Origin of the sequence: Flavobacterium phycosphaerae, from assembly GCF_010119235.1 — a bacterium.
Taxonomy (GTDB): Bacteria; Bacteroidota; Bacteroidia; order Flavobacteriales; family Flavobacteriaceae; genus Flavobacterium; species Flavobacterium phycosphaerae.
Genome location: NZ_JAAATZ010000001.1, coordinates 207,844 through 265,514, shown reverse-complemented (window position 1 = coordinate 265,514; position 57,671 = coordinate 207,844). Strand labels below are relative to the sequence as shown.

At 36.8% G+C, this 57,671-nt stretch carries 55 protein-coding genes, 1 tRNA gene and 4 pseudogenes (2 of these 60 only partly in view); 49 read left to right on the top strand and 11 right to left on the bottom strand.

Annotated features, from left to right (window positions below):
• Nucleotides 1-589: the end of a GumC family protein gene (locus GUU89_RS01235; protein ID WP_162126233.1), read on the top strand. It extends 1,841 nt beyond the left edge of the window; 589 of the gene's 2,430 nt are visible here — the last part of the coding sequence; its start codon lies beyond the left edge, outside the window; its stop codon occupies nt 587-589.
• 3 nt (nt 590-592) lie between these two features.
• Here the strand turns inward: GUU89_RS01235 and GUU89_RS01230 are convergent, their stop codons facing one another.
• A complete protein-coding gene (locus tag GUU89_RS01230) occupies nt 593-1,330 on the bottom strand; it encodes a tyrosine-protein phosphatase (protein ID WP_162126232.1) in 738 nt (245 codons plus the stop codon).
• Between the two features lie 157 nt (nt 1,331-1,487).
• Here GUU89_RS01230 and GUU89_RS01225 point away from each other — a divergent pair, with 157 nt between their 5' ends.
• The 24 genes and pseudogenes from GUU89_RS01225 to GUU89_RS01115 all read left to right on the top strand — a co-directional run bounded on the left by GUU89_RS01225 (nt 1,488) and on the right by GUU89_RS01115 (nt 26,492).
• Complete coding sequence (locus tag GUU89_RS01225) at nt 1,488-2,345, top strand: ABC transporter permease (protein WP_162126231.1); 858 nt, start codon at nt 1,488-1,490, stop codon at nt 2,343-2,345.
• A pseudogene (locus GUU89_RS01220) lies at nt 2,345-3,126 on the top strand (ABC transporter ATP-binding protein); the annotation flags it as partial. The gene GUU89_RS01225 and the pseudogene GUU89_RS01220, both read left to right, overlap by 1 nt.
• 501 nt (nt 3,127-3,627) lie before the next feature.
• Nucleotides 3,628-4,527 (top strand): hypothetical protein, encoded by a 900-nt coding sequence (locus tag GUU89_RS01215; RefSeq protein ID WP_162126230.1) that lies wholly within the window; start codon nt 3,628-3,630, stop codon nt 4,525-4,527.
• A 7-nt stretch (nt 4,528-4,534) separates the two neighbouring features.
• A complete protein-coding gene (locus GUU89_RS01210; protein ID WP_162126229.1) occupies nt 4,535-5,419 on the top strand; it encodes a glycosyltransferase family 2 protein in 885 nt (294 codons plus the stop codon).
• Nucleotides 5,420-6,322 (top strand): glycosyltransferase family protein, encoded by a 903-nt coding sequence (locus GUU89_RS01205; protein ID WP_162126228.1) that lies wholly within the window; start codon nt 5,420-5,422, stop codon nt 6,320-6,322.
• A gap of 58 nt (nt 6,323-6,380) precedes the next feature.
• Nucleotides 6,381-7,616: a glycosyltransferase family protein gene (locus tag GUU89_RS01200; RefSeq protein WP_162126227.1), complete on the top strand. Its 1,236-nt coding sequence runs from the start codon at nt 6,381-6,383 to the stop codon at nt 7,614-7,616.
• Entirely contained in the window at nt 7,613-8,524 is a 912-nt protein-coding gene (locus GUU89_RS01195; protein ID WP_162126226.1) for a glycosyltransferase family 2 protein, read from the top strand. Before GUU89_RS01200 ends, GUU89_RS01195 begins: the two co-directional genes overlap by 4 nt.
• A gap of 30 nt (nt 8,525-8,554) precedes the next feature.
• Complete coding sequence (locus tag GUU89_RS01190) at nt 8,555-9,562, top strand: N-acetylneuraminate synthase family protein (protein WP_162126225.1); 1,008 nt, start codon at nt 8,555-8,557, stop codon at nt 9,560-9,562.
• Nucleotides 9,559-10,719, top strand: coding sequence for a UDP-N-acetylglucosamine 2-epimerase (gene neuC / locus GUU89_RS01185; protein ID WP_162126224.1), 1,161 nt, complete (start codon nt 9,559-9,561; stop codon nt 10,717-10,719). The genes GUU89_RS01190 and neuC overlap by 4 nt, the downstream gene beginning before the upstream one ends.
• On the top strand, nt 10,719-11,414 hold the full coding sequence (locus tag GUU89_RS01180; RefSeq protein WP_162126223.1) for an acylneuraminate cytidylyltransferase family protein: 696 nt from the start codon (nt 10,719-10,721) through the stop codon (nt 11,412-11,414). The genes neuC and GUU89_RS01180 overlap by 1 nt, the downstream gene beginning before the upstream one ends.
• A complete protein-coding gene (gene asnB / locus GUU89_RS01175; protein WP_162126222.1) occupies nt 11,415-13,109 on the top strand; it encodes an asparagine synthase (glutamine-hydrolyzing) in 1,695 nt (564 codons plus the stop codon).
• A 9-nt stretch (nt 13,110-13,118) separates the two neighbouring features.
• Nucleotides 13,119-13,943 (top strand): hypothetical protein, encoded by an 825-nt coding sequence (locus GUU89_RS01170; RefSeq protein WP_162126221.1) that lies wholly within the window; start codon nt 13,119-13,121, stop codon nt 13,941-13,943.
• Between the two features lie 15 nt (nt 13,944-13,958).
• The gene (locus GUU89_RS01165) at nt 13,959-15,356 is read left to right on the top strand and encodes a hypothetical protein (protein WP_162126220.1); all 1,398 of its coding nucleotides are present in this window, start codon (nt 13,959-13,961) and stop codon (nt 15,354-15,356) included.
• Nucleotides 15,341-16,423 (top strand): glycosyltransferase family 4 protein, encoded by a 1,083-nt coding sequence (locus GUU89_RS01160; RefSeq protein WP_162126219.1) that lies wholly within the window; start codon nt 15,341-15,343, stop codon nt 16,421-16,423. Before GUU89_RS01165 ends, GUU89_RS01160 begins: the two co-directional genes overlap by 16 nt.
• Nucleotides 16,423-17,568 carry a glycosyltransferase family 4 protein gene (locus tag GUU89_RS01155; RefSeq protein ID WP_162126218.1) on the top strand — a complete coding sequence of 382 codons (1,146 nt, stop codon included), beginning with the start codon at nt 16,423-16,425 and terminating at the stop codon, nt 17,566-17,568. Before GUU89_RS01160 ends, GUU89_RS01155 begins: the two co-directional genes overlap by 1 nt.
• Nucleotides 17,569-17,632: 64 nt before the next feature.
• Entirely contained in the window at nt 17,633-18,202 is a 570-nt protein-coding gene (locus tag GUU89_RS01150; RefSeq protein WP_235921925.1) for an FkbM family methyltransferase, read from the top strand.
• A 167-nt stretch (nt 18,203-18,369) separates the two neighbouring features.
• Entirely contained in the window at nt 18,370-19,914 is a 1,545-nt protein-coding gene (locus GUU89_RS01145; RefSeq protein ID WP_235921923.1) for a glycosyltransferase family 2 protein, read from the top strand.
• Between the two features lies 1 nt (nt 19,915).
• On the top strand, nt 19,916-20,914 hold the full coding sequence (locus tag GUU89_RS01140) for a glycosyltransferase family 2 protein (RefSeq protein WP_162126217.1): 999 nt from the start codon (nt 19,916-19,918) through the stop codon (nt 20,912-20,914).
• Between the two features lies 1 nt (nt 20,915).
• Entirely contained in the window at nt 20,916-21,470 is a 555-nt protein-coding gene (locus tag GUU89_RS01135; protein WP_162126216.1) for a serine O-acetyltransferase, read from the top strand.
• Complete coding sequence (locus GUU89_RS15225) at nt 21,470-22,063, top strand: hypothetical protein (RefSeq protein ID WP_317163839.1); 594 nt, start codon at nt 21,470-21,472, stop codon at nt 22,061-22,063. The genes GUU89_RS01135 and GUU89_RS15225 overlap by 1 nt, the downstream gene beginning before the upstream one ends.
• Nucleotides 22,060-22,587 carry a glycosyltransferase gene (locus GUU89_RS15220; RefSeq protein ID WP_317163894.1) on the top strand — a complete coding sequence of 176 codons (528 nt, stop codon included), beginning with the start codon at nt 22,060-22,062 and terminating at the stop codon, nt 22,585-22,587. The genes GUU89_RS15225 and GUU89_RS15220 overlap by 4 nt, the downstream gene beginning before the upstream one ends.
• Entirely contained in the window at nt 22,584-23,654 is a 1,071-nt protein-coding gene (locus GUU89_RS01125) for a glycosyltransferase (protein WP_162126215.1), read from the top strand. The genes GUU89_RS15220 and GUU89_RS01125 overlap by 4 nt, the downstream gene beginning before the upstream one ends.
• Nucleotides 23,655-23,907: 253 nt before the next feature.
• Complete coding sequence (locus GUU89_RS01120) at nt 23,908-24,987, top strand: O-antigen ligase family protein (protein ID WP_235921921.1); 1,080 nt, start codon at nt 23,908-23,910, stop codon at nt 24,985-24,987.
• A 110-nt stretch (nt 24,988-25,097) separates the two neighbouring features.
• Nucleotides 25,098-26,492 carry a sugar transferase gene (locus GUU89_RS01115; RefSeq protein WP_162126214.1) on the top strand — a complete coding sequence of 465 codons (1,395 nt, stop codon included), beginning with the start codon at nt 25,098-25,100 and terminating at the stop codon, nt 26,490-26,492.
• Here GUU89_RS01115 and GUU89_RS01110 read toward each other — a convergent pair.
• Together GUU89_RS01110 and GUU89_RS01105 are read right to left on the bottom strand one after the other, a co-directional pair.
• Nucleotides 26,472-27,620: a lipoprotein N-acyltransferase Lnb domain-containing protein gene (locus GUU89_RS01110; RefSeq protein WP_162126213.1), complete on the bottom strand. Its 1,149-nt coding sequence runs from the start codon at nt 27,618-27,620 to the stop codon at nt 26,472-26,474. The genes GUU89_RS01115 and GUU89_RS01110 overlap by 21 nt on opposite strands.
• Nucleotides 27,621-27,627: 7 nt before the next feature.
• Nucleotides 27,628-28,697, bottom strand: a pseudogene (locus tag GUU89_RS01105) (putative type IX sorting system protein PorV2).
• A 112-nt stretch (nt 28,698-28,809) separates the two neighbouring features.
• Between GUU89_RS01105 and GUU89_RS01100 the strand changes: the two are divergent.
• On the top strand, nt 28,810-29,523 hold the full coding sequence (locus tag GUU89_RS01100; RefSeq protein WP_162126212.1) for a CDP-alcohol phosphatidyltransferase family protein: 714 nt from the start codon (nt 28,810-28,812) through the stop codon (nt 29,521-29,523).
• 17 nt (nt 29,524-29,540) lie between these two features.
• On the opposite strand, the gene lptB is transcribed toward GUU89_RS01100, so the two are convergent.
• From lptB to GUU89_RS01080, 4 genes are all read right to left on the bottom strand, one after another.
• On the bottom strand, nt 29,541-30,281 hold the full coding sequence (gene lptB / locus GUU89_RS01095; protein WP_162126211.1) for an LPS export ABC transporter ATP-binding protein: 741 nt from the start codon (nt 30,279-30,281) through the stop codon (nt 29,541-29,543).
• A 159-nt stretch (nt 30,282-30,440) separates the two neighbouring features.
• A complete protein-coding gene (locus GUU89_RS01090; protein ID WP_162126210.1) occupies nt 30,441-30,788 on the bottom strand; it encodes a carboxymuconolactone decarboxylase family protein in 348 nt (115 codons plus the stop codon).
• Nucleotides 30,772-31,602 carry a twin-arginine translocase subunit TatC gene (gene tatC, locus GUU89_RS01085; protein ID WP_162126209.1) on the bottom strand — a complete coding sequence of 277 codons (831 nt, stop codon included), beginning with the start codon at nt 31,600-31,602 and terminating at the stop codon, nt 30,772-30,774. Before tatC ends, GUU89_RS01090 begins: the two co-directional genes overlap by 17 nt.
• Entirely contained in the window at nt 31,602-32,567 is a 966-nt protein-coding gene (locus tag GUU89_RS01080) for a KpsF/GutQ family sugar-phosphate isomerase (protein WP_162126208.1), read from the bottom strand. Before GUU89_RS01080 ends, tatC begins: the two co-directional genes overlap by 1 nt.
• A gap of 86 nt (nt 32,568-32,653) precedes the next feature.
• On the opposite strand from GUU89_RS01080, the gene recQ reads away from it, so the two are divergent.
• A complete protein-coding gene (gene recQ, locus GUU89_RS01075; RefSeq protein WP_162126207.1) occupies nt 32,654-34,849 on the top strand; it encodes a DNA helicase RecQ in 2,196 nt (731 codons plus the stop codon).
• Nucleotides 34,850-34,907: 58 nt separating this feature from the next.
• Here recQ and GUU89_RS01070 read toward each other — a convergent pair whose 3' ends face one another.
• Complete coding sequence (locus GUU89_RS01070) at nt 34,908-35,141, bottom strand: hypothetical protein (protein WP_162126206.1); 234 nt, start codon at nt 35,139-35,141, stop codon at nt 34,908-34,910.
• A 124-nt stretch (nt 35,142-35,265) separates the two neighbouring features.
• Between GUU89_RS01070 and GUU89_RS01065 the strand changes: the two genes are divergently transcribed.
• Nucleotides 35,266-36,831 carry an NAD(P)/FAD-dependent oxidoreductase gene (locus GUU89_RS01065; protein WP_162126205.1) on the top strand — a complete coding sequence of 522 codons (1,566 nt, stop codon included), beginning with the start codon at nt 35,266-35,268 and terminating at the stop codon, nt 36,829-36,831.
• On the opposite strand, the gene GUU89_RS01060 is transcribed toward GUU89_RS01065, so the two are convergent.
• Nucleotides 36,832-37,443, bottom strand: coding sequence for a hypothetical protein (locus GUU89_RS01060; protein ID WP_162126204.1), 612 nt, complete (start codon nt 37,441-37,443; stop codon nt 36,832-36,834).
• Nucleotides 37,444-37,589: 146 nt separating this feature from the next.
• Between GUU89_RS01060 and GUU89_RS01055 the strand changes: the two genes are divergently transcribed.
• The 5 genes from GUU89_RS01055 (at nt 37,590) to GUU89_RS01040 (ending at nt 42,572) form a co-directional block, all read left to right on the top strand.
• Complete coding sequence (locus tag GUU89_RS01055) at nt 37,590-38,771, top strand: hypothetical protein (protein ID WP_162126203.1); 1,182 nt, start codon at nt 37,590-37,592, stop codon at nt 38,769-38,771.
• 66 nt (nt 38,772-38,837) lie between these two features.
• A complete protein-coding gene (locus GUU89_RS14890) occupies nt 38,838-39,080 on the top strand; it encodes a sigma factor (RefSeq protein WP_235921919.1) in 243 nt (80 codons plus the stop codon).
• Nucleotides 39,081-39,091: 11 nt separating this feature from the next.
• On the top strand, nt 39,092-39,361 hold the full coding sequence (locus tag GUU89_RS14885) for an RNA polymerase sigma factor (RefSeq protein ID WP_235921917.1): 270 nt from the start codon (nt 39,092-39,094) through the stop codon (nt 39,359-39,361).
• A gap of 11 nt (nt 39,362-39,372) precedes the next feature.
• Complete coding sequence (locus GUU89_RS01045) at nt 39,373-40,275, top strand: FecR family protein (RefSeq protein ID WP_162126202.1); 903 nt, start codon at nt 39,373-39,375, stop codon at nt 40,273-40,275.
• Nucleotides 40,272-42,572, top strand: coding sequence for a TonB-dependent receptor plug domain-containing protein (locus GUU89_RS01040; RefSeq protein ID WP_162126201.1), 2,301 nt, complete (start codon nt 40,272-40,274; stop codon nt 42,570-42,572). Before GUU89_RS01045 ends, GUU89_RS01040 begins: the two co-directional genes overlap by 4 nt.
• Before the next feature lie 6 nt (nt 42,573-42,578).
• On the opposite strand, the gene GUU89_RS01035 is transcribed toward GUU89_RS01040, so the two are convergent.
• Nucleotides 42,579-43,349, bottom strand: a complete 771-nt coding sequence (locus GUU89_RS01035; RefSeq protein WP_162126200.1) for a hypothetical protein — start codon at nt 43,347-43,349, stop codon at nt 42,579-42,581.
• A gap of 105 nt (nt 43,350-43,454) precedes the next feature.
• Nucleotides 43,455-44,509 (bottom strand): annotated as a pseudogene (locus GUU89_RS01030) (bifunctional methionine sulfoxide reductase B/A protein).
• Nucleotides 44,510-44,717: 208 nt separating this feature from the next.
• Between GUU89_RS01030 and idi the strand changes: the two are divergent.
• The 16 genes and pseudogenes from idi to GUU89_RS00945 all read left to right on the top strand — a co-directional run.
• Nucleotides 44,718-45,245, top strand: a complete 528-nt coding sequence (idi, locus tag GUU89_RS01020; protein ID WP_162126198.1) for an isopentenyl-diphosphate Delta-isomerase — start codon at nt 44,718-44,720, stop codon at nt 45,243-45,245.
• Nucleotides 45,246-45,247: 2 nt separating this feature from the next.
• Nucleotides 45,248-45,655, top strand: a complete 408-nt coding sequence (locus tag GUU89_RS01015) for a 6-pyruvoyl trahydropterin synthase family protein (RefSeq protein ID WP_162126197.1) — start codon at nt 45,248-45,250, stop codon at nt 45,653-45,655.
• A gap of 2 nt (nt 45,656-45,657) precedes the next feature.
• Nucleotides 45,658-46,109, top strand: a pseudogene (locus GUU89_RS01010) (peroxiredoxin).
• A gap of 20 nt (nt 46,110-46,129) precedes the next feature.
• Nucleotides 46,130-47,092 (top strand): type I phosphomannose isomerase catalytic subunit, encoded by a 963-nt coding sequence (locus GUU89_RS01005; protein ID WP_162128598.1) that lies wholly within the window; start codon nt 46,130-46,132, stop codon nt 47,090-47,092.
• 88 nt (nt 47,093-47,180) lie between these two features.
• Nucleotides 47,181-47,447, top strand: a complete 267-nt coding sequence (locus tag GUU89_RS01000) for a hypothetical protein (protein ID WP_162126196.1) — start codon at nt 47,181-47,183, stop codon at nt 47,445-47,447.
• A 77-nt stretch (nt 47,448-47,524) separates the two neighbouring features.
• A tRNA-Thr gene (locus GUU89_RS00995) sits at nt 47,525-47,598 on the top strand.
• Between the two features lie 208 nt (nt 47,599-47,806).
• Nucleotides 47,807-48,514 carry an aquaporin Z gene (gene aqpZ, locus GUU89_RS00990; protein ID WP_162126195.1) on the top strand — a complete coding sequence of 236 codons (708 nt, stop codon included), beginning with the start codon at nt 47,807-47,809 and terminating at the stop codon, nt 48,512-48,514.
• Between the two features lie 72 nt (nt 48,515-48,586).
• Nucleotides 48,587-49,189 (top strand): alpha-ketoglutarate-dependent dioxygenase AlkB family protein, encoded by a 603-nt coding sequence (locus GUU89_RS00985; RefSeq protein ID WP_162126194.1) that lies wholly within the window; start codon nt 48,587-48,589, stop codon nt 49,187-49,189.
• Nucleotides 49,190-49,301: 112 nt separating this feature from the next.
• On the top strand, nt 49,302-51,272 hold the full coding sequence (locus GUU89_RS00980) for a tetratricopeptide repeat-containing sensor histidine kinase (protein ID WP_162126193.1): 1,971 nt from the start codon (nt 49,302-49,304) through the stop codon (nt 51,270-51,272).
• Between the two features lie 8 nt (nt 51,273-51,280).
• Complete coding sequence (locus tag GUU89_RS00975; RefSeq protein ID WP_162126192.1) at nt 51,281-52,036, top strand: LytR/AlgR family response regulator transcription factor; 756 nt, start codon at nt 51,281-51,283, stop codon at nt 52,034-52,036.
• Between the two features lie 154 nt (nt 52,037-52,190).
• Complete coding sequence (locus tag GUU89_RS00970; protein WP_162126191.1) at nt 52,191-53,315, top strand: hypothetical protein; 1,125 nt, start codon at nt 52,191-52,193, stop codon at nt 53,313-53,315.
• Nucleotides 53,316-53,537: 222 nt separating this feature from the next.
• The gene (locus GUU89_RS00965; RefSeq protein WP_162126190.1) at nt 53,538-54,716 is read left to right on the top strand and encodes a hypothetical protein; all 1,179 of its coding nucleotides are present in this window, start codon (nt 53,538-53,540) and stop codon (nt 54,714-54,716) included.
• Between the two features lie 17 nt (nt 54,717-54,733).
• Complete coding sequence (locus GUU89_RS00960; RefSeq protein ID WP_162126189.1) at nt 54,734-55,270, top strand: T9SS type A sorting domain-containing protein; 537 nt, start codon at nt 54,734-54,736, stop codon at nt 55,268-55,270.
• Nucleotides 55,271-55,377: 107 nt separating this feature from the next.
• Nucleotides 55,378-56,202: a sterol desaturase family protein gene (locus tag GUU89_RS00955; RefSeq protein ID WP_162126188.1), complete on the top strand. Its 825-nt coding sequence runs from the start codon at nt 55,378-55,380 to the stop codon at nt 56,200-56,202.
• A gap of 106 nt (nt 56,203-56,308) precedes the next feature.
• Nucleotides 56,309-56,584: a TIGR03643 family protein gene (locus tag GUU89_RS00950; RefSeq protein ID WP_162126187.1), complete on the top strand. Its 276-nt coding sequence runs from the start codon at nt 56,309-56,311 to the stop codon at nt 56,582-56,584.
• A 127-nt stretch (nt 56,585-56,711) separates the two neighbouring features.
• Nucleotides 56,712-57,671, top strand: the 5' portion of a protein-coding gene (locus GUU89_RS00945) for a M61 family metallopeptidase (protein WP_162126186.1). It continues 900 nt past the right edge of the window; the window shows 960 of its 1,860 coding nt (coding positions 1-960); its start codon is at nt 56,712-56,714; its stop codon lies beyond the right edge, outside the window.

Genomic DNA, 57,671 nt, shown 5'->3' with positions numbered 1-57,671 from the left:
GATTGGGGCCGATTTAAGAAACCCTCAGTTGCACCAATACTTAAGCACCAATAAAAATGAATTAGGACTTCAGGATTATCTTCATGATCCTTCTGTTGATTGGCATAACATTATCAAAAAAGACCAATTGGATAACCCGAATTTAGATATTATATTATCGGGAAGAATACCGCCAAACCCTGCTGAATTATTATCGAATGGCCGTAAAGAAATCTTACTAAACGAAGCCAAAAAAGAGTACGACTTAATCATCATTGATAGCGCGCCGACCTTATTGGTTACAGATACCTTGTTGATTTCTCAGTTTGTGGATGCTACTTTGTATGTGGTTAGAGCCGACTTTACTCCGAAGAAATTGATTCCGTTCTCGGTGAATTTAAGCAACCGCGAGAAATTGAAAAACATGACTTATGTAATCAATAATGTGGGATTAAATTATGGTTACGGGTACAAATACGGCTACAGCTATAAATACAAATATAACTATGCTTATGGCTATGGTTATGGCTATGCAGCTGATATGAATAACAGAAAGTCGTTGGTAAAACGGTTTAAGTCCTTATTCAAAAAGAAGAATAAAGAAGCCTAAAACTTAAAAATCAAAAAAGGAGTTGTTCTGAAAAATCGTAGACAAATGTTTATGGTTTTTCAGGACAACTTTTTTTCTAATATAATCCAAATGTCTGCTGTGGTGTACATCCGAACCAACAAAATCAATTAGATCATGGGCCAAAAGATAATCAGCTGCTTTGCTCACGTTGGCACCATAGTAGCCCGTTGCCGATAACATATTCAACTGAAAAAGACAACCGGCATTTTTTAACTTTTGATATTCCTGTAAAGTGTGATGGTAAAAGTTATACCGTTCAGGATGTGCCAAAACGGGTCTGTAACCACAGGTTTGCAGTTCAAATAAAATATCGTATAACTGAATAGGGGCGCTCAAATAGGATATCTCCACCAAAACATAATTATCGCGCAAGGTTAATAAAGGCTCGTTTTTAAATAGCTCCCGAAACTCGGCATCAATCATGTATTCCGCAGCCGCACTAAAGCGCTCTTTTATAGTCGAAATGGGTAACTCAGCGATAGTGTTTTCCAATTTTTCCTCAATGCCTGGTTTGGTGTTATTCCATACGCCACTCATAATGTGAGGGGTAGTGATAAATTTGGTAAAACCTAAACTTTCTAAACCATTTATAAGTTTAACCGTGTCTTCAATTGTCGAAGCACCATCGTCAATTCCCGGTAATAAATGTGAGTGAATATCAACATAATCATCGGGGATGAAGTCAAGTAAAAAGGGCTTAGGTTTAAAAAAATGTATCAAAACGGAAATTTTAGTTTGCAAAATTAATCAAATAAAAATCGATTTAGTCAATTATGTTCTAATACTAAATAAATCAACACTTTTGTTTTTAAAAAGGGAGCCTAATTTATATATTTGCAAGTGCCATAAAAGGCAAATATTAACTACCAAGACAATAATGAACAATAAAAGTCAATCACAAGATTGGGATTTAGTTATAAAAGGACGCACCTCACTTTTTGATGTTAAATTCAAAGATATTTGGAATTATAGAGACTTGCTTTTTCTGTTTGTCAAAAGAGATTTCATCAGCTTTTACAAACAAACGGTGCTGGGACCGCTTTGGTTTTTTATACAGCCTATTTTTACCACTTTTGTTTTCACCTTTGTTTTTGGAAACCTTGCTGGTATCAGTACTGATGGTCTGCCACAATACTTGTTTTATCTTTCGGGCATTACAGCCTGGGGTTATTTTTCTGATTGCTTGAATAAAACAAGTACTGTATTTAAAGATAACGCCGGGATATTTGGTAAAGTATATTTCCCTCGTTTGATTATGCCCTTGAGTATTGTTTGTAGTAATCTGGTGCGTTTCGGAGTGCAGTTGTTACTTTTTTTATTGATGATGGCTTATTTTGCATTCAAAGGAGCTGATTTTCATATGACCACTGGTATTTTCCTTTTTCCGTTTTTGATAGTATTAATGGCTTTTTTAGGATTAGGTTCCGGTTTGATTATCACAGCCATTACTACCAAATATAAAGATTTAACGTTCCTGGTGACTTTTGGTGTGCAGTTGTTGATGTACGGCACCACCGTAATTTATCCGCTAAGCACGGTACCGGAAGCTTATAAAAAATACATCGAATTAAATCCAATGACAGGCATAATCGAAGCGTTTCGGTATGCTTTTTTAGGCAAAGGAGAATTTACGATTTGGAGTATTGGTTATTCAACAGTATTCACTATCATCATCCTTTTTCTGGGAATCATTATTTTTAATAAAACCGAAAAAAACTTCGTTGACACCATCTAATGAGTAAGCCAATTATAAAAGTTGAAAACCTGTCCAAAGCCTATCAAATCGGACAAATCGGAACAGGAACCATCTCCCGCGATATCGAACGTTTTTGGTTGACAAAAGTGCTCGGTAAAGAAGACCCGTTTCTGAAAATTGGTGAGGTTAACGACAAAGGCATCAAAGGGCTAGTGATATAGTTTGGTCCTTAAGAGATATCAATTTTGAAATCAATCAAGGGGATGCCGTGGGGATTATTGGTAAAAATGGTGCCGGAAAAAGTACTCTTTTAAAATTATTATCCAGAGTTACCGGACCAACAGCAGGTGAAATAAAAGTCAAAGGACGTATTGCCAGTTTGCTTGAAGTTGGAACTGGCTTTCATCCCGAATTATCCGGAAGAGAAAATATTTATCTCAACGGAGCCATTCTCGGCATGCGTAAAAAAGAAATTACCCGAAAGTTGGATGAAATCATCGACTTTTCAGGTGTAGAAAGATATATTGATACGCCGGTAAAACGCTACTCTTCGGGAATGTATGTGCGATTAGCTTTTGCTGTGGCTGCTCACCTTGAAAGTGAAATCCTGATTGTTGACGAAGTGTTGGCGGTGGGTGATGCCGAGTTTCAAAAAAAATGCCTCGGAAAAATGGGGGATATTAGCAAGGGACAAGGAAGAACCGTTTTGTTCGTAAGCCACAACATGGCCGCAGTAAAAAGCTTGTGCACACGTGGTATTGTTCTTGAAAATGGGATGCTGGTTTATGATGGAGACGCTTCAAGTTCAATTGATGTTTATTCTACGAAAATAGTCGAAACCCTAACCGCAAGTCCTATACATAAAGCATATTCAACCCGAATGCTGGTCAATGACTTTTCCGCCTTTAACAATGGTAAAAAAGTCAATCACGGCGCTACAATTTTATTAGGCCAGAAGCTTTCGTTTACGGTCAGTATTTCAATTTTAGATACTATCAGCGAACTTTCCATAGCTATGGATGTTTTAAACAACAGTGGCGAGTTGATTTCGCATATTACTAATGAAGATGATAATATGTATTTCAAAAAATTGAAACCGGAACCACGCTTGAAATCCAAATCAATACAGCGGAACTCTTGTTTATTCCCGGACAATACAGCATCAATTTTTGGGCAGGTATAGGACATATGGAAACTCTTTATGAAATTAAAAGTTGCTTTGCTTTCGATTTAGAGCAAAGTAGTTTTACCAAAAGAACCAAAGATTTGCCAAAGCATTCGAGGGTTTACTTACATACGCAATGGACCTCAAGCTAAAATAATGATTAAAGTCGGATTTTTGGTTTCGTATGATTATGAGCTCTTGCCTACAGCTCTGAAGCAGGTATACGACTATGCGGATAAAATTTACCTATCAGTTGACGTCGAAAAAAAAACATGGAGTGGTAATCCGATTGTCATTCCGGATAGTTTTTATGCCGAGTTAGCCGCTTTAGATGTGGCCCAAAAAATAGAATTTCATTCAGAGGTATTTTACATTCCTGAATTAACCCCAATTCAGTGTGAAACCCGACAGCGCAATCTCTTGGCCAAACGCATGGGCAAAGGGTGGATTATTCAATTGGATTCGGATGAATATGTACTGCATTTTAAAGAGTTAGCGGCCTACTTAAAACGACATTCTTATCTGCTTTGGTTTTCGTTTCTTTTTCCGGTAACCTTGCAAGGAAATATGATTACTTTGTTCAGAGAAACTGCCTCGGGTTACCTGATTATCAATAAAAAGGATAAATTTAATTTTATTACGAACCATCCAAAATATTCCGCCGCCAGAAACAATTATAAGATTACAAAATTACCCTTAACCATTGATGTGGTTCATCAATCATGGGCAAGGTCAGAAAGTGAAATAGTTACTAAAATAAATAATTGGGGACACCGTGATGATTTTGATACGGCAAAATTTCTAGCTTTCTGGAAGAATATTAATGAAGAAAACTATAAAGAGTTTGTTGATTTTCATCCGTTGGACAGGATTTCTTGGGATTTCCTGCTTTTCAAAAAAGCCGCCAATATTGATGAGCTACTAACAAGTTTAGAACAAAATGCTCCTAAAAGTTTCGGCAAAATAGCAATAACACAAATTGCCATAGAAAATCTGATAGTACAGATAAAAATTGGGGTGAACATTGTCAAAAGAATCATCAGAAAGCTCAAATAACAATAGTATGGACCTCTCATTTATTATTGTAAATTTTAATACCGATGCTTTAACACTGCAAGCTGTGAATTCTGTTTTTGAATTTACTGTCGGTTTGCAATGTGAAGTTATCGTAGTGGACAATAATTCAAGAGCTACCCAGTTGAACACGCTTTTAGAAGGTAAAAAAAATGTGCAGTTTATAGCGTTGAGCGAAAACTTGGGTTTTGGAAAAGCTAATAACAAAGCATTGCCGTTCTGCAAAGGGAAATATATTTTTCTGTTAAATTCTGATGCCTATTTGATTGATGACGGTATAAAACAATTGTTTGGGTTTATGGAAGCGGAGGCCAATTCGGATGTCGCCATTTGCGGAACCAATCTCATCGATGGAAATCATCAGCCCAATCTTTGTTACGGTAATTTTTTAACCGAAGACAAATTGTTGTATGACTTAGGATTGAAGAAAATTAAAGACGCAGCCTATTTGAAACAAATAAATGCCATTTCCAAAAAATGCGATTTTGATCACCCGACAGAAGTTGATTATGTTTCGGGTGCCGCTCTACTAATCAGAAAAGAAAAAATTCAGTCATTAGGATTGTTTGATCCTCGATTTCACATGTATTATGAAGATATGGAATTGTGTTATCGATATATAAAAAATGGCTGTAAAGTAGTATTAAATCCCAAAGTGACACTGGTGCATTTAGGAGGAAAATCGACTTTTTTGAATGGTTTTGATATCAACCGTGTAACGATGATGGTGCTTAAAAGCAAATACATCTTTACTTTAAATTTTCTATCTCCGACAAAAGCTTATTTTTACTATTTACTAAGTATAATTTTATTCCAGTATAAACGCATGGTGAATACTGTAAAATCATTCATAATCAAAATAGTACGACGATAAATGAAAAGAATAGTATTGTTTTCTTCCGTTCGCAAACCCAAGGAAATTCTCGAAATTTCGTTGCATTCTTATGTAAATCTCAAACAAGAAGGATTTACGTTAGATTTTCTGTTTTATGATGACGCTGATAACGAGGAAGATAGTGCTTTCTTGCATGCTTTTTGTCAAGCAAATCAGTGTAAACTATTCCCCAAAATAGCCATGCCGTCAACTGATTATAATCATCATAACTGGAACGTTTCAAGAATTGACCGTATCATTGAAATCAAGAATAAAGCAATTCAGTATGCACTGGAGGAAAAGTACGATTATTTGTTTTTAGTCGATTCCGATTTGGTGTTGCATCCTATGACATTGTCCCATTTAGTGAGTCAAAAGGAGCATTTTATCTTTGAAGTTTTCTGGACGCTTTTCTTTAGACAAACATTTCATAAACCCAACGCTTGGGACTATCATTCGTGGGCTTACAGCGGTCCTGAAACCCTACTGAAATTAAGTAAAAAAGGAAAGTATGTTGTAGGTGGTGGCGGTGCTTGTACTTTGTTGACCAATGAAATTTTATCCAAAAACGTAAACTTTGACCGCTTGTTGAGTTTAAGTTTTCAGGGAGAAGACCGTCATTTTTGTACTCGTGCGCAGGCCTTAGGCTATGATGTGGTGGTAGATACACACTATCCGGCCTATCACATTTTTTTAGAAGAGCAATGTAAGGAAGCCAAAGAATGGTACACCAACGGTTGCAATCCTGACTTTTTCAATCAATGGTTGGATGAGCATTGGCAACAAAAAGTGACAGCCTCATTTGAAGTGCCTGAATTAGGATTTTTGATGAAACTGAAACACTTTCAGTATGAAGTCAGACATTTGTTTTTACGAACTTTCCGCAAAGACAAAAAATCTTAGTTTCCTTTCAAAATAAGACTTCGAAAGCCATAATAAAATATTTAGTACATTCGCAAGCATGAAAATCTTAGTCATATCAGAATCTATAAATGTCGAAGACAGCAGTGGCTCCAAAGTAAATGTGGCTTTAATTTCCAATTTAAAAAAAGCCGGTTTTCAACTCAAAGTTCTGCATTATTCACATAAAAAAATTGATTTAGAAGATATTGAATGCGTGTTGATTAAAGAAAATAAATTCTCTTTAAATTACGTGTTATCCAGAGCAGTAAGGGTCTTTCAGCGAAATACCAAAATGTACATCAATACCTATTTAGAAAAAGTTTTCGGGTTTTCGTTTACCCATACCAACGATACCAATTCTATAAAAAGAGGGATAAAAAAACACTTGGGCTTCAATCCTGATTTAGTACTAACTCTCAGCAAAGGGAGTAGTTTCAGACCACACCGAGCGATGTTGAAATTACCTGAATTACACCAAAAATGGATGGCATATATACACGACCCTTACCCGTTTCACATGTATCCCCGTCCTTATAATTGGGTTGAAAAAAGTTATGAAGTTAAAGAAGCATTTGTTTCGGCGATAACGCAAAAATCAGCTCATTTGGCTTTTCCGAGTTTACTTTTAAAAGAATGGATGGAGAGTTATTTTCCGTCAGTAGCCAATAAAAGTGTCATCATTCCACACCAAATTAAAACAGAAACTCAAACGGCTCCGTTGCCCGATTTTTTTACCCGTAACGAATTTTCGCTTCTGCACGCAGGCCATCTGCTTAAACAACGCAATCCTGTATTTTTAATCGAAGGATTTCTTCGTTTTTTGGATAACCATCCTTCAGCAAGATCAGAAGCTAAACTCTATTTGATTGGTAGTCATTCTTACCATGAGCCTGTTTTAAAACCTTATTTCAACCACCCGAACATTAGTATTAAAGATTATTTAGAATACAAAGTAGTACAAGCCTTAGAAAAGGAAGTTCCTATCAATATTATTTTGGAAGCGGTGTCAGAGATTAGTCCATTTTTACCCGGAAAATTTCCCAATTGTGTCGTAGCCAACAAGCCTATATTGATTTTGGGGCCTTATTACAGCGAGGTCAAGCGGTTGTTAGGCCATCAATATCCCTATTGGTCAGAAGCGAATGATGTAATGGCGATTGAGAAAAATATTTCGGAATTGTATACAATTTGGAAAAACAACCCGGAAGAATTGCGCTTGAACCGTCAGGATTTAATTGATTATTCTACAGAGGTTAATTTGAAACAAACGCTCGATAAAATCCTGTTGAAATGAATCCGATCAAATTTTCAATAGTAATTACCACTAAAAACCGACTTGATGAATTAAAAATCACTTTAAAAAAGATTGATTATTTATTCAAGAAAAATGATGTAGAAGTGCTACTCTACGATGACGGTTCCAATGACGGCACATCAGACTATATAAAAGAAAATTACCCCGGAATTCTTCTTTTCAGAAATGAAAAAGCTAAAGGACTTATCTATAACAGAAATCGTTTAAACAAAATGGCCAAAGGGGATTATTTGATTTCCTTAGATGATGACTTGCATTTTTTGGTACAAAATCCGTTAGAAATTATTGAAAACTATTTCGAACAAAACAGCCGTTGCGGTGTAGTTTCTTTTCGAATTTTTTGGTCAAAACAAGAACCCGAATCGCATTTTACAAATGATCAACCCGAAATAGTGAAAAGTTTTGCCGGCGGTGCGCATGGTTTTCGAAAAACCGCTTGGGATGCCATTCCGGATTATCCCGATTGGTATGAGTTTTATGGCGAAGAAACATTTGCGGCTATGAACTTATTTAAAAGGGATTGGGAAGTTCATTATTTGCCCGAAATCCTAGTTAATCATCGCGTAGAATTAAAAAAGCGAGCCATTGCCAATAACGATTTTGGCCTTCGTTTTCGCAGAGCCATTCGCGCAGATTGGTTTAATATGCTGTTGCTTTACCCGCTTAGCAAAATCCCCAGAATTTTACTCTATTCCATCTGGATGCAATACAAAACCAAAATTTTCAAAGGCGATTTCAGAGTGATTAAACCGTTGTTTTTGGCCAAATTAGATTTGATTACCCATTTCAGAAAAATTGTTAAGTATCGAAATCCGCTACCCCTTGAAGTGTATCAGAAATACACAAAATTAAAAGAAGCAAAAATTTATTGGAAACCGGAAAATTAGTTACTTTTACTTCCTTTCAACGGATTTTTAATGAAAACCAAACCCTATTTAATTGCTGAAATTGCTCAAGCTCACGACGGAAGTTTGGGTGTGTTGCATGCTTACATCGATGCTGTTGCCAAAACCGGCGTTCAGGCGATTAAGTTTCAAATGCATATAGCCGAAGCCGAAAGTAGTATACACGAGCCATTTCGGGTAAAATTTTCGAAAGAAGATGCCACGCGTTACGACTATTGGAAACGAATGGAATTTTCACTTAGCCAATGGAAGGATATTAAAAAGCATTGTGATGAGGTGAATTTAGATTTTATTTGTTCTCCTTTCAGCAACTTAGCTGTTGATTGGCTCGAAGAAGTGGGAGTGCATACTTATAAAATAGGTTCGGGGGAAGTGACCAATTTTCTTTTATTGGAAAAAATCACCCAAACCGGAAAACCCATTATCCTTTCTTCAGGGATGAGCAGTTTTGCTGAATTAGACAAAACAATTGAATTCCTTAGGGGTAAGGAAGCCAACTTTTCCATCTTGCAATGCACTACAGCCTACCCAACAAAACCGGAAGAGTACGGACTTAATGTTGTCAAGGAACTAAAAGAACGCTATCAGGTTCCTGTTGGTTTTTCCGATCATTCGGCCAAAATAGCCACCGGAATAGCCGCCGTAGCACTGGGTGCTGAAATCCTGGAATTTCATGTGGTTTTCCATCGTGACCTTTTCGGACCGGATGCCATTGCCTCTTTAACTATAGAGGAAACAAAGGCATTAGCCGAAGCAGTTCATGCGATTCATTTGGCACAAAACAACCCGATAGATAAAAACAACAACGACAGTTTCAAAACATTGAAGACTATCTTTGAAAAATCGTTGGCTGTAAATAAAAATTTACCCAAAGGCCATGTACTTTCCTTCAACGATTTGGAAAGTAAAAAACCCAGCGGATATGGCATCTCTGCTACCAATTTCCAATCAGTTATCGGCAGAAAATTAAAAAGTGATAAGTCCCAATGGGATTTTTTGAATGAAGAAGATTTAGCATGAGTACAAAAAGAAAAATAGCGGTGGTCATCACAGCAAGGCCTTCTTATAGTAGAGTTAAAACCGTTTTAACGGCTATCCAAAAACACCCCGAATTGGAGTTGCAACTCATCATTGCGGCCTCCGCTTTGTTGGATAGGTATGGAAGTGCTGTAAATTATATAGAAAAAGATGGATTTGAAATTGCGGCCAAAGTGTTCAATGTTTTGGAAGGAGAAAATCTAACTGCCGCTGCCAAAACTACCGGTATCGGAATTTTAGAATTATCAACGGTTTTCGATAATCTTCGACCGGATATAGTAGTAACCGTTGCCGATCGATTTGAAACCATGGCAACCGCTATTTCAGCTTCGTTTATGAATATTCCGCTCGCGCATATTCAAGGAGGAGAAGTGACCGGAAACATTGATGAAAAAGTAAGACATTCTATTACCAAACTGGCGGATTACCATTTTGTAGCTTCTGAAAATGCCAAGCAAAGAGTCATTCAACTAGGCGAAAATGAAACCATGGTTTTCAACACCGGCTGTCCTTCCATTGATATTGCCCAAGAAGTTTCAAAGCATACGCAGCTCACTTTTAATCCGTATGAAAAATACGGTGGAGTGGGTTCGCAACCCGATTTGAGTAAAGGCTACATGGTTGTTATGCAACATCCGGTAACCAATGAATACCAAGATTCTCGTAAGCATGTCGAAGCGACTTTGCGTGCTATACAAACCATCAATAAACCAACGTTGTGGTTTTGGCCCAATGTGGATGCTGGTGCCGATGGAACCTCTTCAGGTATTCGTTCTTTCCGAGAAAAATATAAAATGGAAAATGTCCATTTCTTCAAAAATATGGAAGGCGACGATTTCCTGAATCTGCTGAATGCTTCTCTTTGCCTAATCGGAAATTCCAGCGTTGGGATTCGTGAATGTGCTTATTTAGGCGTTCCGGTAGTCAATATCGGTTCGCGCCAAAATCGCCGTGATCGTGGAGAAAATGTAGTCGATGTTTCTTATGATGAAACCGAAATTGTAAACGCAATTACTTCAATTTTAAAAGAAAATAACCGCCCAAAATCAGCCGTATACGGTGGCGGAAATGCCGGCAAAAAAATTGCCTTATTGCTCAAAGAATTACCGTTACAATTTCATAAAACCATTACCTATTAATGAGAATTCTAGGCATCATACCAGCTCGTGGCGGTTCTAAGGGCGTTCCCCGAAAAAACATCAAGTTATTAGGCAAAATGCCTTTGATAGAATATACCATACTGGCAGCCAAAGAGTCTAAATTACTGACCGATACTATTGTTTCTACGGATGATGAGGAAATTGCCATTGCTGCTGAAATTTCCGGATGCAAACCGCCATTTATCCGTCCGTCCGAACTGGCTCAGGATACTTCAACCTCTATAGAAGTGGTGCAGCACGCCATTGAATTTTTTGAAAAACAAAACATTTTTTTTGATGCGATTTGTTTGCTGCAACCTACCAGCCCATTCAGAGAAGAAGGGTTTATTGATGTTGCCATTAAAAAATTTGTAGCAAGTCAAGCCGATTCCTTAGTGAGTGTTTTGCCCGTACCGCATGAGTACAATCCGCATTGGACCTTTGAAGAAACCGAAAGGGGTTTGCTTACAATAGCAACGGGTGACAAAATCATAATTCCGAGACGACAAGAATTGCCAAAAGCCTATCACCGTGACGGCTCCGTTTATATTGCCAAAACTTCAGTGATTAAAAAAGGAACGTTCTATGGCGCATCAATAGCTTACATTGAAAGTAATCCCGATTTTTACGTCAATATTGATACCATGGAAGATTGGAAGCAAGCCGAAGCATTAATTATCAAATTGGGTTTGTAAATGTGTGGCATAACCGGAATCATTGGACACAAAGCCAATCAGCAAAATATAGTAAGCATGCTCGAAGCCCAAAAGCATCGGGGACCTGATTTTACTGATTTTTGGCTCCAAGATGGCATCGTAGCTCTTGGCCACAACCGTTTAAGTATTATCGATTTAACGGAAAATGCCAACCAACCTTTTTTTAGCGATTGCGGCAATTATGTACTAGTTTTCAATGGCGAAATCTACAATTATTTAGAACTTAGAAAAGAACTTCAATCCCGCTATACTTTCAAAACACAATCGGATACCGAAGTTTTGCTGAACGCTTACCGCGAATGGGGAGAGGATTGTTTGTCCCGTTGTAACGGCATGTTTTCGTTTGCGATTTGGAATAAGAAAGAACAAAGTTTGTTTGCTGCCCGCGACCGTTTTGGCGTCAAGCCGTTTCATTATTTTTGGGAGGGTAATGATTTTATTTTTGCTTCCGAAATCAATCCGTTTTGGACCGTAAGTATTCCCAAAATACCAAATGACAACGTCTGGCTTCATTATTTCTCCGATGGAAGTTATGGTCAACCTGATGAAACTTTTTGGCAGCATATTCAGCAATTGCCCGGTGGTCATTCATTGACTTTAAAAAATAAGCAACTGAAGATCAAAAAATGGTATCATTTTGAAGAACGTGCTGTGCATCTTCAGTCTCATTTTGAAAAAAACGAAGAAGATTATATTACGAACCTGCTTTTAAAAGCGATTAATTTTCGTTTCAGAGCCGATGTGCCGGTGGGATTTAATTTGAGTGGAGGTCTGGATTCGAGTACATTATTAGCTTTGATTGACCAACAGGATATTGACAAATCAGCTGTCGAAGCTTTCACTTTTGTGACCCATGACGAAAGATATGATGAATTGACTTGGGTAAAAGCCATGCTCGAAAAACGACCGTATCATTTGAATGTATGTGCGCTTTCGGTTAAAGAAATTCCTGATTTGGCAATGAAAATGGCACAGCATCAGGCCGAACCTTACGGAGGTATTCCAACCTTGGCTTACTCGAAAATTTTTCAAACAGCAGCTCAAAAAGGTGTGAAAGTGTTGCTCGACGGACAAGGTGCTGATGAAGCTTGGGCAGGGTATGATTACTATAGCAATAATTCTCAAAGTATTGTTCAAGGCGTTGCCAAATTTCCGTTTAGAACCAATGTCTTGGATGGGGATTTTACTAAAGGATATTCGAAAACAACCTATCCAAAACCTTTTGATGACGATTTGCTGAATCTGCAGTACCGCGATTTATTTTATACAAAGATTCCGCGTGCTTTGCGTTTTAATGATAGGGTTTCCATGTTGTACGGCACTGAATTACGAGAGCCTTTCTTGGATTATGAATTGGTTGAATATGTCTTCTGTCGCCCCAAAGAGTTTAAAATTAAAGAAGGCATTCAAAAGTGGATGCTGCGAAAAATAGCCGAACAGTTTTTGCAAAAAGATTTGGTTTTGGCACCCAAACGCCCATTACAAACTCCGCAACGAGAATGGCTTTCGGAGGATTTGAAAGAGTGGGTGACAGCCGAAGTGGACCTCCTGAAAAATAATAATTGGTTTGCAAAAACAGCCTTGCAAAAGGAACTGGAAAATTTTTATAACGGAGACAATCAAAGCAGTTTCCATATTTGGCAATGGGTCAATGCCGCTCAGTTGTTGAAATAATTACAGAAAATGACAGATCATCGCAACATCGCTATTATAACCACACTTATTAATAAAGAGTTATATAAAAAAAGCGCCCAATTGTTCCCTGAAAATATTCAGAAATACGTGATTGAAGGCAGTAAAGGGATGTTTGCTATAGACAGTATTTACTATATGATGAAAAAGCTCAAGGGCAAAGGTATTGAGTGGCTCATCATGGCCGATGAAGACGTCCTTTTTATACATCCGGATGGCGTTTATGCCATTATTGATTCTTTACAAAAAAATGATTTCATTTTGTGTGGTGTTCGTGACGGCGGTCAGATTAAAACCAGAAAGCAAAGCCCGTATGCTATTAATACATTCTTTTCGGTAATCAATTTCAAAAAGCTGGAGCAACTTTGGGACAGCAGTGCGGTGGGCAAAAATCAGTATATTTTGCCTAATGAATTTCAGGAAGACCTTGCGGCATTACAAGAAGAATATGATAATACGAGTCTTTTTGAACCGTACTATTGTTTTTATTTTTGGCTCAGAAGAATGGGCGAGAAAATACTTTTTCTGGAAGCGAGTGAACCTTTTGAAGGTGACGGTTTAACGACTTTGGTTTTTGATACTAATGGCAAGGAACTGTTATACCATACTTGGTATGCTCGATCTTATGGTGAAAGCGAAAAACATACACAACGAATAGACAAAGTGTTTGATTTGATTAAATTTGATGACACAAAAAATCCCGAGTACATTTATTTTTATGATAAACTGTTTTATTTCAAAAAACATTGGAGGAAAAACAGTATTCGGGTGAAAATGAAAATAGAATTGCTATTTAATAAATTAAGACGAAAATAGCCTTTAAATACTTATATGAAAAAAATAGGGATAGTAATAACTGACGGTGTAGGCTTCAGGAATTTCATATTGAGTGATTTTTTAGCCGAAGCAGAAAGAAACTTTGATGAGGTGGTTATACTTTCCTGTTTGCCGGCTACTGTTTTCGATGGTTTATCAGGCAAAGCAAAAATACTGGAGCTGAACGTTTTTCAGGAAAAATTCATCACTTGGTTTTTTAGGAAAACAAAGGAATTGGCGCATTTGCATTTGCACCATAAAAATAATTTTGGCATCAATGATAACCTGAAAGCCAATTATTCGAAAGTCAATAACCCGCGTGGTTTTGCCACACGATTCACTTTTTGGTGGACGTCGTTGTTCTATTCCGAAAAGTGGATACAACGCTACAACTGTTTGCAGCAATGGTCGTTCAAAAGCCATCCGATAACCAAAGAATACCTTGAAATCGTACAAAAAGAACATTTCGATTTGTTGTTTGTAACGCACCAAAGACCACCATTCATAGCACCTTTGATTTATGCGGCCGAAAAATGCAACGTAAAAACAGCGGCCTTTATTTTCAGTTGGGATAATTTGGCTTCTAAAGGAAGAATGGCGGGTAATTTTGACTACTATTTGGTTTGGAGTGGCTTAATGAAACAGGAATTGTTGCACTTTTATTCGGGCGTAAAACCTGAAAGCGTAGAAATTGTAGGGACTCCTCAATTTGAGCCTTATGTCTTAGACCGATATAAAACCTCTAAAGAAGTTTTTTATCATAAATTCGGGATTGACCCTGCCTTAAAAACCATTTGTTTCAGTTGCGGCGATATCTCTACCAGCAGAAATGATGAATTGTACATCGAAACTATTGCCAATGCGATCAATGCGAACCTTATAGACAACGTTAACTTTATTGTGAGAACTTCGCCGGCTGAGGATCCGATTCGATTTGCGGCGTTGGTGAAGCAGTTTCCGTTCATAAAATGGAATTATCCCAAGTGGAATTTATCCCGTGAAGGGCATCAGGAGACCTGGTCACAACGAGTTCCGAGTATTGAAGATGTGTCCGACTTGAGAGCATTAATCGAATTTTCGGATTTGAATACCAACATGCTTTCTACCATGAGTTTAGATTTTATGCAATTTGATAAACCGGTGATTAATACGGTTTTTGGCAATAAAGCCAACAATTTATACGATGATCAACGATTTTTGGACTACGCCCATATTGTAAATGTGGTAACCAGCGAATCGACCCGAATTGTCAAAAATGAACAGGAGTTGATAGAAAACATCCGCTTGTATCTGGCTAATCCGAGTATTGATGCCGAAAACCGAAAACAGTTTAACCAACTTCAGGTGGGAAGGCCGTTGCAAGGAACCAGTAAACACATAGCCGAAACACTAAAGAAATGGGCCAATCCGTAAAAACCATAGCCGTGATTTGCAATTACAAACTGCTGCCCGAAAGGATAGGCGGAATGGATTATTTTTTTTGGCTTTTTGACCAAAAATGCAAGGTAAATAATATTGTAGTGCATTGGTTTTTTCCGAATTATTCGGAACACGGCGGATATCAAGACCTGACGATTTTCAGCAGTGATTATCAAAATGTTGAGGTTTTTTTCTATGCCTATTGCAAGGAACACAAACCACAGTATACGCATATCATTACCCATTTTGTTGAGCTTTGTGTTCCTGTTTTTAAGAAAATAAAGAAAGCAACTTCGGCTAAAATCATTCAGGTAGATCATAACCCAAGACCGAATAACGGATTTGCTGCCGGGAAGAATATCAAAAGAAAAATAAAAGGAATGTTATATTCCCAATACATCGATCTTTTTGTCGGGGTTTCCGATTACTGCAAAAATCAGTTGGCTTTGGAATACGGCAACTCCATAAAAAGCAAAACGACAGTGGTGTTCAACGGATTGGAAATGGATAATTTTCAGAAAAAGACCGATTTTGAATTCAAAGGGAAATTCATCGTGGCCTCTCATTTGAGGAAACAAAAAGGAATTCAGGATTTGATATCCGCCGTGCATCAGTTGACTAAAGAAATCCATATTGATTTTGTGGTTGATATTTATGGTAATGGCGATTATCAGGAAGTACTTCAAAACATGGTATCCGATTTTTCCCTGCAGGACTATTTTGTTTTCAAAGGAAGTGTAGCTGATTTGTATTCGATTTACCATCAATACGATTATTTAATTCACCCTTCACACGGAGAAACGTTTTGTTATTCGGTATTGGAGAGTTTGCTTTCTGATTTGCCGGTCATCACCACCAGGAATCACGGGAATGTACTGGGGATGGTGGTTGAAAATGAAAACGGTTTTTTGTTTGAAAGAGAAGATGTTGCTGCACTGAAATCAATTTTATTTAACCTCGTAACGGGTGAAAAACGTATACAGAAACGTTCAATAGTCAACGATCGCCTCTCACAGTTTTCCTTGGAAGCCATGGTTGCCAATTATTATAAATTAATCTAATGAAAATAGCTTTTCTGACCGCCGAGTTTCCGCATCCTAAGATGAATGCTTTTGGAGGCATTGGGACCAGTATTTCAAATCTTTCCAAAGGATTGGTTGAAAGCGGTCATGCCGTTACGGTTTTGGTTTACGGGCAAAACAAAGACGATTTTTTTGAAGAAAACGGAGTTTCTTTTTACTTAATCAAAAATGTAAAGGTTAAAGGGATCTCCAAATGGCTGACTCAAAATAAGATAAAACGACTCGTCAATAAATTATACAACGAAAAAAAAATAGACATCTTGGAGGCATCCGATTGGGACGGGATTACTTCGGGTATACAACCAAAGTGCCCGGTTGTGGTTAAGCTGCACGGTAGCGACACCTATTTTTGTCATTTAGAAAATAGACCGGTTAAAATCAGGAATCGTTATCACGAAAGCAAAGCATTGCAATTTGCCGACGGATTGGTTTCCGTGAGCCGTTACACTGCTGAGATTACCAAAGAATTGTTTGCTTTACAACGCGATATTACAGTCATTCCCAATTGTATCGATTTGACTATATTCGACGTTGACGATAATTGTATCAACGAGCAACCCAATACAATTTTATACTTTGGAACCTTGGTCAGAAAGAAAGGTTCTCTTGAACTGCCGTTTATTTTTAACGAAGTGTACCAACAAAATAACCAAGCCAAACTCATTTTGGTGGGCAGAGATGCAAAGGATATAATCAGTGGAAACAGTTCGGTTTGGGAGATGATGCAACCTTTGTTCAACAAAGATGCTTTGCAAAATGTAACCTATGTGGGAAGCGTTACCTATGACAGTATTAAAGAACATATCAACTCTGCTGCTGTTTGTGTTTTTCCAACTTTTGCCGAAGCCCTGCCGGTTTCCTGGATAGAAGCAATGGCCATGAATAAAGCTATAGTAGCATCAGACATTGGCTGGGCAACAGAAATTATTGATGAAGGAGTCAACGGTTATTTAGTGAACCCCAAAAAGCACAAGGAATATGCCGATAAAATCAGTACATTGCTCAACGATTACTCCTTGCGAAAGGAGTTAGGAGCGGCAGCCAGAAAAAAGGCGATTCAAAAATTCAGTATCGAAGTAGTAGCAGCGCAAAGTGTTGACTACTATCGAAAAATAATAAAATAATGAAAAAACTAAAAAAATAATAAGCTATTTTGTTCCAAAAGGGAGGCAAAAGGAAAAGATTAAATTGTTTTATTATTCGCTGCTGAAAAAAAGAAATACTTCATTCGGTCTGTCAGAAAAAAACGGAAGGATTACTTATGAGACGACTCATAATAATGTTTCCTTTTTTACTAATGAAGCACTGTACCCCATTATTGTTGATTTTGATTATTATCAACACTTTTATAAAGTAAAAACCAATGATATTGTAGTAGATGCAGGTGCCAATTGTGGTCATTTATCAATGCTATTCTCCAAGCTTGTTGGTCCAAATGGCAAAGTATTCGCCATAGAACCAGATAAGTTCAATATCCAAAAGATTAAAAATAATATAGATTTAAATAATGATTTGCCTGAAAATATTCTCATTGAAGATATATTATTTTGGAACAAAAACGGAGAAATAGACTTTTATGAGGCCGGCACGGTTGGTTCATCCGCCATTTGGATTCCGGATGCTCAACATTGTGTCAAAAAGCAATCTGTTACAATAGATGATTGGGTTGAAAGCCATAAATTAGAACGATTAGATTTTATTAAAATGGACATAGAAGGTGCCGAAATAGAAGCACTCGAAGGATGTAAAAAAATATAGAAAAATACCATCCTAATTTTGCCATCGCTTCCTATCATATCGTTGGTGGTGAGCCAACCTATATCAAATTAGAACAATTTTTTAAGGAGATGAAGTATCCATATAAAACGGTAAGATTTAGGGGGAATGAAATTATTACTTTTGCCGGGTTAAACATCAAATAGATAATGAAAATAACACTTAATGAATACATAACGGAGACCGGAGAAGTAATACTTTATAAAGGAACTCCCGATTTTAAAATGCTTGATAAGTTAGCAGTCGGTCCGGGCGATATTTGGCATAGTTCGTTTGAACAAGGCTATAAGAATGCGTTCATGGAATTGGTATATCAGACCGCTACTTTTTTTTGGTTCATTCAGGATTTTGATGGTGTTGACCAATGCATTAGCTGGCGCATTAACCCGTATCAGTTTGCTGTGAGGAAATCAGTTTGGGAAACCTTGGGTGGTTTTGATTCTGATTATGAAAATGTTCAACTGCAAGCTTTAGATTTCGGGTACAATGCTGTGAGGTTACAAGGCGCGGTTCCCATGTATTGCAAAGGATTATTCGATATTGTTGAAAAGAATAAAGTGAAGTTTACCGCTAAGGAGCGTTATGTTTTTTACGTCAAAAATTTTAAAAGCACCCATGCGTTTTATATGTTGTATCGAAAGGGGTTTTGGCGTGTTGCCGAGTGGAATGCCCTGTTTTATGCCCGAAAGAATTTTAAGATAACCAACAAAACGGCTATTGTTAAGCCGAGGGAATTAAAACCAATTCAGGGAAAACCGACAGTCAGTTATATTATTCCGACTATGATGCGACAGGATTTTACACTGAATTTGTTGGAGGATTTGAAAAATCAGACCTATCTTCCTAGTCAAGTCGTTGTGGTTGATGCAACTCCGGCAAAAGAGAGAAACGAAAGCCTCTACAATCCGTCCGATTATCCATTTGAACTGATTATTAAATGGCAGGAAACCAAAGGAAGTTGCAGAGCCCGAAATGAAGCCATCGAATTGTGTACAAGTGAATACATTGTGTTTGGTGACGATGATTTGAGGGTTTTGCCGGATTACATAGAAAACCACATCCGTTTTTTGCAAACCTATCATGCTGATGCCTGCAATGGTTTAGATATTCAGGCTAATCATCAACAACAAAATTTAGATGATTTACGCCATAAATTGAAAAATTACGGACCAAACCGTTATTTGGCAGGTGCAGCCCAGTTTTACAACAATGCTAATAATTGTGTCAAAAGAGAGTTTGTAACGAAATTAGAAGGCAATGACATTAATTATGACGGCGGTTACGGTGAAGACAATGACTTTGGATTATCGCTGACTAAAATAGGTGTGATTGTGCTGCAAAATCCTTTTTCTAACAGTTTGCATCTCAAGCCTCCTGTTGGAGGTTACCGTTTTTGGGGTAGCCAGTCTGCTGTGTTAGGAAAGAAAAGGAAAAAACAACCGTGGGAATTAGACCATCCGGTAAAATGGATAAGACCGGTGCCGAGTCCTACGATTATGTACTTCTCCTATAAGCATTTCGGGAAAGAACTGGTTAATGAATACCGTCATAAATACTTTTTTCTGTATTTATTTACCGGGTCAAAATGGTCACTTCCGATGCGAATTCTGAGAATGCCTTATCGTCAAATACAATTCAATAAATCGATTTTTTACGCCAAGAATCTGCAGAAATTGGGAAAAAGAACTAAATAAAATGAACTTCACTCTAATTGTTTGTACATATATGCGTCCTAAAGCGTTGCTGAATTTATTACATTCAGTAGCGAAACAGACTCTTTACCCCAATCAGATTGTCATTGTTGATGGTTCTTTGAACACCGAAACCGAAACTGCATTAGCAGGAAGTTCGTTTCTAAATCTGGATTATTACAGGGTTACTCAAGAAAACAGAGGCCTGACTAAGCAGCGAAATTTTGGGGTTTCAAAAGTTGTCCCAACTTCAGAAGTGGTTTGTTTTTTAGATGATGATACAATTTTAGAACCTGAGTACTTTGAAGAAATCATCAAGACATTCAATACCGAGGATGCGATAGTAGGAGTAGGAGGAGTTGCCATCAATGAAAACAATTGGATTAAAAAAGAACCAAACAAATACTATAATAAAAAACGGTTTTATGAATTTGAAGGATATGTTTATCCTGAAGGCGATCGGAATATATTGAGAAATATGGTGGGATTGGCTTCGGATTTGGGTCCGGGTCGTATGCCCGATTTTTCACATGGCCGTACTTGTGGTTTTCCTCTGAATGGTAAAACGTATGAAGTTGATTTGTTGATTGGAATGTCTTTTGCCTTTCGGAAAAGAGTTTTGGATCAGATTGCATTTTCACACTATTTTGAAGGATATGGCTTGTATGAAGATGCCGATTTTTCAATCAGAGCCCAAGCTTTCGGAAAAAATGTGATCAATACCAAAGCCCAATTATCTCACTTTCATGATCAGGCCGGCAGGCCCAATAAATATGTTTACGGCAAGATGGTAGTGCGAAACGGCTGGTATGTGTGGCGAGTAAAATACCCAAATCCTAGTTTTAAAGCAAAGTTTAAATGGAATGCTACCGTATTGTTGTTGACATTTGTCCGATTTGGTAATATCTTTACCACGAGCAAACGCACCGAAGCCTTTACCGAATTTTCTGGAAGATGTGTGGGTTGGCTGAGTTTGTTTTTTACTAAACCTAAAATCAGTTGAAATGACCCTATTTCAGTTAATAAAATCCGATTACTTGAAACATAAAAATTATGGAGGAAACTTTTTTACCATAGTTTTTTTAACCCAAGGATTTTGGGCCACTTTTCAATATCGGATTGCCCATTTTTGTCACATCAAGATAAAATGGAAACCACTAAGAATTATTGTTTTCATTCCGCTTTATTTTTGGCAAAAAATGCTCGAAATAGTAGCGGGTATTTCTATACCACCTCCGGCTACGATTGGTCATTCATTTTATGTAGGCCATTATGGAGGTATTTTTTTGAGCCCGAAAGTGGTCATAGGTAACAACTGCAATATTGGTCAGGGAGTATCCATTGGAGTTTCAGGATTAGATGAAAATCGTGGCATACCTGTTATAGGGAACAATGTTTTTATTGGTGTAAATACGGTTGTTGCCGGGAATATTGTCATTGAAGATGATGTGCTGATTGGTGCCAGTTCGTTGATGATTACCAGTGCCGCTAAGAATTCGGTCTATTTAGGGGTACCTGCAGTTAAAATTTCTGAAAAAAGTTCTAAAGGATATATTTAATGCGATTACTAGTTGTATCTACAGCACCGCTCATTTTTAAAAATGATGTTTATTTTGCCTATAGTCCTTATGCAAAAGAGATGGTCTATTGGGCAAAAAATGTAGACGAAATAACCTTCGTATGTGCCGTTTGGAACGATGACAGAGGTTTTTTGAATACTCAAATTGAGTTCCCAATTACTAAAGTCTACGAGTTGAAAGACATGGATATGACTTCTTTTAGCAATACCATTCGAGCTTTTTTTTATTCCTTTTATAATATTTTCATCCTTTATAAGGCTATGAAGTCGGCTGACCATATTCAGCTTCGGTGTCCCGGAAATATTGGTTTGTTGGGAAGTTTCGTTCAGATTCTTTTTCCAAAAAAGAGTAAAACTACCAAATATGCCGGCAATTGGGATCCTGAAGCTAAGCAACCTTTGAGTTATCGATTTCAGAAGTGGATAATCAGCAGTACATTTTTGACCAAAAACATGCAGGTTTTAGTATACGGTGAATGGGTAAACAGTTCCAAAAACATAAAACCTTTTTTTACCGCCAGTTACCGGGAGAGTGATAAGATTGACGTACAGCCAAAAAATTTGGTGCAATAATTTCATTTGTCTTCGTTGGTACTTTATCTAATGGTAAGCATCCACTTTATGCGATTCAATTAATTGAGCAATTGCACAAAACAGGAAGAAAGGTGCAGCTTACGCTTTTTGGAGAAGGCAATGAAAGAAAAATGCTGGAAAACTATGTTTCGGATAATAATTTGGAAACCTTTGTTTTTTTGAAAGGAAATCAAAATCAAGAAGTTATTAAAAAGGCCTATATCGAAAATCATTTTGTAGTTTTACCTTCTATGAGTGAAGGCTGGCCCAAAGTAGTGGCTGAAGGTATGTTTTGGGGTTGTTTGCCTATAGCGACAGCTGTTTCCTGTGTGCCCAATATGCTCGATTATGGCAAGCGAGGGGTGTTATTAGAAATGGATTTGTCAAAAGATGTACAGCAAATAGCATTACTGTTGGATACTAATGAATCTTATCAGCAAATGGTTGGCAAAGCCATTGATTGGTCGAGAAAGTATACTTTGGATGTATTTGAAAACGAAATTAAAGGACTGTTGCAATCATGAGAATAGTTCAAATAATTGATTCACTCGAAGTAGGAGGTGCTGAAAAAATGGCTGTTAATTATGCCAATGCTTTGGTAGGACAGATTGACTTTTCGGGACTTATTGCTACAAGGGCTGAAGGGGATTTAAAATCACAACTGTCTGAAAAAGTGGATTACTGTTTTTTAGAAAAAAAGAAAACGATTGATTTACATGCAGCAAGAAGGTTGAAAAAATACTGCAAGACCCATCAGATAGAGGTTGTTCATGCGCACAGCAGCTCTTATTTTGTAGCTGTTTTGGCAAAAATCATTTATCCGAAAATAAAAGTCATTTGGCATGATCATAATGGATTAAGTGAATTTATTACCAAAAAGGAAACCATAGCTTTAAAAATTGCGTCCTTCTTTTTTAGTGGTATTATTGTAGTGAATTATCAGCTTAAAAGCTGGGCTGTTAGGGAGTTGAATTGTAAAAAGGTAATTTATTTGCCCAATTTTACTAGTGTTGAAACAGCTATAGCACCTCAAACAACTTTAAAAGGAATTGAAGGAAAAAAGATTTTGTGTTTAGCCAATTTGCGTCCGCAAAAAAATCATTTTTTATTGTTGGATGTAGCCGAAAAAGTCAAAAAGAATTTCCCGGAATGGACGTTTCATTTGGTTGGTAAAGATTTTAAGGATGAGTATTCGACTAAAATAAAAGCATTGATAGAGTCAAAAGAATTACAAGATACTGTTTTTGTTTATGGTTCAAAAAATGACACTACTAACATTATCAATCAGTGTGTTATTGCTGTTTTGACATCAGATTCAGAAGGCTTACCGGTGGCATTGATTGAGTATGGCTTGTTAAAAAAAGCGGTGGTGACTACTAATGTCGGAGAAATTCCATTAATTATTAAACATGGCAGTAATGGATTTATTGTTGACCGAAAAGATACTGAAGCGTTTTATCTTCATTTGCTGAAAGTAATGAATAATGGCGAGTTAAGAACTGCTATGGGAGAGGCATTGTTCCGAACGATTAACGAAAATAATTCGGAAGAAGCGGTTGTTGAGAAATACTTAAATTGGTTAAAAAATTAAAAATGGAAGCAAACGATAAGAGATACATAACCTTGATTCTAGTTCACGTTTTACTTGGAGTGTTTTTTTATTTTTTTAAATCAGCTTCATCTATTTATGGTTTTGCTATCTTTTTATTCGGGTTGTATTATGTTCTTAAAACCGGAAATAAGAATAATGAAGTACTATTCGTATCAGCTTATATAGTTGGGAGTGAGGTTTTTTGAGAATGACAGGTGGTACTATTCTTTATGAATTCTCAAAATATGGTGTAATGATTTTTTTGCTGTTGGGTATGTTTTACAGCGGTTTTTCAAAAAATGCTGTTCCTTTTTGGATTTATTTACTACTGTTAATCCCCGGAGTTCTGGTGGCTACCGAAACATTGAATCTACAAACTGATATGAGAAAATCAATAGCCTTTAATATCTCGGGTCCGGTTTGTCTTGGTATAGCCGCTATCTATAATTATAACCGGAAAGTTACTTTTTCTCAAGTGAACAATATACTGCTAACCTTAGGACTTCCGGTAGTTACAACAGCTGTTTATCTTATTTTATACACTCCTGATTTGAAGGAAGTTATAACGGGAACCGGTTCTAATGGTGAAACATCCGGAGGTTTTGGACCTAATCAGGTGGCGACTGTTTTAGGCATCGGTATGTTTATCTTTTTTTCGAGGTTGATTTTTGCTTCTAAAAGCAAATTAATTTTTATTCTGAATTTGGTCATAGCCTTTAATATAACTTATAGAGGCTTAGTTACTTTTTCAAGAGGAGGTATGATTACCGGTTTTTTAATGATAGTGCTTTTATTACTTTATTTATATTTTAATACCACTACTACCGGCCGTTATAAATTGAATTTGCTTTTTGTTTTCATGACTTTGGTTTTTAGTATTATTTGGATATATACATCGATGCAAACCAGTGGCTTAATTGACAAACGGTATGCGAATCAAGATGCAATGGGAAGAGTTAAAGAAAGTAGGTTTACCGGAAGAGAAGAAATTTTAGCCAGTGAAATAGAAGCCTTTAAAGACAATCCTGTTTTTGGGGTAGGGGTATCAAAAGGATTAGAACTCCGCTATGAAAAAACAGGTGAAATTATAACCTCTCACAATGAAATATCAAGAACAATAGCCGAGCACGGGACATTAGGCATCATAGCCTTAATGATTGTATTTATTACACCGGTTTTCTTATATATTGATAACAAACAACATGTTTATATGTTTTGTTTTTTAGCTTTTTGGTTGCTTACTATTAACCATGCTGCCATGAGAATCGCAGCACCGGCTTTCGTTTATTCGTTATCATTATTAAAAGTAAGGATAGATAAAACTTCCGACTAAAAAGCCTGAATTATAAAGCAGCAAAATATTAAAAAATCATTGATTGGATTTCTAACGGGAATAGGTAATTTTATTAACTTGCGTTTCCATTACTGATTTTTAAGAAAAGAATGAACAAATACAAGGACATCCATTTTGAAATTTCGGAAAGAAAAATTCTTTTACGGATTTTTGACGTAGTTTTCGTATTGCTTTTTCTGTATTTGGTTGGGATTGTTTTTAAATTCAATTATTTTAATATCTCTAGCACTAATTTTTATTGGACAATAGTGTTAGGATTATACCTCAATTTTATAGGCTCTGTATTTGAAATGTATAATTTACAAGTTGCCAGTAACCAATTTCAAATTATAAAAAGTATCATTTTAACCACGTCAACAACTGTCTTGGTTTATTTGTTGACACCCATTTATACTCCGGTTTTACCCTCCAATCGTTTACAGATTCTTATCTTTTTTATCGCCATTTTTACAGCCTTGTTTACTTGGCGAATAATTTACGTTCGGTTTTTTGCCTCCAATAGATTCCTCAAAAAAGTAATACTGATTTGTGATAAAGAACAAGTAAAAGAATTGGTCGACGGACTCGAAAATGCCGATCCGCACTACAGAGTCTTGGGTTACGTCAATTCAGACAGTTCGGATGAAAGTAAAATATCTTTTGTAAAAGTCAAGAATATCGAAATTAATGATTTAGAAAAATTTGTCAAAGAGTTTTCGGTTTCTGAAATTGTAATTGCATCCCAAAAAACAGACGGTATCACAGTAAAATTATACAACCAGCTGATACATTTGTTAGAAAATGGATTTATCATTCGAGAGTATACACAGGTGTACGAAACTATTACGCAGCGCATTCCGGTGCAATATGTTTCTCGTGATTTTTACCGGTATTTCCCTTTTAGCAGAAGCAATCAGAACCATTTGTATCTCATCATTGTTAGGTTTTTGGAAATTATTTTTTCACTGATTGGCTTAACCATTGGTGTAGTTTTGATTCCTTTGGTTATTATCGGCAATATGATTGGAAATGAAGGAAGATTATTTTACACTCAGGAAAGAGTTGGTAAAAACGGTAAGGTTTTTAAAATTGTTAAGTTCAGAACGATGATTAAAAACGCCGAAAAAGCAGGAGCTGTTTTTGCAACTTCCAATGATTCCAGAGTGACGCCTTTCGGGAAGATTTTAAGGAAGTCCCGAATTGATGAATTTCCGCAGTTTTACAATATTCTGAAAGGCGAAATGGCTGTCATTGGGCCAAGACCGGAACGACCGGTTTTTGTAAATGAAATTGCCGAAGTAATGCCTTTTTATGAAACCCGTCACGTCATAAAACCCGGATTAACGGGTTGGGCACAAGTCAATTATTCGTATGGCGCCACTATCGAAGACAGTCTGATAAAACTACAATACGACTTATATTACATCAAACATCGAAGCCTTTTTCTCGACTTCAACATTATCTTCAAAACCTTTAGTACCGTTTTATTTTACCGAGGCCAATAAAGTTGGTTTGCCGGGTTTGACAAAATGAAGCAACATCATCACCGAACTGATTATCATTGGTAAAAACATAATAAAATTGGGTTTGTTGGCTAAAAAGATGCTGTATACTATCAGTAAAAACAAATTTAGCAGCGCTATATTTTTTACCCAATTAAAGTTTTTTGTATAATAAAAGTAGAGTAAAACCAACAACAAAGGGTTGAATAGTAATACATTGTAATTCCACGCCACCTCTTCGTGCAGGGAATAAAAACCAACCAAAGACAAAAAGACCCCAAGCATACCAATCAAAGTAAAATAGACAAGATAAACCCAACTTTTTCGGGTGAAGACCAGTAAACCAAGTGCCAAGCAAAAAGTACTGAAATTATTCCAAAGCGATTTTTCCGGAGGAGTAGGTTCTGCTTTTAATATAGATTTGGGTTGTTCTGAAAGCAGTTTCCCATTGAATTCTGCCACTTTTAAACTTTCCATGAATTGGTTCGGAAGAAATAACTTTTCGCCCTCTTCGTCGGTCTTTTTGCCAAATATGATGTTGATGCCCAAATTTTCGTAAAAATGATTTTCTAAATACGGAAACAAAATCTCCCGATAGCTTTTATTTTTTTCAGTAGTCTTTACAATACACTGTTGTCCCAGGGTTTGATTGACTTTATCTACCACCATATTGGTACAGTTTCGGTCAATGAATTTATAAGTATAATATTTCTCGTCCGATTCTAAGCTTTTGTTCAACGTATTGAAAAGTTGTTGCTTTTGAGTCGTTGTCAAGTTTAGATTTTGCTCATAAATAGAACGGTTTTCTATAGTGTATTCGTAATAAAACTCATTAAACGAATAAGCTGAAACGAAATAACGCAAGTCGCCTTTGATGAATTTTAAATAAAAATTTTCCGTTTTAAAATCAAAAGTTCCATAGTTATACACCACGTCCAAAGCATTAGCTTCATCCTTAATTCGAATTGCGGTATGTCCAAAAATAGAGTACAGTTCGTTGCCTTCCTGACAGGTTAGGATGCTTACTTTTGCTGTTTCCGCTAAAGCCATTTGGCCAAAAGTAAAGCTGTTGTTTAGTAGCAATACCAACAAAAACAGAAAAGACAATTTAGATTTTAACATCGATTTCATTTAAAGGTTATTGAAAAATACTCAAATCTACTTTTACCGAAAAGATGTTGGAATAGAGTGCGGCACTTTGGTCGCCCAAATCGGTTAAGGCGTAATCAACCTGAATGCCTTTGTATTTAAAGCCTAAACCAATATTGGGTTGAAAATTAACTTTCTTACTGCCGTCAATTTGCTCTACATTTTGAAAATTACCTACACCGGCGCGAAGAAAAACCAAATCAGTATAGCCGAATTCAAATCCTAAGGCAGGATCAATACTCACTATATCGGAAGCAATGATATCATTGGTGCGGGCAAACTGCATGTTAAGATTTACAGCCGCCAGCAAGGTATAGTCGTAGTGAAACTCAAATTTTTTGGCGATGCCTAATTGTGCTTTTGGCAACGTAATTTCGGTACTTTCCGGCGGTTCTTGGTTTTGACCGGCAACGGCATCTTTAATGGCATTGTATTTATCTTCATCAATGGCCCAAACGTTATAAGTAGTAGTAATATCGCGCAACATTAAACCATAATGCCAATCGTCTTTTTCATATTGCAATCCAAAATCGAAACCAAATCCCCATGAATTGGCAAAATCTCCAATAATCCTGCGAATCACTTTTGCGTTAACGCCATACCGTAATCCTTCTATTAATGTTGGACGTCGGGCATAGGAAAACGTCAAGCCATAATCGGCGGTAGAGAAAAGGCTGATGCGGTTGTAATCAATATTACCTTCGCTGTCAATTAACTGAGTAGTATTCAAAATATCATCCACTCCAAACCGAATTAAGGAAACACCCCAAGCACTTCGGTCGTCTATTTTTTGGCGTAAGCCGCATAATCATATTGGGCAATATTGGCAAAATAACTGGCATGCATCAGAGCCGCTTCGCTATTTTCTATTTTCATCAAACCGGCCGGATTCCAATAGCCAGAATTTACATCGCCGGTCATTGCTGTAACCGCATTTGACATTCCCAACGCAGCAGCATCCACTCCAATATTCATAAATTCGTTGGAGTATTTTCTAACCGCTTGGGCATGAGTGAATAGGCTGATAAAAAGCAGGAGAATAGCAATTGTTTTTTTCAAGGCAATTTTTCTTTTTACAAATATCAAATAAAAATCTTGAATATAAAACGCAGAAGTCTGCAACTTATTGTATTAAATTTGTAAAACTTTTTTAAAAACTAATTTCAACCGAATGAATATCAAAGCCCAGATTCCCAACTTGTTTACGATGCTTAATTTGTTTAGTGGCTGCGTAGCGCTGGTTTTTGTAGCTAATTCTGAATTTGAAATGGCTTTTTACTTTGTGTGTCTTGGGATTTTCTTCGACTTCTTTGATGGTTTTTTTGCTCGAAAATTTGGAGTAGCCGGGCCTTTAGGAGTTCAATTGGATTCGTTAGCTGATATGGTTACCAGTGGTGTTGTGCCGGGATATGTGATGTTCAAATTAATGGCTGACAGTACTGTTTTTGGTTCGGAAAGTTATTTGCCTTACTTAGGCTTTATTATAACGCTGGGTGCTTGTTATCGTTTGGCCAAATTTAATATTGATACGCGTCAGTCTGATAGTTTTATAGGACTGCCAACACCTGCCAATGCTTTGTTTATAACGAGTTTACCCCTTGTGGCTGACTATTTTCATCAAGAAATAGACATGGAGTTTTCGTATCATTCTTGGGTTTTAATTGCTATTACTTTTTTGAGTACTTTTGTTATGAATGCTGAGATTCCTTTGTTTTCCTTAAAGATTAAGGATTTCAGTTTTGCCAAGTATAAATTGCAGATTTTCTTTTTAGCGGTTTCAGTACTGTTGCTGATTTTTCTTCAAATAACGGCGGTTCCGCTGATTATTTTGATTTATGTCTTATTGTCGGTTCTCAATAATATGGTCAATAAAAAATCCGCTTAGCAGCGGATTTTGTTTTTTTAAAAATGCAGTTTCTTTTTACGAAGCTCGAAATTTTGTCCGAGATATACTTTTCTAACCATTTCGTCTTCGGCTAATTCTTCAGGAATTCCCGCTTTCAAAATACCACCTTCAAACATTAAGTACGTTTTATCGGTAATCGCCAAGGTTTCCTGTACGTTATGGTCGGTAATCAGGATACCAATGTTTTTATTTTTTAACTGCGCTACAATGCGTTGAATGTCTTCTACTGCCACTGGGTCAACTCCGGCAAACGGTTCGTCAAGTAAGATGAATTTTGGATCGGTAGCCAAAGCGCGAGCAATTTCTGTTCTTCTTCGTTCACCACCTGACAATAAATCACCACGATTGGTTCGGATGTGTTCTAAGCTGAATTCGGCAATGAGGCTTTCCATTTTGGCAACTTGTTCTTCTTTGGAAAGTTTGGTCAGTTGCAACACACTCAAAATATTATCTTCAATACTTAGCTTTCTAAATACAGAGGCTTCTTGTGCCAAATAACCAATGCCGTTTTGGGCACGTTTGTACATTGGGAATTCCGTAATATCCATATCGTCCAGATAAATCTTCCCAGAATTGGGTTTAACCAATCCTACAATCATGTAGAAAGAAGTAGTTTTTCCGGCACCATTCGGCCCCAAAAGACCTACGATTTCTCCTTGGTTTACTTCAACGGAAATGCCTTTAACAACGCTTCTGCCTTTATAGGTTTTGACTAAATTTTCAGCTCTTAATTTCATGATTTAAATTTGAAAATTTGAAAATGTGAAGATGAGAAAATGGCTCAAAATCATTTTTTAAATTATTTCATCGAACAAATAAAATTAAAAATAACTAATTGAATAGGTGAATTAACAAATAATTGCAACTTCAAATTTTCAAATCAATTAATTTTCAAATTATTTTTGGTCTTCCAAGGCTTCCCAAAATTCGTAAGCCTTTCTTAAATGCGGAATGACGATGGTACCACCCACTAATGTAGCAATACCCATGGCTTCCATCATTTCTTCTTTGGTAATGCCTTCTTTGTAACTGGTTTCCAGATGGTATTTGATACAGTCATCACAACGCAAAACTGTGGAAGCTACCAATCCTAGTAGCTCTTTGGTTTTTACGTCCAAAGCACCCTCAGCATAAGCATTGGTGTCTAAATTAAAAATGCGTTTTACTATTTTGTTATTGTCGGCCAATAACTTTTCGTTCATTTTAGAACGGTATTCGTTAAATTCTTCAACTAGCTTGCTCATCTCGTTTTTTGTTTCTTACTACGATTGCAGATATCCAGATACTCACTTCGTAAATTAATAACATCGGAATGGCTACGGTAATTTGGCTCACCACATCGGGTGGTGTTACTATCGCAGCAATAATTAATACAATAACAATGGCATATTTTCTATACTTTCTCAAGAAGGTTGGCGTTACCAATCCTAATTTTGTCAAGAAATACAAGATAATCGGCAATTCAAAATAAAGTCCGCTGGCAATCACCGCTGTTTTTACCATTCCGATATAGGAATCGATATTGAACTGGTTTTTGACCACACTGCTTATCGAAAAAGTAGCTAGGAAATTGACCGACATCGGTACAATCACAAAGTAACCAAACAATACGCCCAAAAAGAAAAGTATCGAGGCCACAAAAATGAATACTTTGGCGTTCTTTCTTTCTTTTTCATACAGTGCCGGACTAATAAATTTCCAAAATTGCCATAAGATGTAAGGGAAAGCCAAAATAAATCCGGCAGTTATACAGGTCCATACAAAAATATTGACCTGACCTTCCATTTCGGTATTTTGAATGATAAAAGGCAACTCGGTTATACAGATGCTATCGGCAAACCCTAAATAATGAGAGGCTTCACAGAAAAAACGATACGTTACAAAACTTGGATCTGTGGGGCCAAAAATTAAAGTGCTGAAAATATAATCACTAAAAAAATAAGTTATAGTTGCCATGATGACAACTGCTGCGGAACTCCTTACTAATACCCATCTCAATTCTTCCAAATGGTCAAGGAACGACATTTCATTTGTCGGTTTCTTAGGTTTCTTTGCCATTATACGATTCCTTCTTTTAAAATGTCATGCAAATGAATAACGCCTTGGTATTCGCCATTATCAACCACAACCAGTTGCGTAATGGAAAAGTCTTCCAATATATTCAAGGCGTCACTCACTAAGTCGGTCGACTTAATTGTTTTCGGATTTTTAGTCATTATGTCTTGAGCGGTCAATCCGCTTATAGTTTCGGTCTTATTCAGCATTCTTCGGATATCACCATCGGTAATGATTCCTATGATTTTGTTGTTGTCTACAACTGCCGTGACACCCAATCTTTTTTCGGATATTTCAACAATCACGGTTTTGATATTCGAATCGGGAGCCACAATTGGTTTGTGTGTTGTATCTAACATATCGCGTACACGAAGTAATAATTTTTTACCCAAAGCGCCTCCGGGATGATATTTGGCAAAATCTTCTGCCGTAAAATTTCGCATTTGCATTAAACAAACTGCAATGGCATCACCAATAACGAGTTGTGCTGTAGTGCTATTGGTTGGGGCTAAATTATTAGGGCAAGCTTCTGTTTCTACAAAAGTGTTCAAAGTGTAATCCGCTTCTTTACCTAGGAATGAAGTGGTATTCCCTGTGATGGCAATTAATGTATTACCAAATCGTTTCAAAAGAGGAACCAAAACTTTAATTTCAGGGCTATTCCCGCTTTTAGAAATACAAATCACAACATCGCCGGGTTGCACCATGCCCAAATCGCCGTGAATGGCTTCAGAAGCATGTAGAAATAGGGAAGGGGTTCCGGTAGAATTTAAAGTGGCCACAATCTTTTGCGCAATGATGGCACTTTTACCAATTCCGGTAACAACAAGTCGTCCGCTGGCGTTGTAGATGCTCTCTACCGTTTTGACAAAGTTGTCGTCTAAAAAATCTACGAGCTTCGCAACGGCCTCACTTTCTGATAAAATTGTACTTTTTGCAGAGGCCAGAATGTTATCTTTAGTTATCAAAATTGTAATAATATAAAATTTGTGTGTGTAAAAGAAAGTCGTATCTTTATGTTTGCAAATTTATGTAAAAATACCATTAACACAGAATGAATTCAAACGAAATTGACATACACAAAGAATTAAAAAAGTATTTTGGTTTCAACCAATTTAAAGGATTACAAGAACAAGTCATAAAAAGTATTATTACCCAAAATAATACCTTCGTTATAATGCCGACCGGTGGCGGAAAGTCACTTTGTTATCAGTTACCTGCTTTAATACAAAACGGAACAGCCATTGTTGTTTCTCCCTTAATAGCTTTAATGAAAAATCAGGTCGATGCCATCCGAAGTTTATCTTCTGAAAACGGCATTGCCCACGTATTAAATTCCTCGCTGACCAAAACTGAAATCAATCAGGTTAAAAAAGATATAACTTCAGGAATCACCAAGTTATTGTATGTGGCTCCCGAGTCATTGACTAAAGAAGAATATGTTGAGTTTTTGCAAAGTGTTCCCATATCTTTTGTGGCTATTGATGAAGCGCACTGTATTTCGGAGTGGGGACATGATTTTCGTCCGGAGTATAGAAATCTGAGAAGTATAATCAAACATTTAGGCGATGTGCCTGTGATTGGCTTGACGGCTACAGCTACGCCCAAAGTGCAGGAAGACATTCTGAAAAATTTAGACATGTCTGATGCGACAACTTTTAAAGCGTCTTTCAACCGCCCGAATTTATTTTACGAAGTACGAACCAAAACCAAAAATATCGAAGCGGATATCATTCGTTTCATAAAACAACACAAAGGTAAATCAGGTATTATTTATTGTTTGAGCCGAAAAAAGGTAGAAGAAATAGCCGAAGTGTTGCAAGTAAACGGTATTAGTGCCGTTCCGTATCATGCCGGTTTAGATGCTAAAACACGAGCCAAACATCAGGACATGTTTTTGATGGAAGATGTAGACGTGGTGGTAGCTACCATTGCTTTTGGTATGGGAATTGACAAACCCGATGTTCGTTTTGTAATTCATCATGATATTCCTAAATCACTGGAAAGTTACTATCAGGAAACGGGTCGTGCCGGTCGCGATGGAGGAGAAGGGCATTGTTTGGCTTATTACTCATACAAAGATGTAGAAAAGCTCGAAAAATTCATGTCGGGCAAGCCTGTCGCTGAGCAGGAAATTGGTTTTGCCTTATTACAAGAGGTAGTAGCGTATGCCGAAACTTCGATGTCGCGTCGTAAATTCCTATTACATTATTTCGGAGAAGAATTTGACAGTGAAACCGGGGAAGGTGCTGATATGGATGATAATGTCAGAAATCCGAAAACGAAAGTTGAAGCTAAAGACCAAGTTAAAACCTTATTGGAAGTCGTTCGCGATACCAAACATTTATACAAATCCAAAGAAATCGTTTTCACTTTAATCGGAAGAGTAAACGCGACAATCAAAGCACACCGAACGGATGCGCAGCAATTTTTTGGTGTGGGAGCTGCTTTTGAAGAACGCTATTGGATGGCACTTATTCGTCAAGTATTGGTGGATGGCTTATTGAATAAAGATATTGAAACGTATGGCATTTTAAAAGTGTCTGATAAAGGTCATGATTTCATCAAAAATCCGACGTCTTTTATGATGTCGGAAGATCATGAATACAATGAAAGCGAAGATGAAGCTATAGTAACAGCTGCAAAATCTACGGGCACTGCCGATGAAGCGTTGATGAGCATGTTGCGCGATTTGCGTAAAAAAGTGGCGAAGAAATTGAGTGTTCCACCGTTTGTGGTTTTTCAGGATCCGTCGTTGGAAGATATGGCACTTAAATATCCGATTACTATTGATGAGCTAAGTAATGTGCATGGCGTAGGAGAAGGCAAAGCCAAAAAATACGGTAAAGAGTTTGTAGAGCTAATTGCTCGCTATGTAGAAGACAACGATATTGTTCGTCCAGACGATTTAGTGGTGAAATCAACCGGAGCTAATTCGGCCAATAAATTATATATCATTCAAAATATTGATCGAAAATTATCGCTGGAAGATATAGCCAAAGCCAAAGGATTTACGATGGATAATTTGCTCAAAGAAATGGAACAAATTGTCTATTCCGGCACCAAATTAAACATCAGTTATTGGATAAACGAAATTTTAGACGAAGACCAACAGGAAGAGATTCACGATTATTTCATGGAATCAGAATCCGATAAAATTGAAGATGCACTCAAAGAATTTGATGGCGATTACGACATTGAAGAATTGCGTTTAATGCGAATAAAGTTCATCAGCGAAGTAGCCAATTAGCACATTTAAAACATATTTAGAAGGCAGATTGTAATAAGTCTGCTTTTTTTGTTCTTAATTATTGATAAACTTCCCCGCGATGTGGCTTCAAGGCATCCCGAACCAAAATCATATTCTCTTCGGTTACAACCATAAAAGCTATGGTGTGCAACTCGTTTTTGATTTCAAAACCGGTAATATTCAACGGTAACTTTTCAATAACAATGTATTCTTTTAAGTGAATCTCATGGTGTTCAGCAGTTAGAGCTGCATCCGGTCCGCGAAAATCCCATATTAGTTTTATTTTTCTCATAAAGTCTAATTCAATAGACGGTAAAGTTACATACTCCTTTTGTTTTAAGAAGCGTTAAGCAAACAATTTTCAAATTGAGACATTTTCAAATTTTCAAATTATTACTTTTGCCAAAAACAAACTCATGCCTCGCGAACTTCAATTACAGGTTTCTCCCGAAATAGCTTCAAACGATAGTTTGCTCTATGAGCATGTAGCACAAATAGTTCGAGTTTCTACTAAGTTGGTTCATAAAGTTGTGGTTTTAAAACGTTCTATAGATGCACGTCAGAAAGCCATAAAAATCAATCTTAAAGTGTCCGTCTATCTGATAGATGAAAAATATATTGAGCCCAAAATAGAACTTCCGGATTATAAGAATGTTTCTACTGCTCAAGAAGTAATTGTAGTAGGAGCAGGACCAGCCGGACTTTTCGCAGCCTTGCAGCTTATTGAACTTGGTTTAAAACCCATAGTAATTGAACGCGGTAAAGATGTTCGAGGACGTCGTCGTGATTTAAAAGCCATCAATGTTGATCATATTGTTAACGAAGATTCAAATTATTGTTTTGGAGAAGGTGGCGCAGGAACCTATTCAGACGGAAAGCTATATACCCGCTCTAAAAAGCGTGGTGATGTCGATAGAATCTTGAGATTGTTAGTTGGTTTTGGAGCGACTCCTGATATTTTAGTCGAAGCTCATCCCCATATCGGAACCAATAAATTACCACAAATTATTCAGGACATTCGCGAAAAAATAATCGAATGTGGCGGACAGGTTTTGTTTGAAACCCGTGTAACCGACTTTATAGTCAAGAATAATGAAATGCAAGGAATTGTTACGCAGAACGGCGACACCATTTCGGCTAATAAAGTAATATTGGCCACTGGTCATTCCGCTAGGGATATTTTTGAATTGTTAGACAGAAAGAAAATCTTCATAGAAGCCAAACCTTTTGCGCTGGGTGTTCGCGCTGAACATCCTCAGGAATTGATTGATAAAATTCAGTACAGTTGTGACTTTCGTGGCGAACATTTACCACCGGCACCATATTCCATTGTAAAGCAAGTCAGTGGTCGCGGTATGTACTCTTTTTGTATGTGTCCCGGAGGAGTGATTGCTCCTTGTGCTACCAATCCTGGAGAAGTGGTTACTAATGGTTGGTCACCTTCCAAACGAGATCAGGCCACAGCTAATTCGGGCATTGTAGTCGAATTAAAACTGGAAGATTTTAAACCATTTGCCAAATTTGGAGCTTTAGCAGGAATGGAATTTCAAAAGAGCATCGAACAAAAAGCCTGGCATTTGGCCGGACAAACTCAAAAAGTACCGGCCCAACGAATGGTTGATTTTACGCAAAGTAAAGTGTCTGCTTCTATTCCGAAAACGTCTTATGTACCGGGAACGACTTCAGTAGAAATGGGACAGGTTTTTCCGGGATTTTTAACTCAAATTATGCGAGAAGGTTTTATCCAATTCGGAAAATCAATGCGAGGGTATATGACTAATGAGGCCATTCTTCATGCGCCTGAAAGTCGAACTTCCTCACCGGTCAGAATTCCGCGTGATAACGAAACCTTAGAGCATCTTCAAATCAAAGGTTTATATCCTTGTGGTGAAGGCGCCGGTTTTGCCGGAGGTATTATTTCTGCAGCGATTGATGGTGAAAAATGTGCGTTGAAAATTGCTGAGGTTTTGCTGAGCAACTAATTATTTGGTCACACAGTAATTATTATAAAACCAAACCACACTTTCGATGGAGTCTTTTTTATATTCTTTCGATTGAATTTTTTCTACCAGTTTCGAACAATCTTTGAAAAACTCAGAAGCTGCTTTTTTAAAATTTTTACTGATGTTGCCAATCGAGGTTATTTTAAAAACTTCTTTATCGCCTTTATGACAAACATAGTAATAGGTGACATCGCCGCCACCCATCATCATGCCGCCGCCCATGCCAACACCACCCATGCTATTAAAACCGACACCTCCTCCATAGAAGGCTCCGGAGATTTTATCAGAATATAGAGAAACTTCGCCAACAGAGACCTCTTTCAACCATCGCCCCATTTCGTCGGTGACATTTTTGAAACGATACGTTCCTATGATACCGTTTTCATCCAATTTTATTTTTTCAATTTTTTCTTTAGGAATTATTTCCGGTTCACTGTCTTCGGTTGCTCTGAACTTCACGTTATCATCAGCTTTAAACCTACTGATGCCTTCTTTTGTGTTGCCATCTAATAAGTAAATCGTGCATTTTTGTTTTTGGGAAATACAGATAGTAGAAACAAATACGATCAGTATCAAGAAAATATTTTTCATTGGAAATGGCGTTTTTATCACTGTAAAAATATACATTTAGCTGACATATTCATTACTAGGATTTTGACAAAATAAATTTTATTTAAAAAAAGTAGGGTGATGTTATTTTCTGTTGTCTAATCTTAAAACACTAAATAATAAATAAGATGAAAAAAATTAAACTTTTAGTATTGTTGCTAACGATTACAATTGGAGGTCTCTATTCGTGTACCGACAGCAATCCGGTAGAAAATGAAGTGGTGACTTCAAAAAGTATAGCCTTAAGAACCACTCTTAATGAACTTAAGAAAACAAACAACCTTAACGGGAAATTGAACAAAGATCAAACCCTGTGTTTCCAATTTGTTTATCCAATAAGCCTTTCGTACAATGACGGTACGGTAGTAACGGTTAACTCGTATCAAGGTTTACTTGATGTATTGACTAATGAATCAAGCAACTTATACATTGACGGTATTGCATTCCCGTTCCAAGTACAGGAAGATACAGCAGCAGTTACGACAATTAGCAACGAGGCTGAATTTTATGCGCTTATTCAAGGTTGCACTTTTGAAACCGTAAACGATTGTGTATTTGATTTCACTTGCTATGATATTGTATATCCTATTGAGGTTATCAATGCCAATGGTGCTACAGAAACGATCGAAACTCAAACAGAGTTGATGCAATTAGTTTCAGATCCTAATGGAAATAATACCTATCAATTGAACATTGTATTCCCAATTTCGGTCATTCAAAACAATCAAACCATGGTAATCAATGATTTGTATGAGTTTTTTGATTTGAATAATGATTGCGAAGGCAGTGCTTGTATTTGTACTGCTGATTATGCTCCTGTTTGTGTGCAAACTGCAAACGGAATTGTACAATTTTCTAACGCTTGTCATGCCGAATGTGCCGGATACACGGCTAATGATTTTGTAGATTGTAACAGTACTAGCCCATGTAATTGTCCAACCGATATCAATCCGGTTTGCGTACAAACTCCAAACGGAATTGTTCAGTTTGATAATGCTTGTCTGGCTCAATGTGAAGGATTTACAGCCAATGATTTTGTGAACTGTAATCCAACACCAACAAATACCTTCGGACAATTGTTAGGTACTTGTTTTAATGTAGTTTATCCTGTTGAAGTTCAAAACGGAGGCTCCCTAATAACCATTAATAATGATGGAGAATTATTGCAATATTGGTGGCCAAATCAAGCGTATTTCCCGGCGTTAAATTACCCGGTTACCATTACGGTAGCTACTCCGGTCGGAAATACAACTATTGTTATAGCTAATGAAGCAGCTTTTGAATCAGTGATAGCCAGTCATTGTAATTAAAAAATTGGAAAATAAATTGTTGCCAACACAATCTCAGGAATGGGGTTGTGTTTGGTACTTTAAACCATGAGTGAAAGTAACCCAAATGCCAAGCTTTGTTCCGATGCGGTTTTCCGGTCGGTTTTTGACACTAATTTTAAAGTGTTGCGGAATTTTTTGGTTTATAAATTCAGAGGCGATATAGAAACCGCTGAAGATGTAGCGCAAAATGCCTTTGTCAAACTTTGGGAAAATTGTAGTCTTTTAAAACCCGAACAAGCCAAAAGTTTTTATACACCACAGCCATCAGACTTTCGCTTAATAACATAAAACACAATCAAGTGGTTACTAATTTTGAACTTCAGTTTAAATCCACCGGAGCGCACAAAGAATCACCTGAATTTTTATTAGAAGAAACCGAATTAAAAATTCGATTAGAAAAAGCTATAAATGATTTGCCCGAAAAACAACGAACCGTATTTTTGATGAATCGTTTTGACAATCAGTCCTATACCGAAATTGCCGCGGTGTTAGATTTATCCGTAAAAGCAGTAGAAAAAAGAATGCATCTTGCTTTGCTGTCTTTGAGAAAAGTAGTTAAGAATGTTTGAAAATGTATAGTATGAAAGAGACTAATGACACTTATTTATCCGATTGGCTAGCCCATAAAATCACTGATGAACAATTGAAACAATTGGTTACTGAAGACGATTTTATAGCTTTTCAAAAAATAAAAAATACGTTAAAGGGCCAGCAAATTGAGCATCCTGATTTGGACAAGAATTTCAATGCCATTAAACAAAAAATGGCATCCCGAAAAACAAAACCAACCAAAGTCATTTCAATTTGGAAATACTCGGCGATAGCGGCCTGCTTGATTTTGTGTTTTGGAGTGTATCATTTTTTTATTGATTCAAATACCGTTCTTACTGATATCGGTGCCAATAAAGTACTAGTGTTAAGTGATAATTCGAAAGTAGTGCTGAATTCAAAATCTAAACTGTGCTATACCAATTATTTCAACTATAAAAGAACCTTGCAACTAGAAGGAGAAGCTTTTTTTGAAGTACAAAAAGGGAGTTCCTTTACCGTCCAAACGCCATTAGGTAATGTAAGGGTTTTAGGAACCAAGTTCAATGTGATTTCGTTCCGAGATTTCTTTGAGGTGGTTTGTTATGAAGGTAAAGTTGAAGTAACTAAAAACGGTAAAGCAACCGTGTTAACGCACGGCGAAAGCATTCGTTTTTATGATAATACGGTCGAAAATTGGGCAGACCTAACAGCTAAAAAACCATCATGGCTTATGGGCGAATCGTCTTTTAGAAATGTACCCATGCAGTATGTTATTGACCAATTTAGAAACCAGTACCATATCACAGTTTCCTACCCTGTGTCGATTGAAGATGTAAAATTCACAGGAACTTTTACCCATAATAATCTCGATGTGGCGTTGCGTACCATTTGTATTCCGCTGCATCTAAAATATACTAAAACCGGCTCAGGAAAAATACTGATTTCAGAATGAAAAAAATAATGCTGTTTTTCTTTCTGTTGCTCTGGATTTCGTTTTCTCATGCGCAGCAAAAGGAGAAATATTTGTTTACCTATACCAATACTAAAATAACAAAAGTGCTTTCCGATATTGAGAAAGCATTTGACGTTAAATACTCCTATGCCGATTCGATAGTAGGTTCACAAAAAATCACATTGCCCAAAAAGCAGTATTTTTTAACTGAAATCAATGCTGAAATTGAAAACCAATCTTCTCTGCAGGTAGTAAAAATCAACGACCGATTTTATTCTGTTGCCAAAGCGGAAACCAAAGAGACTATCGATAAAATCTATGCTCTGAAGGAAGTGATAGTGGAAGAGTTTTTGGCCAAAGGCATTAAGAAAACAGATCAAAATTATATCCTCTATCCTCAAAAAATAGCAACGCTTCCCGGTGTGACGGATGCGGACATTTTGCTGTCATTTCAACAATTACCGGGGGTAAAAAGCCCTAATGAAACCGCTGCCGGCTTGCATATTCGGGGTGGCACTTCTGATCAGAATTTAATTTTGTTAGATGGAATTAGGCTGTATCATCCCGGACATTTATTCGGAATGATTTCGAGTATTAATCCTAATGTGGAGCAAACCGTAAACTATTATAACAAAGCTGTAAATCCAAAATTTGGCGAAAGAGTCTCAAGCATTATCGATATAAAATCAACGGATAAAATTGCTGATAAAACCAAAGTCAATGCCGGAATTAATGCGCTCAATGCCGATGCTTATTTTCAAACACCACTGTATAAAGACATAATCGGGTTACAAGTTTCGGGCAGAAAATCGTATACGGAATGGCTACAGTTGCCAACGTTCAATCAATTAGAAAACAAAGTTTTTCAGCATACCAATTTCAATAATTTTGATAATGACAACCAATTTCAGTTTTACGATTTTTCGACAAAGCTGAATTTCAAGCCCAATGACAAAACGGCCATTTCTGTAACGGGTTTGGTCATTAATAATGATTTGGATTATAAAAGCGTTGTCAAAACGGACAGCCTCAGCAATCAAAAAATGAACATTAAAAACTATGGTTTCGGATTGAATTGGAGCCAAAAATACAGTTCAAAATTCACTCAACAACTGCAACTTTTTTATTCGGTTTATAATTTTGAATATGAAAAAAGACAGGAGTATCAAACCAATAAATTTGAAGCTTTTAAGAAATTAAACCGTGTGGTTGACTCGGGGATAACATCTGATTTCGGATACAACATTGCTGAAAAATCCAATATTGAATTTGGGTATCAATTTTTAGGAAACGACATTTCACACTTGCTGAACAGCTATAATCAGGACGTTGCCATCGATTTAAATTTGAAACACCGTTACAATGTAACTCAAGTTGGTTATGTTTTCTTTAGGCAGGATATTGGTCGATGGAGTTTCCAACCAGGATTGCGTTACAATTATTACAGCAAAATAAAAGCGAATAGTTTTGAACCGAGGATTTTAGTGCAAAATAAATTATCAGAAACTTTGATTTGTCAGGTTTCCTATGAAAGAAGAAGCCAAATTTTGAGTCAGGTTCGTGAAAATGCAGCTAACGATTTGAGCTTGGAAAACTATGTTTGGATACTGTCTGACAACGAAAAATACCCCGTTCAAAAAGCGAATCAGTTTACGGCAGGAATTATTTATAAAAGTAACGGTTGGCTTTTGGATGTAGACAGTTATTATAAAAATATCACCGGAATCACATCGTTTACGTTAGGTTTTTTAAGCCAAAATGACGCTTCCATACACCACGGCAAAGGATTTACCAAAGGCGTTGATGTTTTGTTGCAAAAAAGTATGCCAACTTGGCGAGCCTGGGCAACTTATACCTATCAGGATTCGCAAAATAAGTTTGAAGATTTAAATGAAGGCGATTATTTTCAGGCAAATTCGAGTATCAAACACAGTTTTAATGTAGCTGTTAATAAAAAATGGAACAACTATATGCTGGCATTGGGCTGGTTTTGGCATTCCGGGAAACCCTATAGTAACATTGATGACAGCGGACAAATTACTTCTTATAATTCGGAAACATTACCTAATTATCACCGTTTAGATGTTTCGGGCAGTTATGAGTTTAAAAACAAACGCGGGCATACTTATAAAATTGGAATTTCGGTTTATAACCTTTACAATCGCAATGAAATCATAAGCAAAGAGTTTGAGCGAAAGTATTCCAACCTCTCTGATTTCGCCAATCCGAGATATTCGATGCAGAATTATTACTCGTTACAAATTACACCGAATGTGTTTTTAAGAGTCAATTTATAAGGTTTGTTAATTACACTTGCTTTCATATTCGGCAATGTATTTTTCCATGAAATTAAAATTGTAATGATGAATGTTTTCCATTTTACTTTGTTCTTCATTACTTAGATTTTTAAATTCTTTTTGCAGAAGTTTGGCTTCTTGTTTGTTTTCTTTTTTTCGTTGGCTCATCCCTTCAAAACTATCGTCGTTAAGATCGTTTACAATTTCCGGGCAGTCTTTGAACAACTCTCGTAAAGGGTTTAGCATCCTGCTTTTAATATAAAAAAGCACTTCGCCCATTTCCATGTTGTAATAGTTGATGGCATAATTTTCTTTGGCATTTTGATAATAAAACCGAGTGCCTTTGTATCGAAATATACCGCCGCTGCTATCATAGTCAGTTTCTGTATATTTAATACCGTAAATATTTATTTTTCCTTTTTTGATTAATGGTAAAAAAACTTTTCGACCCTCTTCTAGTACTTCTCCTTTAATGCTTATTTCTTTAAGGTAAATCACTTTATATGTGGTTGTTTTCTCTTTGTCCAGCAGCGTAACTTCGTCTATATAATCAATAGGAATATCTTTAAATTCTTCGTTTTCAGTAGTTTTGAATTTTAGGTTTTTGTCATCCAAATTTAATTCATGTTCTAGTGATGGAATCAATTCAAGATTGATGAGTTTGTCTTCCAAAAAAGATTTGACAAACCCTTTTTCAGTATGACCGTCTTTGAACAAGATAGTTCCCGGATAAACTTTGGCCAAAGCATTTAAACTCGATACCAATATCAGGAGCATAACGATTTTTTCATAACACTATTTTTTTCAAATCTAAGCTATAGAAAAATACTAACAAAATAAAAAACCGCTTAGTTGAATAAGCGGTTTTTCGGAATCAATACATTATTTCTTTTTCAATCGGTCTTTAAAAACTTTCTCAAATTTTTCCAATTTAGGTTGAATTACCAATTGGCAATACGGTTGGTCTTTGTTGTTTTCATAATAATTTTGATGGTACTCTTTGGCTTTATAAAAAGCTTTAAATGGCTCTAAAGTAGTAACGATTTTGTTATTGAAGACTTCTTTATTCAATTCGGCTATGATGCTTTGTGCCGCTTTCTTTTGTTCTTCGTTTTTGTAAAAAATAACAGAGCGGTATTGCGTTCCGGCATCGGCACCCTGACGGTTTAGCGTTGTGGGGTCGTGAACCGTGAAAAACACTTGAAATATTTCATCCAAATTGGTTTTAGTTTTGTCGTAAGTGATTTGCACTACTTCGGCCGCTCCCGTTGTACCGGTACAAACTTCTTCGTAACTCGGGTTCTCCACAGTGCCGCCGGCAAATCCGGAAACTACTTTTTCAACTCCTTGTAAATTTTCGTAAACGGCCTCCACACACCAGTAACAACCACCACCAAGCGTTATCGTTTCCAAATTTCCTTTGTTCTGAACCGTTCCATCAGGAACAAAATCTAAAGAAATTGCATTCATGCAGTACCGTTTTCCTGTGGGCTCCGGACCATCATCAAACAAATGACCCAAGTGACTGTTGCATCGCCCACAAAGAGCTTCAATGCGACGCATACCATATGAATTATCATCTTTGAAGGTAATACTGCTTTTGTTGTCTTGCTCAAAAAAACTTGGCCAACCACAACTGCTCACAAATTTTTGATCGGATTTAAAAAGTTTCAAACCACAAGCCGCGCAGTAGTAAGTGCCTTTGGTCTCTGATTTCCACATCGTTCCGGTAAAGGCTCTTTCGGTATCGGCATGACGAGCTACCGCATATAAATCAGGGATAATACTTTTTTCCATTCGGCATCAGACAGCTCTAATTTTTTAGTGTCTGTATTAGAGTAATAAGGATTTTCAGGTTTCGAAATTACGTTTTCCATAGCCATTGATTTTTCAGTTGTGTTTTGTTTAGTATTGTTTTGTCCGCAGGCATTCAGCATGAACATCGGTAACAAAAGTAAAAAGTTAAAAATGGATTTTCGCATAGTTGTTGGTTTTAAATCTAGCACAAATTTACACCACATATACGTGGCAAAATGTCAAGTAGATTACAAATTGATGCTATTTAAGGAAAGTTTAACGGTTGTTCGCTTGGCATAATTATAGCCGCTGTTTTTTTTTCGTATTTTTGAGCGATTAATAAAAATTATGACAGAAGAAAAAGTAATCTTGGTTAACGAACAAGATGAACCTATCGGGTTGATGAATAAATTGGAGGCCCACGAAAAGGCAGTGCTGCATCGTGCTTTTTCGGTTTTCGTGTTGAACCGAAATAATGAAATCATGCTCCAACAACGAGCACATCACAAGTACCATTCTCCTTTGCTATGGACCAATACTTGTTGCAGTCATCAGCGCAATGGAGAAACCAATATTCAAGCCGGAACGCGCCGATTGTTTGAAGAAATGGGGTTCAAAACCGAGCTTAAAGAATTATTCCATTTTATTTATAAAGCACCTTTTGACAACGGTTTGACGGAGCATGAACTGGATCACGTAATGATTGGCTATTACAATGAAGAGCCATCAATAAACACAGATGAAGTAGAAAGCTGGAAATGGATGAAAATAGAAGAGGTCAAAACGGATATGCTTCAAAATCCCGAGATTTACACCGTTTGGTTTAAAATCATTTTCGACGAGTTCTATCACTATCTTGAAGACCATAAACTATAACTATGAGAGTAACTGTTTCAAGAAAAGCCCACTTTAACGCGGCTCACCGATTGTACCGCAAAGACTGGTCGATGGAAAAAAACGATGCTGTTTTCGGCAAGTGCAATAATCCTAATTATCACGGACACAATTACGAATTAATCGTTTCGGTTACCGGTGAAATTGATATAGAAACCGGTTATGTGATTGATGTCAAAATTCTCTCCGATTTAATCAAAGAGCATGTTGAAAACGCTTTCGATCATAAAAACCTAAACCTTGATGTTCCTGACTTTGCCGATTTAAATCCAACAGCGGAAAATATTGTCGTGGTCATTTGGCAAAAATTGCGAAAACACATTGAGGCCGATAAAGAGCTTGAGGTGGTTTTATACGAAACCCCAAGAAACTTTGTAACCTTTAAAGGATAACCATGAGCCTGAAAGTAGGGGATACTATTCCGAATTTTTCAGCCATTGACAACCATGGAGACCTTTTTGAAAGTCATTCCGTTATTGGTAAAAAACCGGTTGTGCTTTATTTTTATCCAAAAGATGACACTAGGGTTTGTACCCAACAAGCTTGTTCTTTTCGCGACCAATACGAAGATTTTAAAGCTTTGGGAGCCGAAGTAATTGGGATTAGCAGCGACAGTTTGCAATCGCATATTTCTTTTGTTACGAAACACCAACTTCCGTTTATTTTGCTTTCCGACTTTGATAAAAAATCAGAAAAGTATTTGGTGTTCCTAATGATTATTTTGGGTTGATTCCCGGTCGTGCCACTTATGTTGCCGATGCAAACGGTGTAATTCAATTTGTTTTTGACAGTACTTCCGGCAAAATTCACATCGAAAAAGCACTCGAAATTCTGAAAACAATGTAAGTTTGCTTAAAATGAATTCCATGAAAGCTTATCCGTTACAATTTGAACCAATTTTGAAAGAGAGAATCTGGGGCGGTACCAAACTGAAATCATACCTGAATAAACCCATTGTATCTGAAATCACCGGCGAAAGTTGGGAAATATCAACCGTGGCTTACGATGTGAGTATAGTAGCCAATGGCGCTTTCAAAGGAAAATCATTAAACGATTTAATTGCTGCCTATCCGACAGAAATTTTGGGTACTGAAGTTTATTCCCGGTTTGGCAAACAGTTTCCGTTACTCTTCAAATACCTCGATGCCCGCGAAGATTTATCCATACAATTGCATCCGAATGATGAATTGGCAAAAAAGCGACACAATTCTTTTGGTAAAACTGAAATGTGGTATGTGATGCAAGCCGATGCTGAGGCAAGATTGATTGTTGGATTCAAAGAAAAATCATCTCCTGACGAATTTTTAGAAAAGGTAAATTCCAAAACCTTATTGGATATTTTAGACACCAAAAAAGTACAGCAGGGCGATGTTTTTTTTCTTGACACTGGAACGATTCATGCCATTGGCGCCGGGATAGTCATTGCCGAAATCCAACAAACGTCTGATGTTACTTATCGAATTTATGATTTTGACCGAGTAGATGCTCAAGGGAATCAACGCGAATTGCATTTAGATTTAGCCTTGGAAGCCATCAATTATGAAACGGTTGAGGCTCAGAAATACTATTCCAAAAATGAAAACGCAGCAAACGAAATAGTCCATTGTCAATACTTTACGACTAATGTAATTCCGTTAAACGGTAAAATCCAGGTTACTAAAAATCAAGAATCCTTCACAGTGTATATGTGTGTGGATGGTAATTTTCAACTTCTTTCAAACGAGGAGACCTTTTCCTATCAAAAAGGCGATACGGTTTTGATTCCGGCTTCTTTAACTGATTTTCAAATAACTGGCAGTGCTTCCATTCTAGAAATTTATATTTCGTAGTTTGTATTCTAAAGATTTAGTGTAATTTTGCGCCACCCGAGGCTGAGAGGCCGAGCGGAATGAAATTAAATTTAAAATTTACAAGAAAATGGGAAGTATTAAGAATTTGAAAAAAGACATCAACTTTGTATTGGGTGATATTATTGAAGCAGTTTATATTTATGAAATGACTTCTTCAGGAAAGCCATCTGACAAAACAAACGCTATCATTGATGAAGCGATTGCGTCTTTTGATGCTTTAATTACTAAAGTAAATGCGAAAAATGTTGAAAACAAAAAAGCGCATTTCAAACAAATCAATACCGAATTAGAACAAACTGCAAATCAATTGGTTGACAAAATCAACGCTTTGTAGTCAAAAAAAACAATAAAAAAGTGTAAAATATTTTGGAGAATTCATTTTCACTATTATATTTGCACTCACATTGAGACGCCAGCGTAGCTCAGTTGGCTAGAGCAGCTGATTTGTAATCAGCAGGTCGTGGGTTCGAGTCCCTCCGCCGGCTCAATACGAAAACCATCACTGAAAAGTGGTGGTTTTTTGTTTTTGTTAATAATGGAAGCAGTTTGCTGGCAGTGCTGCTGGTTTTTTCTGAATTCAGAATAGGTAACTGACTGTTAATAAGTTTGTTTCTCTTAAAAATACCCCCTTTCAAATTTCCCTAACTTTAGTATACTAACCATCATGACTTTACATGATTAAAAACTAAACGTATGAGAAAACTATTCGCAGAATTTTTTGGCACTTACTGGCTGGTCTTCGGCGGCTGTGGTAGTGCTTTGTTTGCAGCCGGAATTCCTAACTTAGGAATCGGATTTGCCGGAGTGGCTTTAGCTTTTGGATTAACGGTTTTAACGATGGCCTACGCTGTGGGTCACATCTCTGGCGGACATTTTAATCCGGCGGTTTCTTTTGGGCTATGGGCTAGCGGAAGATTTTCGGCTAAGGATTTAGTACCTTATGTTATTGCACAATGTTTGGGAGGTATTGCAGCTGCCGGCACTTTACTTTTTATTCTTTCCGGAAAGGAAGGTTTTGCCATTGATAATACTAAAGCCGGTGCTTTTGCTACTAATGGGTATGGCGCTTTTTCGCCAGATGGTTATTCGATGTCTGCTGCTTTTGCGGCTGAGTTTGTGTTGACACTGTTCTTTTTATTAATCATCATTGGAGCAACAGATAAATGGGCTAACGGAAAATTTGCCGGTGTGGCCATTGGTTTGGGATTGACTCTAATTCATTTGGTGAGTATTCCAATTACGAATACTTCGGTAAATCCAGCCCGTTCTACTTCACAAGCATTGTTTACGCAAGGCGAACCGTTATCGCAATTATGGTTGTTTTGGGTAGCACCTATCGCCGGAGCTATTGTTGCCGGATTTATTTATAAGTTATTGTTAGATAAAAAAGACGACTTGTAGTCCAATAATAATCCAATTTATTTGAAGAGAAAAGAGTGAAATCATTCATTTTTTTCTCTTTATTTTTGTGCGATGAACTCCCTTTTTCCAAAAGAAAAAATTGTCTTTTCGCTCCCGGATGCCGAGATAGAATACTATCCAGGTTTCTTTGATTATGAGAGGGCCAATGAACTTTTTACAAAACTAAAAACTGAAATTCCGTGGCAACAGGATTTGATAACGGTTTTTGGTAAAACCCATCCACAACCCCGATTAACGGCACTTTTTGGCAACGAAGGCAAGCCCTATGGTTATTCCAATATTGTTATGCAACCGCATGCGTGGAATCCGTTACTAATGTTTATCAAAAATGAAATTGAAGAGGTTTGTCCTGAAAATTTCACCACCGTTTTACTCAATCAGTACCGCGATGGTAAAGACAGCAATGGTTGGCATGCTGACAACGAAAAGGAATTGGGCCGAAATCCGGTAATCGCTTCGGTGAGTTTTGGTGCCGAACGGTCTTTCCATTTGCAACACAATTCGATGAAAGATCAAAAATTAAAAATCACACTTGAGCATGGCAGTTTGCTTATTATGAAAGGAGCAACCCAGCATTTCTGGAAACACCAAATTCCGAAAACAGCTAAAGATATTGGCCCTCGTATCAATCTTACATTCAGAATTATAAAATAGTTTAGGATGCAAAAAAAGTAAATTCAAGTTAAGTTTGGAATTTTCGTTTTCAAAAATGTTATTTTTTATTTCCTTATTTTAGCCTCCGTTATACTATTATCAAAATCCTACTATGTTTAAAATTTCCCGAATTGCTTCCTTATTAATTTTCTTTTTTATTTTCTCATCTTCCTACGCACAAACCTATGCTGATTCTCTCAAAGCGGCCTATAAAACATGTAACGATAAAGAGAAGTATACTGTAATCACCCACCTTTTTCACTTAATTTCTCCCCATGAAAAGGACTATGATTATTACGTAGAGCAGACCAAAATACTTTCGGACAGAAACCTGGCAAAGCCTAACCTTACGTCAAAGCAAAAACAATTTTGGCTCTTGGCCAGAGGTGATTATTATCTTAATAAAGCCATAGTGCTTGAAAGTGATAATCCTTCGACTGCACTTGAGATGGTAAACAAATCAATTCCAATATTTACACAAATAAAAAACAACAGAAAACTGGCAGATGCCTTGATGGGAGCCGGGACCCTATTAAGAAATTTAGGAAGGACTCCCGAAGCATTAGAGTTTTATTATAAAGGATTGAAAATTTACGAAAAAGATAATGATAAAAGTGGTGTTGCCTATGCACAAACCATTATGGCCAACGTTTATAACGATCAACAAAAATATGAGGTGAGTCTTGGCTTGTATAAAAAAGCGCTGGCGTATTATTCAACGGTTAAGGAGCCTACTATGGATGATAGCATTGCATTAGCGGCACTGTATCAAAATATAGGACATTATTACCTTTTGAAAGGAAAGGATGATATCGCTTTATCCTATTTCAATAATGGACTTGCCGAAGCAAAAAAAATAAATTATACACCGGTAATGAGTCCGCTACTGGAAAAAATAGCAAGGATTCATTTCAAGCGAAAACAATATGATTTGGCCAATCAAGAAATCCAAGAAGTACTGAAATTAGACCAACCCGAGATATGGAAAGCCAACCTTTATATCACTATTGGAGAATTTTGCATTGAGCAAAAAAAGTTTAAAGAAGCAGAAGAATTCCTGAAAAAAGCAAATGCTATTGGGAAGGAACATCAAGATTTGGACACACAGATGTACGCCATGGACTTCTTAAACCGACTGTATACCAAAACAAAGCAGTTTGAAAAAGCCTTGAAGAGCTTGAACAATTATTATTTAATGAGTGACTCGATCAGTAATGATGAATCTCGCAATTCCCTTAAGGAGCAACAGCTGAAGTATAATTTTGAAAAAAAGGAACTTAAAGGCAAGATAGCACAGGAAAAGAAAATTTCAGCTCTAAAGCTAGATGCAGAAAAGAAAACCGCTGCCAAAAACAATTTGTTGATTGGGCTTTCAGGAATACTTTTACTGGTATTGCTCGGAGGTTATTTTTATTATCGAAACAACAAACAAAGACAAGCCATCAATGCTTTGGAGAAAAACCAGATAAAGCAAAAGCTGTTGATTACGCAAATGAACCCTCATTTTATCTTCAACTCTATAGAAAATATTCAGGCTTTGATTTATGACAAGAAGGAGGAGGAAGCGGCTGATTATCTAACCAAATTTTCGATACTGACCCGACAAATACTCGAAAATTCCAATGAGAATTACATTTTACTTTCTGAAGAAGTTGAAATGATTAAGAACTACCTTTTCATCCAACAGCTTTTATACAACAACAAATTCGACTTTACCATTACCGTTGAAGATACGATTGACCCTGAGACTATATTTTTACCGCCGATGCTGACGCAGCCTTTCATAGAAAATGCTATAAAACACGGCTTGAGTAATACAACCGAAAACGGCTTGGTGGCTATTCATTTTTTCTTGAAAGAAGCCAAATTGTTTTTTGAAGTTTCTGATAATGGTAAAGGATTTGATACTACTGCAAAGACAACTAATCACAAATCATTGGCCATGACCATTACCAAAGAACGTCTGATTAACTATACCAAAAATCAGGATTTTGTGGTTCAAACCGCTAATATATTGGATAAAGACACCAATGTTGTTGGAGCCAAAGTTGTTTTTGAAATACCTTATATTTACGAAAACTAAGCATTACTATGTTACGAGCGATTGTCATTGACGATATTGAAAATATCAGAAAAAGAAATATTACCATTATCAAGGCAAACTGCCCCAATATTGCTATTATTGGACAGGCAGATTCGGTAGAATCGGGAGTAAAAATTATAAAGCAATTGACTCCGGATATTGTTTTTCTTGACGTGGAAATGCCAGATGGAACGGGCTTTGAGTTACTCCAAAACCTGACTCCTTTTACTTTCAAAGTGATTTTTATTACAGGATATGAAGATTTTGCCATTAAGGCTTTCCGATTTTCGGCCATTGATTATTTATTAAAACCGTTAAACGCAAATCATCTGGTGGAAGCCGTTAAAAAAGCGGAAGAATCCCTGAGTAAAGAAGTGTTTGACATGAAATTGAATAATTTATTTGCCAATCTGGAAAGACCCAAAAATCTTCAAAAATTGGTTCTTAAAACGGCAGACAAAATTTACTCGGTCAATATTCAGGACGTGGTCAATTGTGAGTCGGATAAAAATTATACTACCTTCAATTTTATTAATGCGCCCAAGTTAATTGTGTCTACTAACCTTAAAGAGTATGAAGCGCTACTAACGCCCTACAATTTTTTCAGGCCGCATCAATCCCATTTAATCAATATGGCATATTTTGATCATTTTATTAAAACGGATGGAGGCAATACCATAGTCATGAAAAACAAAACGACTATTCCGCTTTCTGTCCGCAAAAAAGAAGATTTTCTGATTCTGCTGGAAAACCTTCAGGCATAAGATTACTCAAAAACGAATATCCTTTAGATTTCTACGAATATATTCCAAAAGGAACCGCATATACATTGGCTAAAATTCGCATTTTTCTTTGGTTTATCATTGCATTGTTATTTCACAAAAACGTTAAAAACAAAAACAATTAAAATCAAAACAAATGAAAAAAAAGCTACTGATTATCGGGTTGTTATTCTTCTCTTTAACCAACTCCAATGCTCAATTATTGGGTAAACTTAAAAAAGCGGCAAGTGATGTTAATAGCGCCAGCAACACAGTCAAAACAGGGGAAGAAGTACTAAAAAACACTAAAAAGAAAGCAGGCGGTGGTGCTTCGAGTGGATTAAAATTAGATTGGAATACCTTCAAGCAAACTCCTGCTGTAACTTTCAGCTCTTTGCTATACGGAACCAATATTGGTATAGGAGGTTTGACTCACTTAGAAAGCTATACGGCCACTTTTATCCCAAACAAAACGATAAACGGAACGACGGTAGATCCGATTTATGACCAAGAAAACTATTTGAAAATCAAGGTGTATAAAGACGGTCAATACCTTACTTATTTTGAATATTCAGGAAATCAAGTCTTTGATGATGGTAAGAAAACAAAGTATAACAACCCAACCAGCAGATATAAGCGTGACGGAGAATGGGTAGGGGATACGGATATCGATGCTAAAAAGAATGGAACGGGCATGTACCGTTTGGATTTTTATGCCGGAGATAAAATGTTTTATTCTTTTGATTTCGAAATTTACAAGCTGACTAACAATGATTCGTATGCCGAAACCAGCGAAATGTATTTAACACGTGGGCCATGGAATAATTATGCTTATTTAAATCATGCCGAATCCGGAAACCTAATCTTTGGATTTTATTTGAATCATGAAGAGTTCATGCCTAATCCGTCAAACGCCAGAAAAACGATTAAATCGGTTAAATGGAGTTTAAAAATGTATAAAGACAATAAACCTTTTGCCCAACATTATGGCAATACGCCTAATGATGCTCAGGTGGAAAGAGCGGAGTGGAGAGAGTTTTCGTGTGCTATGAAAAGTACGGATAAAGCTAATGGGAATGAGATTAAATTTGGTAGCCTAACGGATGGTGCTTATAAAATAGAAGTGACTTTAGACAGTGAGAAGAAACCGAGAATTTACAATTTTACTGTAAAAGACAAGAAAATTGTACTAATTCCGGAACAAGACAGAACTAAAAACACTGACCCAACCCGTTTGATTGAAGGATGGAACGACTATGTTTGGTTGAAACTGGAAAAGTAAAAAAATGAAATAGCCTGCGGGATTTCAATTGTCCTGTCAGGCTATATTATACTGTTACTAATTGGGTAAACATGGCGGGTATTCCTCTGAGTTTCTTCTAAAAAATCAGTCTGCATGCTATTATGAATTTCAGTCTAAATTTAACAGTTAAAAATTATTTGAAACAAAAAAAAAGCTGTTGCTTTGCGCTCTCAAAATAAACTTCAATCTAATAATTTAAAAATGAAAAAACAATTACTTCTTATGGCATTGGCAGGTTTTATTACCTCCATGGCATATGCAGCTGACTTGCATGTTAGGAATTTAGGTGCGGGTGGTGCTTATCCTACTGTAAGTGCAGCCATTACGGCGGCAGCGAATGGGGACCGAATTATTATTCAACCCAAAACTGACGGGTCTGCTTTTGTAGAAAACCTTACCATCAACAAATCGCTGACTTTTGTCTCCGAAAACATTTATAATAAGTATTTTATTAAAGGTACCATTAATATTACGCCATCAGCAGGCAGAGTGGTTACGTTTAATAACCTAAGCTCAGGAAATTTTACGATTTATAATGTTGTTGTTGGTACTGCAACTACAGGAGGAAGAACTACGGTAAACCTATACAACTGCTATTTGAATAATGTGGATACTGCACAGGCCAACACTACAACAAATATGTCAGGATGTACCGTTAGCGGGTTTGTATACTTCTCACATGGAAGAATTACCGGTAACAGAACGCAATCCATCACGGCATACAATACTAGTGCGGATAGTGTTTTTGCAACAGATGATATTGAAATTATAGGAAATTCAGCCGATTTTTCAATTACCAATCAGCAATCGAGTTATAATTTTAAGATGTACAATAATTTTACATCGGGTCTTTATACATATGCCATTAAAAATGGCAGTACTAATGAAATGATAAACAATACCGTTTATCAACCCAATGGTGGCGATGTAGCTCCCATTTATATCAGCGTAAATGAAGGAAATACTGGAACCCTGGCTATCATGAACAATGCGGTCTCGTTTGTGGTTGCTCAAACCCCTTCTTGCATCCAAAGTAATGGTTTTGTCAATGTAACGGCATCTTATAATGTCTTTACTAATACGTATGTTTCAGAAGGCGTGACTACACAAAACAATAATACCGGTAACGTAAACATGAATTTCGATAATACATACTATACCATAACCGGTATGAATGTAAATGCAGGAAATCCTGCGCTCATCTATACTGATTTAGACTTAACCCGAAATGACGCAGGTCATTATGGAGGTTCTAATTCTTGGGAAAACTACTGGCCGGCTGACGGCGGTGGTATGCCACAAGTGAACTACTTAGTTACGCCAAGAGCTATTTTAAGCACCAGTACCTTGAGCATCAACGGTTCAGGTTATTCTAAATAATTTTAAATAAACTAAAGATGAAGAAATTTATATATAGTATAGCGGCATTTTTAATGATAGTCGCCGCTTCAGCACAATCCTCAGTAGTACAGGCCGAATATTTTTGGGATACCGATCCGGGATATGGACTGGCTACTCCCATTTCAGCAACAGATGGTAACTTTAACAGTGCTTTTGAACAGTTAACCAAAACAGGAATCGCATTACCTGCAGTAGGATTACATGTTTTAAATATCCGTATAAAAGACAATACCGGTGTTTGGGGACCGGTTTTCAGAAATGTAATCAGTGTACAAACCAGTTTAGGAAACGCTGATTTTGATTTGAAAAACTTAGTGGTTTATCCTAATCCGGTAAAAAATATATTGAATGTTTCTTTTGATAAATCTATTTCAGCCGTATCCATTTACACGATAGTAGGGCAAGAAGTGAAAACAGAAATTTTGAATGCCACCGAAGGCAACATTGATATGTCAAATTTAAGCTCAGGAACTTACATTGTAAAAGTTACGACCGACAATCAGGTTAAAACCTTAAAAGTGATTAAAGAGTAATAGCATTTTTTTAAATTATATAAAGCCCCAAATTCCCTGTGAGTTTGGGGTTTTATTTTTGATAAAAGGCAAACCGTTATTTTGTTATATTTGATAAAAACAAAATCATGAATGAAATAATCCATTATTTTTCATCGATTCCATCTTCGCACAGAGCACTCATTTTGGCAGGAGGCATAACCTTTTTCTGGTTGATTGAAACCGCAGTACCTTTTTTTAAATTCGGCTACAACAAGTGGAAACACGCGGGAATCAATATCTTTTTTACCATTACCACCATGCTTGTCAATTTTTGTTTGGCACTGATTTTATTAAATACAGCTACTTGGACCACCGACCACCATTTCGGAATCCTGAATTGGTTGCCTACTTTCAATCCGTGGTTTATGATGCTAGTTGGATTGTTGCTGTTAGATTTAATTGGCGCCTATCTTGTTCATTTAATTGAACACAAAGTTCGGTTCCTCTGGCGCTTTCATTTGATTCACCACACCGATACTTATATCGACACCACATCAGCCAACCGCCACCATCCCGGAGAAAGTGTGTTGCGATTTATTTTTACTACGCTCGGTATTTTAATTGTCGGAAGCCCCATGTGGATGGTTTTTTTGTATCAAACACTATCCGTTGTGGCTACGCAGTTTAATCATGCCAACATAGTTTTGCCCAAAGAAGCAGACCGTTTTTTAAGCTATTTCATTGTTTCTCCTGATATGCATAAAGTACATCATCATTATGTTTTGCCTTATACGGACAGCAATTACGGGAATATCTTTTCGGTTTGGGATAGGTTGTTCGGCACTTTTAAAACGTTGGATAGAGATAAACTAATTTACGGAGTGGATACACACATGAAGCCTGAAGAAAACAGTCGTTTATGGAATTTATTGTCAATTCCGTTCCAAAAATACCGCTCGCCCAATTCTTAAGATTAAAAAAAGAGAGGGTCGTTTGTGAACTAATTATTTTTTTATTAATATTGAATTACCAATCAATCAGTTAAAAACTATTTAAAAAAATAATGCTTTTACAGCAATGAAAAAAAGTAAGTTAGCAGAATTAGACAACGAACAGTTAGAACGCGTTGTCAGTATGGCGCAAGAGGAACGAAAACCTTTTGAAGTAATAAAAGAAGAATTTGGACTGACAGAAAATGAAGTAACCGAATTTATGCGCAAACGGTTATCCAAAGATAATTTTGAGCTTTGGAAAAAGAAAGCCACCGGCAGTAAACCAAAACCAAAACCCATCATTGACGATTTTGATGATGACTTGGATAGTAAATATTACATCAAAAATAAATTTGATTAACTACGAACTCTTGCTCTGCAAGAGTTTTTTATTTTCGCCATTTTAGTTAATCAATTCCAAAATGTTAAATTCGATTGTAACTATTAGTTACATTTGCTGACATATTTTGAAAATAAATTTTTTAGAAATGAAAAAATTAATCCTAAGTGCTCTTATTGTTTTATCAGTTTTCAACTTTAAGGCAACAGCACAAAAAAAGGCTCCGGCTGAAGCAGTAAAAGTTGTCATCGATTTAAGTCAGGTAAAAGATGATAAACTTATGGTGACCCTAACTCCACCCAAATTAATGACCAACGATATTGTTTTTCATATTCCCAAAACAGTTCCCGGAACCTATTCCTACGATAATTACGGAAAACTAGTAGATGATTTGAAGGCGTTTGATAAAACCGGAAAAGAATTAACTACCACAAAAACAGACGACAATTCCTGGAAAATCACGAATGCTAAAACGTTAGCTAAAATAACTTATTGGGTAAACGATACCTATGATTCGGAAAAAGGAAGTGGGTTTGGTAAAGAAGATATCTTCTCACCGGCAGGAAGTAATATAGAAGACGGTAAAAACTTTATGCTAAACAACCATTGTTTTATTGGTTATTTTGACGATAAAAAAGAGATTACGTATGATGTAACGATTAAACATCCGGCGTCACTTTTCGGAGCCACTTCAATGGTAGATACCAACAAAAGTGATACAGTAGACCACTTCATAGCGGCCCGTTATTTTGATTTAGTTGACAATCCTATCATGTATGCCAAACCTGATTATGAAACGTTTACGGTTGACGGCATGGAAATTCTTTTCAGTGTATATTCGCCTAACGGTACCCATACAGCCAAATCATTATTGCCTTATTTAGAAAAAACGATGCGTGCCCAAAAAGCCTTTTTAGGTTCCATCAATACCAATAAAAGATATACAGTGCTGTTATACCTATCGGACATGCAGAAGTCAGATGCCAAAGGGTTTGGAGCTTTAGAACACCATACGTCCACAACAGTTTGTTTCCCTGAATTAATGCAGGCTGACGGTCTTGGTGAACAAATAAAAGATGTAGTGTCTCATGAGTTTTTTCACACTGTA

Excerpts from the sequence above, each read along its gene's own strand:
- GUU89_RS01205 (WP_162126228.1), top strand. The coding sequence starts at position 5,420 with ATGAAAAGAATAGTATTGTTTTCTTCCGTTCGCAAACCCAAGGAAATT.
- GUU89_RS00955 (WP_162126188.1), top strand. The coding sequence starts at position 55,378 with ATGAATGAAATAATCCATTATTTTTCATCGATTCCATCTTCGCACAGA.
- GUU89_RS01190 (WP_162126225.1), top strand. The coding sequence starts at position 8,555 with ATGAAAACCAAACCCTATTTAATTGCTGAAATTGCTCAAGCTCACGAC.
- GUU89_RS01145 (WP_235921923.1), top strand. The coding sequence starts at position 18,370 with ATGAAAATAACACTTAATGAATACATAACGGAGACCGGAGAAGTAATA.
- GUU89_RS01225 (WP_162126231.1), top strand. The coding sequence starts at position 1,488 with ATGAACAATAAAAGTCAATCACAAGATTGGGATTTAGTTATAAAAGGA.
- GUU89_RS00985 (WP_162126194.1), top strand. The coding sequence starts at position 48,587 with ATGAACTCCCTTTTTCCAAAAGAAAAAATTGTCTTTTCGCTCCCGGAT.
- GUU89_RS01005 (WP_162128598.1), top strand. The coding sequence starts at position 46,130 with ATGAAAGCTTATCCGTTACAATTTGAACCAATTTTGAAAGAGAGAATC.
- GUU89_RS01120 (WP_235921921.1), top strand. The coding sequence starts at position 23,908 with ATGATTTTTTTGCTGTTGGGTATGTTTTACAGCGGTTTTTCAAAAAAT.
- GUU89_RS14890 (WP_235921919.1), top strand. The coding sequence starts at position 38,838 with ATGAGTGAAAGTAACCCAAATGCCAAGCTTTGTTCCGATGCGGTTTTC.
- GUU89_RS01090 (WP_162126210.1), bottom strand. The coding sequence starts at position 30,788 with ATGAGCAAGCTAGTTGAAGAATTTAACGAATACCGTTCTAAAATGAAC.
- GUU89_RS01070 (WP_162126206.1), bottom strand. The coding sequence starts at position 35,141 with ATGAGAAAAATAAAACTAATATGGGATTTTCGCGGACCGGATGCAGCT.
- GUU89_RS01035 (WP_162126200.1), bottom strand. The coding sequence starts at position 43,349 with ATGCTCCTGATATTGGTATCGAGTTTAAATGCTTTGGCCAAAGTTTAT.
- GUU89_RS00975 (WP_162126192.1), top strand. The coding sequence starts at position 51,281 with ATGTTACGAGCGATTGTCATTGACGATATTGAAAATATCAGAAAAAGA.
- GUU89_RS01210 (WP_162126229.1), top strand. The coding sequence starts at position 4,535 with ATGGACCTCTCATTTATTATTGTAAATTTTAATACCGATGCTTTAACA.
- asnB (WP_162126222.1), top strand. The coding sequence starts at position 11,415 with ATGTGTGGCATAACCGGAATCATTGGACACAAAGCCAATCAGCAAAAT.
- GUU89_RS15225 (WP_317163839.1), top strand. The coding sequence starts at position 21,470 with ATGCGATTACTAGTTGTATCTACAGCACCGCTCATTTTTAAAAATGAT.
- GUU89_RS01015 (WP_162126197.1), top strand. The coding sequence starts at position 45,248 with ATGAGAGTAACTGTTTCAAGAAAAGCCCACTTTAACGCGGCTCACCGA.
- GUU89_RS01065 (WP_162126205.1), top strand. The coding sequence starts at position 35,266 with ATGCCTCGCGAACTTCAATTACAGGTTTCTCCCGAAATAGCTTCAAAC.
- GUU89_RS01135 (WP_162126216.1), top strand. The coding sequence starts at position 20,916 with ATGACCCTATTTCAGTTAATAAAATCCGATTACTTGAAACATAAAAAT.
- GUU89_RS01180 (WP_162126223.1), top strand. The coding sequence starts at position 10,719 with ATGAGAATTCTAGGCATCATACCAGCTCGTGGCGGTTCTAAGGGCGTT.
- tatC (WP_162126209.1), bottom strand. The coding sequence starts at position 31,602 with ATGGCAAAGAAACCTAAGAAACCGACAAATGAAATGTCGTTCCTTGAC.
- idi (WP_162126198.1), top strand. The coding sequence starts at position 44,718 with ATGACAGAAGAAAAAGTAATCTTGGTTAACGAACAAGATGAACCTATC.
- GUU89_RS01115 (WP_162126214.1), top strand. The coding sequence starts at position 25,098 with ATGAACAAATACAAGGACATCCATTTTGAAATTTCGGAAAGAAAAATT.
- GUU89_RS01160 (WP_162126219.1), top strand. The coding sequence starts at position 15,341 with ATGGGCCAATCCGTAAAAACCATAGCCGTGATTTGCAATTACAAACTG.
- GUU89_RS00965 (WP_162126190.1), top strand. The coding sequence starts at position 53,538 with ATGAAAAAACAATTACTTCTTATGGCATTGGCAGGTTTTATTACCTCC.
- lptB (WP_162126211.1), bottom strand. The coding sequence starts at position 30,281 with ATGAAATTAAGAGCTGAAAATTTAGTCAAAACCTATAAAGGCAGAAGC.
- recQ (WP_162126207.1), top strand. The coding sequence starts at position 32,654 with ATGAATTCAAACGAAATTGACATACACAAAGAATTAAAAAAGTATTTT.
- GUU89_RS00970 (WP_162126191.1), top strand. The coding sequence starts at position 52,191 with ATGAAAAAAAAGCTACTGATTATCGGGTTGTTATTCTTCTCTTTAACC.
- GUU89_RS01110 (WP_162126213.1), bottom strand. The coding sequence starts at position 27,620 with ATGAAATCGATGTTAAAATCTAAATTGTCTTTTCTGTTTTTGTTGGTA.
- GUU89_RS01100 (WP_162126212.1), top strand. The coding sequence starts at position 28,810 with ATGAATATCAAAGCCCAGATTCCCAACTTGTTTACGATGCTTAATTTG.
- GUU89_RS01055 (WP_162126203.1), top strand. The coding sequence starts at position 37,590 with ATGAAAAAAATTAAACTTTTAGTATTGTTGCTAACGATTACAATTGGA.
- GUU89_RS00960 (WP_162126189.1), top strand. The coding sequence starts at position 54,734 with ATGAAGAAATTTATATATAGTATAGCGGCATTTTTAATGATAGTCGCC.
- GUU89_RS01215 (WP_162126230.1), top strand. The coding sequence starts at position 3,628 with ATGATTAAAGTCGGATTTTTGGTTTCGTATGATTATGAGCTCTTGCCT.
- GUU89_RS01165 (WP_162126220.1), top strand. The coding sequence starts at position 13,959 with ATGAAAAAAATAGGGATAGTAATAACTGACGGTGTAGGCTTCAGGAAT.
- GUU89_RS01125 (WP_162126215.1), top strand. The coding sequence starts at position 22,584 with ATGAGAATAGTTCAAATAATTGATTCACTCGAAGTAGGAGGTGCTGAA.
- GUU89_RS01170 (WP_162126221.1), top strand. The coding sequence starts at position 13,119 with ATGACAGATCATCGCAACATCGCTATTATAACCACACTTATTAATAAA.
- GUU89_RS01040 (WP_162126201.1), top strand. The coding sequence starts at position 40,272 with ATGAAAAAAATAATGCTGTTTTTCTTTCTGTTGCTCTGGATTTCGTTT.
- GUU89_RS01195 (WP_162126226.1), top strand. The coding sequence starts at position 7,613 with ATGAATCCGATCAAATTTTCAATAGTAATTACCACTAAAAACCGACTT.
- GUU89_RS00950 (WP_162126187.1), top strand. The coding sequence starts at position 56,309 with ATGAAAAAAAGTAAGTTAGCAGAATTAGACAACGAACAGTTAGAACGC.
- GUU89_RS01060 (WP_162126204.1), bottom strand. The coding sequence starts at position 37,443 with ATGAAAAATATTTTCTTGATACTGATCGTATTTGTTTCTACTATCTGT.
- GUU89_RS00980 (WP_162126193.1), top strand. The coding sequence starts at position 49,302 with ATGTTTAAAATTTCCCGAATTGCTTCCTTATTAATTTTCTTTTTTATT.
- GUU89_RS01155 (WP_162126218.1), top strand. The coding sequence starts at position 16,423 with ATGAAAATAGCTTTTCTGACCGCCGAGTTTCCGCATCCTAAGATGAAT.
- GUU89_RS01200 (WP_162126227.1), top strand. The coding sequence starts at position 6,381 with ATGAAAATCTTAGTCATATCAGAATCTATAAATGTCGAAGACAGCAGT.
- GUU89_RS01140 (WP_162126217.1), top strand. The coding sequence starts at position 19,916 with ATGAACTTCACTCTAATTGTTTGTACATATATGCGTCCTAAAGCGTTG.
- GUU89_RS01045 (WP_162126202.1), top strand. The coding sequence starts at position 39,373 with ATGAAAGAGACTAATGACACTTATTTATCCGATTGGCTAGCCCATAAA.
- aqpZ (WP_162126195.1), top strand. The coding sequence starts at position 47,807 with ATGAGAAAACTATTCGCAGAATTTTTTGGCACTTACTGGCTGGTCTTC.
- GUU89_RS01000 (WP_162126196.1), top strand. The coding sequence starts at position 47,181 with ATGGGAAGTATTAAGAATTTGAAAAAAGACATCAACTTTGTATTGGGT.
- neuC (WP_162126224.1), top strand. The coding sequence starts at position 9,559 with ATGAGTACAAAAAGAAAAATAGCGGTGGTCATCACAGCAAGGCCTTCT.